This is a genomic window from Pseudomonas sp. PB105, from assembly GCF_009764655.1.
GTDB classification, from domain to species: Bacteria; Pseudomonadota; Gammaproteobacteria; order Pseudomonadales; family Pseudomonadaceae; genus Aquipseudomonas; species Aquipseudomonas cyclaminis.
Genome location: NZ_RWIO01000054.1, coordinates 112558 through 164113, shown reverse-complemented (window position 1 = coordinate 164113; position 51556 = coordinate 112558). Strand labels below are relative to the sequence as shown.

Here is a 51556-nt window from a genome sequence, read left to right as displayed (position 1 = left end):
ACTTGAAGGGTACGAGTTGGTTGAGGTCGGCGCGGCAGTTGATCATGCGCTTTTCGTCAACGGCGACGCGGGCGGCGGAGCCTTCGAGTTCGGCGAGGCCTTCGGCGACGTCGAGTTTGTCCAGGGCAGCCTTGGCGCGGATGATCGCGGCGGAGTCGTTGGCGGTCACGTGGCGTGCTTCCAGCGCGGCGGCAGCGCCGGCACCGTCGAGGCGGTCCATGTTGGCTTCACTGGCGTGGCCGGCGTTGGCGCCCTTGATCACCGCTGCACCGGTGTCCTCGTTGTCGACTTCATCCCAACTCAGCATTGAAATACTCCCTTCTGTTCTGGTTTGGCGGCATGAGAACCCGTCCAAAAAATATGCGATTTGCAGGCTGTCAGGCATTGAAATAGTGCGCATAGTGTGGTCGGCAAATACCGATACTGCACACTATGTAGTGGTCTGTTTTGTTTGTGGGCACACTATATGGGGTGTTACACGGTTGGTCAACGAACAAGAAGAGCGCAACTGCCGCAGAGACCCGCGCCTAAGCTAATTCTAAAAAGATATTTATTGGCGGTTTTTAAGATCGTTTAGCTTGGGCGCTTCTAACAGATTCTGTTCAAGGAGCGAGCCGCCGATGTCCCATGTGCGATCCCTGGCCCATCGCCGCTAAGGCGCGCGCACTGCCTTGAGCAACAGCGCTTCAAACACCCGCTGTACCCGCGGCTCATCGGTATGGGCCACATTAAAACGCATCGAATCACGATGGGCCGGGTCGTAGCCGAACAGCGCGCCCGGCGCCAGCACCATGCTGCGTTTCAATGCCTCCTGGGCCAACAGCTCGCCATTGACCCCCGCAGGCAGGCGCGCCCAGATAAACATCCCGCCGTCATACGCCATCGGCAACTCACAGCCGCAGCGCTTGAGCCATTGCTCGACGCGCCCACCGGCCTCCATCAAGCGCTGGACCATGCGCTTGCGGTGCTTGGCGTAGCTGCCTTCACTGAGCATGCGGTAGACGATCTGCTCGAACAGCTCCGAGGTCACGCCGCCGCTCATCAACTTCATATTGGTCAGGTTGGCCGCCAGTTGCGGCGCGGCCACCACAAAGCTGACGCGGGTGTTGGCGCTCAGAATCTTGGAAAAGCCCGACAGGTAGGTGACCTGATCCAGACCGGCGACGGCCGCCAGGCGCGGTGGCGGGTTGGGATGAAGGTCACCGTAGAGGTCATCCTCGACGATATGGCAGTGGTACTGCTGGGTCAGTTGCAGCAGCCGAAACGCCTGGCTGGGGCTGAAGGAATGGCCGGTGGGGTTATGCAGCACGCTGGTGGTGAGATAGAGGCTGGGGCGGTGTTCGGCCAATAGCTGTTCGAGGGCGACGAAATCGAAGCCATCGGGACGGCGCTGGATGGTCACCACCTTGACGCCATGCAGCGCCAGGTTGGCGTGGAAGTTGAAGTAGCACGGCGCGTCAAGCAGCACCGTATCGCCGGGACGGGCGAGCAGGCGCATCAGCATGTCCAGGCCCTGCACGGTATTGGGGGTGGTGATGATCTGCTCCACCGGCACCGACAACCCTTCGCCGTGCAGCTTCTGTTGCAGGGCCTGGCGCAACGGCAGCAAGCCGGCCGGCGTGCCCAGCCCGGCGATGCGCAGCGACGGCGCACGCACCACGCTGCGCATGGCTTGGCGGATGGCGTCGGCGTCCAACCAATCTTCCGGCAGGTGGCCGCCGCCGGGGCGCAGTTCGCCGCTGGCAGTGACCAGGGGCCGACGCAAGACGCTGAGCAGATCCTGAGGCAGCAGGTCGACCCACGCCACCGAGGCCGGGCGTGCGCTGTCCATCGCCACAAAGTAGCCACGGCCCTGGCTGGAGGTGAGCAGATGGCGCCCGCGCAGGCGGTCCAGGGCTTCATTGAGGGTGAACTTGCTGACGCCCAGGGTCTGGGTCAATTCGCGCACCGACGGCAACTTGCTGCCAGGCGCCCATTCGCCGTTCTCGATGGCCTGGCTGAACGCCTCGACGATCTGTTGCACCTTCGGCGTGCCGTCCACAAAGGCGATGGCGGATACGAACATAAACCTTCCTTGTGTTTACTGGTGATTTTACCGGTGAAGTTAGGCCGGATTAGGCATTACTTCACCTGCCTTGTGCAATGCCGCTCCCCTAGACTGCGCGCCATCTCGCCTGGAATTGGCGAACTTCCCTACCAGCGAGCCATGGATTTCGCATTCTCATGAAGACTTATATGTGTGCGCCCTGCGGATTTATGTACGTAGAAGAATTGGGCATTCCTGAAGACGGAATCCCGGCCGGCACCCCTTGGGAAGAGGTGCCGGAAGACTGGACATGCCCGGATTGCGGCGTGACCAAGGCCGATTTCATGGCCATTGAACTGTAACCCTCCATCACGAAAGGAATCGCTTCATGGAAAGTAACCTGATCAACGCCGCCGTACCTTTCTGTACCGGTGTGGCCCACCAGAAATACCTCGCCGCCGAGAAGGGCCTAGACACCGCCATCGAAGGCGGCTGCACCCATTGGTATATCGATGGCAGCCTGTTCGGCGAAATGGTCGATGACTGGACCGACGAACGCATCGCCAGTCTGCAAGCGCAGATCGCGGCCACCGGTGTGAAGCCCGTCTACCACGGCAACTTCAAGGCGCCGCTGGGCAGTGACGTCGAAGCCTTTCGCGTGGCCGCCGTGGCGTATGTGAAAAAGGAAGTCGACATTGCCAGCCGTCTGGGCGCGCCGTTGATCATCCACGGGGGCTGCATCGTCGAACCAAAAATGGTGCTGATGGCCAAGAAAGTCGCCCTGGAGCACTACCTCAAGTCGGTGCAGGAACTGGCGCGTTACGCCGAGGCCAAGGGCGTGGACATCTACCTGGAAAACCTGTCGAACTACGTCAACTACCGGCCGTTTCACTACATCTTCACCCATGAAGCGGAATACGCCTTTGTGTTCGAGCGTCTGCAGGCCCACAGCAACGTGTACTTCTTCCTCGACGCCGGCCACGCCAATATCGAGGATGGCCTGCCGGCCGAGGTGGTGCGCAAGTATCACCACCTGATCAAGGGCATTTCCTTCAGCAACAACAATGGCGTGCAGGACCAGCACTTCGGCATTCATGACGGCAACTGCGACTACGCCGACGTGATGCAGGCCATTGTCGAAACCAACTGGAAAGGCCTGGTGGCCTTCGAAACCCGCAACCAGACGGCCAAAGCGGCCCTCGGTGAGCTGGCGGTGATGTACCGCGAATCCCTGGCCACCGAGATCGCTGTCGCTTGATGGAAGCCGGGGCGGGCGCCGGTGTGCCCGTCCCACGGCTGTCGTTTCTACTTATTGAAGGCCCTGGCCCATGACCACTGCGTTAACCCTGTCTTCGTTTCTCTATTTCCTGCTGTTCTGCGCCACCATGACTTTCAGCCCCGGCCCCATGACCCTGCTGCTGCTGAGCCTGGGCTTGAAGGACGGTTTGCGCAGCTCGATCCCGGCGCAGATCGGCGCCAGCGTGTCGTACCTGATTTCGATCCTGATCTTCGCCGTGGGCTTCTCGGAGCTGATCAAGGGCAACCTCGCGATCACCCAGACTATCCAGTTTGTCGGCGTGGCCTACATTCTCTACCTGGCCTACAAACAGTGGACCAGCAGCGGCGTGGCCATCGGCAAGGCCGGCGCCGTGGAGGGCTCGCGCAGCCTGTTCGGCAAAGGGCTGCTGACCGGGTTTTCCAACCCCAAGACCATCATCATGTTCAGCGCCGTGTTCCCGCAGTTTGCCGGGGCAGGGGAGCACAGCTCGGCGGCGGATATCGCCATCCTCGGCGCGACGTTCCTGTTGCTGCAATTTGCCAGCGGCTGCCTGTATTGCTACTTCGGCCAACGCATCAAGCACGTCCTGGAAAACCCCAAGCGCCGCGTGCTGTTGCAGCGGGTCACGGCGGTGTTGCTGTTGGGCGTAGCGTTGATGCTGGCCCGGGGTTTTTCCCACTGAGCGCTTTGGATCGGGCATTTGCGCGGGTGATGAGCTTATGAGTGGTAGTGGCGAATTGCTGGCGCCCTGATAGACTCCAGGCATTCATCCAGGATTACCCTCGACCATGCCAGCCGCCGGAGGAAAAGGACTTCCGCTCGCTATTCGTTTGTACAAATCCCGCACCCTGGGGCTGACGCTCGGTCTGGTGTGTGTGGTCTTTGGCATGTACCCGCTGCACCCGTCGCCCTGGGTGTGGGCGTGGATGCTGATCAACGCGTTTGTCTGGCCCCATCTGGCGTTCCAACTTTCCTTGCGAACCGCCAACACGCTGCGCACTGAGCGCGGCAACCTGTTGTTCGATTCGTTCTGCGGCGGTTTCTGGGTCGGTGCCATGCACTTCAATCCACTGCCCAGCGTCACCACATTGTCGATGATGACCATGAACAACGTGGCCCTCGGCGGCCCCCGCCTGATGCTGGCGGGGTGGTTGGCGCAGGCGCTGGGCATCGGCGCCTCGCTGCTGATCTTCGCGCCGGCCTTTGTCGCCACCACCACCCTGGTCCAACTCTACGCATGCCTGCCGATCCTGATGCTGTATCCCCTGGCGCTTGGCTGGATCTGCTACCGCCAGGCCCTGAACCTGGCCCGGCACAAACGTGAATTACTCGCCCTGAGCCGCACCGACAGCCTGACCGGCCTGCTCAACCATGGCGCCTGGAAAGATCAGCTGGAGATTGAATTCCAACGCTGCCGCCGCGAGCAGCAGGGCGCTGCGATTGCGCTGATCGACATCGACCATTTCAAGACCATCAACGACACCTACGGCCACGTTACGGGCGATATCGTCCTGCGCCAACTCGGTAAAATACTGCGCCAGAACCTGCGCGCCACCGACCTGGCCGGACGCTACGGCGGCGACGAGTTCTGTGTGATCCTGCCGGGCATGCCGCTCAACCGGGCCACGGAAGTCATGGACGCACTGCGTGACCGCTTCAATGCCCTGGCATACGCCCAGGACCCGACCTTACGCGCCAGCTTGAGCATCGGCCTGGCGCCGTATCGACCCGAACATGCCGATTCCACCGGTTGGCTCAACGATGCCGACCTGGCGCTGTATGAAGCCAAGAGCAGCGGGCGCAACCGTGTCAGCGCGGTGCACGGGAGTTGGTTGCGGTCCGTTTAGTGGGGTAGGGTGTGGCGGCCCCCCCAACAAAAAACAAGGACCGGTTTATGCTCTTCACCTTCCCCCGTACGCTCCTGGCCGCCACGCTGGCCTTGTCCTTCGCACTCCCGGCCTACAGCGCCGAACTCCACCCGCAGATCCAGGCGGATGCCCAGCAGTACAAGGCCGAGGCCCTGAAACTGCTGGAGCGCCTGGTGAATATCGACTCCGGTTCCGGCTACGGGCCGGGCCTGACCCAGGTCAGCGACATCGCCGTGGATGAGTTGAAACAGTTGGGCTTCAGCATCGAACGCGTGCCGGACGCCGCCGCCAACAGCAACCATGTGATTGCCACCCTCAAGGGCACCGGCAAGGCCAAGATCCTGCTGATGGCGCACATGGACACCGTGTTCAAGGAAGGCTCGGCTGCAGAGCGCCCGTTTCACATCAAGGACGGCCGCGCCTATGGCCCCGGCGTGATGGATGACAAGGGCGGCATCGTCGCAGGCATCTACGCACTCAAAGTCTTGAAAAACCAAGGCTTCAAGGACTACGCGCAAATCACCTTCCTGCTCGACGCCAGCGAAGAAACCGGCTCCGACATCGCCTCCGAGCTGATCCGCACCACCGCCAAGGCCCACGACGTCACCCTCAACCTCGAACCCGGCCGCCCCGCCGACGGCCTGGTGGTATGGCGCAAAGGCAGCGCCACCGCCGTGGTCGAAGTCAAAGGCAAAGCCGCCCACGCCGGCGTCGCCCCGGAACTGGGCCGCAACGCCGCCATGGAAGCCGCGCACCAGATCCTGCAACTGGGCAAACTGGGTGATGAAGAGAAGAAAACCACCATCAACTTCACGGTGATCAAGGCCGGCGACCGCACCAACGTGATTCCAGACCAAGCCACCGCCAAGGCGGATGTCCGCGCAGCCTTGCCGGAAGAGTTTGATCGGATCGAGAAAGATCTGGTGCGGGTTTCAGCTAACAAACTGATCCCGGAAACCGACGTGACCACCACCCTCAAACGCGGCCTGCCGCCAATGCCGCAGACGGCGGAGTCGGACAAATTGGTAGCGATTGCCCAAGGGATCTATGGGGAATTGGGCAAGAAGCTGACCATCGAAGGCAGCGGCGGCGCGGCGGATGCGAGTTTATCGGCCGGAGTGGGGACACCGACGCTGGATGGTTTCGGGATTGTGGGTGGGAATATTCACACGGCCGAGGAATATGCGGAGGTGGAGAGTGTGGTGCCTCGGGTTTACCTGTTGAGTCGGATGATTATGGAGTTGGCGAAGCGGTGAATTGACGGTACGCAGTGTGGTCTTTGTGGTGAGCCTGCTCACCACAGAGATTGGCGCTATTAGTCTTGATGACGGGAATCAAGAGGCAGCCCCGTCAACCAGGGCCTTAACGAAAAAAACCATCTGCAATCCTTCGCACTGTGTGATCAGGCGAAGGACTTTGCAGAGGTTTTCAGGGAGAAGCTGTAGAGCTTATCCGGCGTTCACGTGGGAAGCTTCGACAGCTTTTGTCTTCTCGCGCCCCAGTACCAGACTGCACAGAGCCGGCAAGAACAACAGCGTCAACAGCGTGCCCACCAGCACTCCACCGATCAGCACATAGGCCAGGGACGACCAGAACACCGACAACGTCAGCGGAATAAACGCCAGCGCCGCTGCCAACGCGGTCAAGATCACCGGCCTGGCCCGCCGCACCGTGGCTTCGACGATGGCCTCGCGTATCGCCATGCCCTGTTCCTGGTTCTGGCGAATCTGGTCGGTGAAGATCAGTGTGTTGCGCATCAGAATGCCGCCGATGCCGATCAGCCCCAGTATCGCGTTGAACCCAAACGGCTGGTTGAACAGCAACAGCGTCGGCACCGCGCCGATCAAGCCCAAGGGCGCGGTGGCGAAAACCATGAACATCACGCCGAAGGAGCGCACCTGGAACATGATCACGCTGAGGGTCAGCAGGATCATGATCGGGAACAGCGCGGCCAGGGCGACGTTGGCCTTGGCGCTTTCTTCCACCGGGCCGCCGATGTCGAGCGTGTAGCCCGCCGGCAGTTTGGCGATCAGCGGTTGCAGGTCTTTGTACACGGCCATTTCCACGTCGGGCGGTTGCACGCCGTCGATGATGTCGGCGCGCACTTCCACGGTGGTCGCGCGGTTGCGGCGCTTGAGGATCGGCTCTTCCATCACCGCCTGGAAATGCCCGACCTGGGCCAGGGGCACTGAGGTGCCAGCGCTGTTGGTCAGGGTCATGTTGTTGAGGTTGCCGAGGTTCTCGCGTTGGTTGCCCTGGGCGCGGGCCACGACGGACACGGTGCGATTACCTTCACGCACCTCGGTGATCGGATTGCCGCTGAGCAGGGCGTTGAGCTGGGACTTGACTTCATTGGGGGTGAAACCCAGCAGGCGCAGGCGGTCTTGATCGAGCACCAGGCGATAACCGCTGGTGCGCTCGCCCCAATCAAGGAAGGCATCTTTGGTCAGTGGGTTGGCGGCGACGACGTTGCGTACGTCTTCGGACAGCCCGCGCAGCACGTCCAGATTCGGGCCGGACACGCGAAATACCACCGGGAAGGGCACCGGCGGACCGAACAGCAATTGCGTGACGCGCACCCGCGCCGCCGGGAATTCGCCGGCCGCGATACGTTCGCGCATGCGCAGTTTGAGGGCATCGCGGGCGTGGGAGTCCGGGGTCTGCACGATTAATTTGGCGAAAGCCGGGTCGGGCAGCTCAGGGTTCAACGACAGGAAAAACCGTGGCGCGCCGCCGCCCACGTAGGTGTCGACCATGCTTGTCTGCGGTTCTTGCAGCAGCGCCTTCTCCAGTTGCGCCGCCACCGCCTCAGTGCTTTTGAAGGCGCTGCCGGGCGGCATGTACACCTCCAGAATCAGTTCGGACCGGTCGGAGTCGGGGAAGAACTGTTTCTTCACGACGCCCATGCCCAGCCCGCACAGCACAAACGCCGCCACCACCAGCCCGGTCACCAGCCAGCGCCTGCGCACGCAGAGTTCCACCAGGGCGCGCAGTTTCTGGTAGTAGCGCCCGGCGTAGATAGCGTCGTGGCCACCGGGCACCGGTTTGATGTTCGGCAGCAGCTTGACCCCCAGGTACGGGGTGAACACCACCGCCACCAGCCACGATGAAATCAGCGCGAAGCCGACAATCCAGAAGATATTGCCGGCGTACTCCCCGGCGCCCGAGCGCGCAAACCCCACCGGCAGGAAGCCGATGATGGTCACCAAGGTGCCGGTCAGCATTGGCGCGGCGGTCGAGCTCCAGGCGTAAGTGGCGGCGTGAATGCGGTCAAAGCCTTCTTCGAGTTTGACCACCATCATCTCGATGGCGATGATCGCGTCGTCCACCAGGAGGCCGAGGGAAATGATCAGCGCGCCAAGGGTGACGCGGTCGAACTCTCGCCCCGTCACCAGCATGATCACGAACACCACGGACAGCGTCAGCGGCACCGCAGCTGCCACCACCAGGCCGACGCGAAAGCCAAGGGCCAACAGGCTGATGATCATCACCACCGCCAGGGCAACGAAGAATTTCAGCATGAATTCATTCACCGCCAGGCTGATGTTTTTCGCCTGGTCGGAGACCTTGGCGAAGTTCACCCCCAATGGCAGGTCTGCGTGGATCCGCGCTTCCTCGGCCTTGAGACGCTTGTCCAGCTCCAGGCCGTTCCAGTGTTTTTCCATGATCACGCCGAGCATCAGCGCCGGATCGCCCTGATGGCGGATGCGGTAGCTCGGCGGGTCTTCATAACCGCGGCTGACGGTCGCCACATCGGCAATGCGCAGCAACCGGCCGTTGACTTCCAGCGGCACGTTTTCAATCAGCGCCAGGCTGTCGAAAGCCCCGTCGATACGGATATAGGCGCGGGCCCCTGCGGTTTCCACAAAGCCCGACGGCGCCACGGCGTTTTGCGCGGCGAGGGCAGCGAAGATCTGGTCGGGCTTGATGCCCAGAGTCGCCAGACGCTCGTAGGAAAACTCGACAAAAATGCGTTGGGCCTGTTCGCCCAGAATGTTGACCTTCTTCACCCCCGGCAGATTAAGAAAGCCCTGGCGCAGTTCCTCAGCCATCTGCACTTGCTGGCGATGGGGCAGGTGCTCGGCCTCCAGGGCGTACAGCGCAAAGTACACATCGGAATATTCATCGTTGAAGAACGGCCCGATCACCCCGTTGGGCAGCCTCGACGCTTCATCGCTGAGCTTTTTGCGGGTCTGGTAGAACAGGTCCTGGATCTCGCCGGGACGGGTGGATTCGAGGAACGTCATGCGCATCGACACAAAACCCGGCTGGGCGATGGTCTCGACGCGGTCGTAGTAGTCCAGCTCCTGCAGGCGTTTTTCCAGGCGGTCGGCGACTTGTTCCTGCATTTCCTGGGCCGTGGCGCCGGGCCAGGCGGCGGTGATGGTCATCACCTTGACGGTGAAGGACGGGTCTTCGGCGCGCCCCAGTTTGCCGAACGAGAAAATCCCGGCGGCCAGGATCGCGATGATCAGGAACAACGTGACGGCGCGGTGCTTGACCGCCAGTTCAGAGAGATTGATGCCGCGCATGTTCATTGGTCCTGTTTGCGGTTGAGGGCCAATGCCTGGGCGGGCAGCAGGCGTACCGCATCGCCGCTGTGCAGCAGGTGCGCGCCGAGGGCGACGATGACGGAGCCGGGGCTCACGCCGCTGTTGAGCAGGGCATCTTCCTGGCCGAGACTGGCGACGTTGACGGGCGAGAAAGTGACAGTGTTATCCGCGCCGATCACCCATACCCCGGTGCCTTGCCCTGCATCGTGCAACGCGCCGATGGGGACGCGGGTCTGTTGCGCCTGGCCATTACCTTGCAGGCGCACCGTAATGGTCGAACCGAGGGCGAAGCGGTCGACGGTGCCGTGCAACACATAACGCGCGCGGTAGGTGCGGGTGGTGGGGTCGGCGCTGGCGGAGAGTTCGCGCAAGGTGGCCGCTACGGCTTGATCAGGCGCGCCGAACGGGAAGGCCAGGGCTTTTTGCGAGGCCTGTTCGCGCTGGTTTTCCGGCAGGTTGACGATGGCTTCGCGGGCACCGTCACGGGCCAGGCGCGCAACGATCTGGCCTTCGGCGACTACTTGGCCGGGGTCGACCCGTACGTCGGTGATGATGCCGTCGCCGTCGGCCTTGAGCACCGAGTAAGTGCGGCGGTTTTCGATCTGGCTGGCGTCGGATTGCGCCGAAGCCAACTCGGCTTCGGCGACGCGCAGGTTGGTCGCCGACTGGTCGAAGATCTGCCGCGACACGGCGCCGGTACTCGCCAGGCGCTGATAGCGGTTGGCGTCATCGCGGCGCTGGCGCAGTTGCGCCTGGGCGGCATTGACGCGGTTTCTGGCCGAGCGCAGGGCCAGCTCGAAGTCGCCGATATCCAGGACCAACAGGGTGTCGCCACGGGAGACATGCTGGCCGGGATCGACCTTGCGCTCGATCACCTTGCCACCTACGCGAAAGCCCAGGTCGCTTTCCGTACGAGCCGCGACCACACCGGTGTAGGCGCTTTGTTGGGTGCCGGCGGCTTCGACCTTGGCGGCGAGTACCGGTCGTGGTTGGGGCGCCTGGGCGGCGGGGTCGGCCTGGCTGTTGCAGCCGCTGAGGATCATCAGCAAGGCCACGGGCGAGAGAAGGCGCAGCGGGAGAAGGTTCATGTCGGGCTCCAGGGGATGACCATCGGGCAAAAAATTATGGACATAATTTTTTACGCATATTATGGTCGAAATATAAATTAATCCAGCCCCCGGATAATCCCCATGTCGAATGCCCCGGTTCCGTCGCGAAGCCTGCTCTTGCTACTGGTTGCCCTTACGGCACTCGGCGAAGTCTCGACCCAGCTGATCATCCCCGGCCTCGGCGCCATCGAGCAGGCGCTGGTCGCACCGCCGGGCTCGGCATTGATGGCGCTGTCTGCCTTCGTTGCGGCGTTTGGCCTGGGGCAATTGGTGTTTGGGCCCTTGTCGGACCGCATTGGTCGGCGTCCGGTGTTGATCGGCGGGTTGCTGCTGTATGTGCTGGCGACCTTGTCGATGCTGCTGGTCAGCGACATGCATCAATTTATCGCCGCCCGCGTGCTGCAAGGGCTTGGCGCCTGCGCAGCGCTGGTGTTGGCGCGCACGGTGGTGCGCGATGTATGGAAAGCCGAAGCGGGGCCGGCCCTGGCGCTGACCATGATCGGCATGCTCTACGCCATTGTTGTTGCGCCGATGGTTGGCGGTCTGCTGATCAAATTGTTGGGCTGGCATGCGCCGATCTTGCTGGCACTGGTGATCGGCAGTGTGGTGTTGTTGCTGGCGCTGCGGTTCTTTCGTGAAAGCAACGCATACCTGGACCCGAAGGCCGGCCATTGGCGCACGCTGGGCGGCCAGTATCTGGATTTGCTCAAGGGCCGCCCATACCGTGCATTCGCCGTGGCGTTGGCATGCACCTATGGCGCGATGTTCGCGGTGATTGCCGGTTCATCGGCGGTGTTTATCAACTTGCTGGGCTTCAGCAGCCTGGAGTACGGCATCAATTTTGGCGTGATCGTGTCGATGCTGATCGTCGGTTCCACCTATACCCGGCGCAATATCCTGCGCCTGGGGCCGCAGCGGATTGTGTCGATGGGGGTGACGCTGGTAGCGCTCGGTGGGGTGTCGGCAGCGGTGATTTATGGCCTGTTTGGCTTGTCGGTGTTGGGCCTGGATATTCCGATTGCCCTGGCCACGCTCGGCGGCGGCCTGGTGTTGCCCGGCTCGGTCACGGGCGGGGTGATGCCCAACGCGCACCGCGCCGGGTTAGCGGCTGGGTTGATGGGCTTTGCGCAAATGTTCGGCGCCACGTGCAGTGGCGTGCTGCTGAGTCAACTGCGCGATGGCAGCGCTACACCGATGATCATGATCCAGGCGGGGTTTGCGGTGATGGCGTTTGTGGCGTTTCACGTATTGCGTGAGCGGCGTGTGGCGCCGGTTCTTGTGGGAGATGCCTAGTTTTGGCGAGGCTGAACGACCGCTATTGGGGCACGCGTATCTACACAACTTCCAGTGGATGCTGAATCTATGGCAAACACGCTTCTGTGGTGAGCGGGCTTCTGTGGTGAGCGGGCTTGCCCCGCGCTGGGTGGCGAAGCCGCCCCAATAAAAACACCGCGCAGTATCAGACAGAACCCGGTCGCATGGTTTGTACCGGGGCAAGCCCGCTCACCACAGAGTTATGTGTCAACTTTTAAGAGTTGTGTAGATACCTATAGCTATCGGGGGCAAGCCCCCTCCCACATAGGCGAAACGGAACTCCCTGAAATCCGCACCAGTTGTCACACTTTGTCCAAGTTATTCGGGGCTGGATGATTACGATTCTCTTTTGAGTCCAATCCTAAGGTCCACGCCCATGCTTGCTGCTTTTCGCTTTACGCCCCTGGCCATGCTGGTTGCCGGCAGTTTCAGCGCCCATGCCGACGAACCCGTTGCCCTGGAACTCAACGATGTGGTGGTGACGGCTGCCGGTTATGCCCAAAGCGTGGAAGACGCGCCGGCCTCGGTTACGGTGATCGACGGCGAGGCACTGCGCCGTAAGTCCTACCGCGACCTGGGCGATGCGGTGCGGGATGTGGAAGGCGTGACGGTCAACGGCGGGGCGAATGAAACCGACATCTCCATCCGTGGCATGCCCGCCGATTACACCCTGATCATGGTCGACGGCAAACGCCAGAGCGCGAGGGAGTCGCGGGTCAACGGCAACAGTGGCTACGAGCAGAGCTTCGTGCCGCCTGCCGCCGCCATCGAGCGGATCGAAGTGGTGCGCGGGCCGATGTCGTCGCTGTACGGCTCGGATGCGATCGGCGGGGTGATCAACGTGATCACGCGCAAGGTCTCGCCGAGCTGGGCCGGCTCCATCGGCTACGACTACTCGGCCCGCCAGCACAGCGACCAGGGCAATGCGCGCCAGACCCAGTTCTACCTCAGCGGTCCGCTCAAGGAGGATTTCCTCGGCTTGCAGGTGTGGGGCCGTTACCTCGACCGCCAGGCCGACGATGACATCGAACAGACCAACGGCTTCAGCCAGGCCGACCACCGCGACCTCACCGCGCGCCTGGCCTTCACCCCGACCATTGATCACGACATCCTGCTGGAAGCTGGCGCCACGCGCCTGAAGAATGGCGACGGGATGAGCGCCAACTGGGCCACCCGTGAGCAGGAAAACAACCGCGATCATTGGTCCCTGTCTCACCAGGGCCGCTGGGGCTGGGCGACCTCGGACATTGCGCTGTCCCAGGAAACCTCGACCCGCGAAGGCAAGGCCACCCCGGCTCAAACCGATATCTACGGGCGTAAACCCGAGATCAAGAACACCGTGTTCGACGCCAAGCTGGTGGTGCCCACCGCCCATAATGTCAGCACCGTCGGCGTGCAATGGAATGAAAGCGAGCTGACGGACTGGAACCAGGGCCTGGGTGACCGCGTCGACTATAAATTCTCGGTGGTGCAAAAAGCCCTGTTCGCCGAAAACGAATGGTCAGTCACCGACCGCTTTGCCTTGACCACCGGCCTGCGCCTGGATGAACACGAAGAGTACGGCGCGCATCTAAGCCCGCGGGTCTACGGCGTGTGGCGCGCCACCGACCAGTGGACGCTCAAGGGCGGTATCGCCCGTGGCTTCAAGGCGCCGGAACTGCGCGCCGTGGTCGAGGACTACGCTTACCTGCGCCGCAACCGCTTCGTGATGTTCGGCAACCCCGATCTCAAGCCCGAAACCAGCACCAATTACGAAGTCTCCGCACTGTGGAGCAACCGCGATGACCTGTCGGGCGGCGTGACGCTGTTCTACAACGATTTCCAGGACAAGCTCTCCACCGTCACCACCGATCGGCGCTGGAACGGTTACACCGTCATGGAACGGGTCAACATCGACAAAGCCATCATCCAGGGCGTGGAACTCAACGGCCAATGGGATATCAGTCCGAGCGTGCTGCTCAAGGCCAACTACACCTACACCGATTCCGAGCAGAAAAGCGGTGCTAACAAAGGTGCGCCGCTGGCCCTCACACCGGAGCAAAAAGCCAATCTGCGCACCGAGTGGAGCATCAACGACCGCACCCAGGCGTGGGCGTCGCTGAGTTACTACGGCGAAGAAACCGGCAACACCATTACCGACGAACCGGCGCCGGGCTACACCACGGCTGACCTTGGCGGCTCCTACGATGTAAACGATGCGTTGACCCTGAACGCCTCCCTCAACAACCTCACCGACAAGCGGCTGGACGATGAAACCTACGGCACGGTGAACTACGGCCGCACCTTGTGGATGGGCGCCACGTACAACTTCTAAAGCGCTGCGGGCAATCGCACCACCGCGCACAGGCCTGCCGGTGGGCGATTCTGCAACACCAGTTCGCCGCCATGGGCCTGGATGCACGACCGAGCAATCGCCAGGCCCAACCCCACACCGCCGTCGCTGACGCCGCGTTGCACAAAGGGTTCGAAGACTTTATCCAGCCAGTCCTCGGGCAGGCCTTGGCCGTGGTCGAGAATCTCGATGCGCAGCCAGCCGTTGTCTTCCCGGATCAGGCTCAGGTGGGCATCGCCGGCATGGTGCAGGGCGTTGTCGATCAGGTTGGTCAAGGCGCGTTTGAGCGCCAGGGCGCGGCACGTCAGCATAAGGGGCGGCGCACCGGCCCAACTGACGGGTTGCCGCAGGCGCTGATAACGCTTGGCCAGGTCATCCAGCAGGCTGCTCAACGATAGCGTTGCGGTCGCTTCCTGCACTGCATCATCGCGCACGAAACTCAGGGTTTCTCGCACCATTGCACTCAGCTCCGCAAGGCTTTCGAGCATGTCGTCCCGGACGTCGCCGGGCTCCAGCAATTCCACTTGCAGGCGCAGTTCGGTGATCGGCGTATTCAGGTCGTGGCTGACCGCCGCAAGCATCCGCGTGCGGCCTTCGACATGCCGGGCAAGATTGGCCTGCATGGTGTTGAAAGCGGCCGTAAGGTCGCGGGCTTCCTGCGGGCCGCGTTCCGGCAGAGGCGCGATCCATTCACCCCGGCTGACGCGCTCCGTGGCCTGGGCCAACGTCTTGATCGGGCGCACCACGCGGGCGATGAAAAACATCACGATCAGCAGCACCGGCAGCGTCGTCACCGGCAGGCTGTAGGCCAGCACGCGGCCCCATTCATAGGCGCCGGCGGGGTACTGCACTGCATTGAGGTAGTTGCCATTGGGCAGCGGCACGCTGGTGCGCAGGCGCAACGGTGCCCAACCGGCGGGGCTGAATACGTGGGTGCGGGCGTCGGCGCCGCTGATGCGTTCCAACTGCATGCCGATGGTGGCCGTGTCGTCCAGTTGCAAGTGGCGGCGCAGTTCGTTGGCCAGCCGCTGTTCTTCCGGGCGCAGCTCAAATAGCGCCACTTCCGGCGTGGGGGCGATCCAGAAGCGCGTGTTGTCATGGCTCATTCCGGCCAGCAGGTGTTCGGTTTCCGTTGAGGTCAGGTCGATTGCCGTGTGGTGCGCAATTCCCAGGCGCTCCAGGCTGAAACTGCGTGACAGCGGGTGGATCAGGCTGCCGGTGCGCTGCAGAAACAACATCGCGATAGCGTTGGAGGCGAGCAATGCCAGCAATAACAACAGGCTCAATTGCCGCGCCAGGGTGCGCGGCCACAGCCGGTTCAGGGCGTACATTCATTGACCTCGGCCGCCAACAGATAGCCGCCGCCCCAGATCGTGCGCAGCAGGTCCGGCGCGGCATCGCCCTGGGCCAGCTTGCGGCGCAGGCGGCTGACCTGGCGGTCGATGGCGCGGTCGCTCACGTCGCTGTCGGCAGCGGCGGTGAGGTCGATCAAGCGTTCGCGGGGCAGCAAGGTGTTGGGGTGGGTCAGGAACACCTGCAACAGGCGGCTTTCCGCTGTACTGAGCTGGATCGCCGGGCAGGCCTCGCGCTGCAAGGTGGCGTTGGCCACGCTGAACTGCCAGCCGGCAAACCGATAGGCGCGGGCGCCACTGCTGGGCAAGGCGGGCCCGGTGTTGCGGCCTTGGCGGCGCAGCACACTGTTGATGCGTGCCACCAGTTCGCGGGGTTCGAAGGGCTTGGTCACGTAGTCGTCGGCGCCCAGGTCCAGGCCTCGGATGCGGTCGGCGGCGGTGTCACGGGCGGTCAACAGAATCACGGGGGTATTGCTGCGCCGATGCAGTTGGTTGCACAGCTCGAAACCATCACCGTCGGGCAGCAGCACGTCGAGCACCACCACGTCGAACGCCTGGGTCTTGAGCAATTGCCACATGCCGGCCGCGTCCTCGGCGGTGCGCACGTCGAAGGTGTGTCGACGCAGATAAGTGGCCAAGGGTTCGCGGATTTTGCGGTGGTCATCCACCACCAGCACGCGCGGTGCGACAGGCGCAGGGGCAAACGGCATTGCAGCCCTCGGAAGGTTGAGCGGGAGAGGGTGGATATTACTACGAGTCATTATCATTAACGCTGTTTTTATGGCGAGTTGCGGGTATGCCGTTCTATCAGTAGGACGCTCTAGGGTGTTTTAGCCGCCTAGCGCTCAATTGCTATCGGTTTTAAGGTGTATGCACTTTGGAGGATCACCATGAAAAAACTCATCGGCATCTACACCAGCCCTCGCGCCCATTGGGTCGGCGACGGTTTCCCGGTGCGCACACTGTTTTCCTACGACAACCTGGGCAAACACATCAGCCCATTCCTGCTGCTGGACCACGCCGGCCCGGCCGAATTTACCCCTACCGAACAACGTCGCGGCGTCGGCCAGCACCCTCATCGAGGGTTTGAAACCGTGACCATCGTCTACGACGGCGAAGTCGAGCACCGCGACTCCACCGGCGCGGGCGGCACCATCGGCCCAGGCGATGTGCAATGGATGACCGCCGCAAAAGGCATTCTCCACGAGGAGTTCCACTCCGAAGCGTTTGCCCGCAAAGGCGGCGCGCTGGAGATGGTGCAACTGTGGGTCAACTTGCCCGCCAAGGACAAAATGGCCGACGCCGGTTACCAGACCATCGTCGACGGCGACATCCCCGTGCTGCCGCTGGCCAATGACGCCGGGCACCTGCGCCTGATCGCCGGTGCATTCGCGGGCACTCAAGGCCCCGCACGGACCTTCACACCGATCGACGTATGGGACCTGCGCCTCAACGCCGGCCAACCAGTGACCCTGGACCTGCACGCCGGGCGCAACACCGCTCTGGTAATCCTGCGCGGCACCGTGCTGGTCAATGGCGAGGAAGTTGCGCGCCAAGGCCAATTGGCACTGTTCGAGCGCGATGGCACGCAACTGGTCCTGGAGGCCAATGACAACGCCATGGTGCTGCTGCTCAGCGGCGAGCCGATTGACGAGCCTATCGTCGGCCATGGTCCTTTTGTGATGAATACAGAGCAGGAAATTCACCAGGCGTTTGTGGATTTTCAGTCGGGTAAATTTGGGCGGATGCACGCCTGACTGGCTTTCTCCCAAATTTCGCATTGTTTTTGTAGTGAGCGGGCTTGCCACGCGCCGGGCTGCGCAGCAGCCCCACTACCTTCACCGCGTTTCTTCAGAAAAAACCACACAGCCGGTTTCGGGCCGCGTCGCGCCCCAGCGCAGGGCAAGCTGGCTCACTACAAAAGTCAGCGCTGATGTGCCCGCCAGCCCCATTTCATGCGGCCATTCGCACTGGAGTCGTGTCAATGCCCTTGCCGTTAGCAACTATTGATAGCTGTGTTAAATCTATCGACTGAAAAAGCTGAAAGCGAAAGGTTTGCTTGTTGACCAGTAGCCATATTGGCCAATGCATCACCAATTGCCGGTGCAAACTTAAAACCGTGTCCTGAGCAAGCAGATGCAAAATAAGTTGAGTTTATAGCTTGAGATTTTCCTATCAAGAAAGAATCATCAGGGCTCATCGTGTAGAAACAGTTCTTTACTTGCGTCGGAATAGGGTCAAGCGTAGGAAATAGGGAGTCGATGATTGGGGCGATTTCGTTTATATAGCACCGTTGCACGCGTGCATGTTTCCAGTCGGGAAACGATGGATTTTGCTGCCTGTTATGAAAGCCAATTTTTACACCAGGCTCGCTACTAACAATTGATGGGACACCATAGAGAAGCCCGCCATCTTCTCGCTCGTAAAGAAAAATGGGGAACTGCTCTTGAGAAAATAGAGCTTCGGAACCCGTTTTTGGTTTGAACCAATATATGGGGACTCGGCGCGGCTCCAAGAAGCTAGAGATCTCAGGCATAAGGTCGCTGGCCATCCAGGGCCCTGTAGTGATGATTACCGAGAGTGCAAAGTAAACACGTCCGCTCTTGGTCGTCACGCGCACGCCCGCGCCTTCATTTTCGAGTTTTACGACAGTGTCACCGAATTCGGTTTTGGCGCCATTGAGAACCGCCTCGTCCAACATTGCTAACCTCGCATCGGTGGCCGAAATTGCATAAGCGCCAGGCTCGTATACCGCCTGCATCTCCCCCGGCATGTTGAATGCCGGCATCCATTTTCGAGCCTCTGAATTGCTCCAGAACTCATGTTCAATTCTTCCTTCTTTCGCAGTTTGAATGCTTCCGTTCAGGATGCGACTGGATTGAGTTCCGACGAAAATGCCACCCGTATGAAACAAGAGATGTTTTTGAGTGACGTGCTCAAGTTCGTTCCACAATAAATCAGCATGGTTAAGTAGTTGAAGATATTTATTCCCCTCCCAGTAGGCGCGGCGAAATATTCTCGAGGCGCCATGGGATGAGCCATAGTCATGGGTGGGGCTGGAAGCGTCTATTCCTAATGATCTAGTGCATTTTGGTGCGACTCTCCATAGAGCAGCTGCCCCCATAACTCCAAGGCCGATAACGATAATATCATAATGATTTTTCATTTATGTATTCTCTATTTAGACGGTTGGTTGTTTATTGCGTCGTAAATGACCAGGACGATTAATGTGCCGATGAATATGAAGCTCAGTGCGAGTGACGTGTCTGAAATTTTTTGTTTTTGGGTATATGTTGAGATTGATATTAGTGTTATGGGTAGTATGAATTGTATCAATCCGGTTACGGATAATGGTATTTTTCCTGTCGAATATGACAGCATTAATAAAGGTGTGATGGAGACTGCGCCTGCTATAAGAATTAGCGTGTTCGATGGGCTGTCGAGTTCGTCGCTATACATAATTGGAATGTTGAGCGCGAGCTTGGCTATTGCTAGGCCTAGGGTTAGGAACAGCGTTTCTACAAACAGTCCGCTTACAGCATCTAAAGAGGAGTATTTTTTTATATAAATGTAAGCTCCCCATGTTCCAGAGATTATTAGGTATGTCAAGTGGTTCAAGTTTTTGGATGATATAATCAACGCGATGATAAAGCCGAGTGTTACCAGTAATATGGCGGCTTTTTTTGGGCTGATTTTTTCACGGTAAATTACTAATCCGATTGCAATACAAAAGAAGGGGGCTATTAAATAGCCAAGTCCGCTTTCTAGAAAATGTTCATTGATAGAAGCCCAGATAAAGGCTCCCCAGTTCGCTGCAATGAGCAACGAAGCAATACAGTGCAAGAAGACAGTTTTCGTTGTGACTTTTTTTATCTGACTTGCTTTACGGAAAATACATACGAACACAGCGAGAATGGCAGCTGATAGGACGATTCGATAAGCGACCAATGTGATGGGGGAAACATCAGTGAATGATCTCCAGTAAAGTGACGATAATCCTAGAAATAAATTTGCCAGGCCAGACAAAATTATTGGAAGGGCGTATGTCGAGATAGATTTCTGGAATGAGTTCATAATCGATCACATCGGACGATGTGAAAATTCGATAATTTCATATGACCAATAAATGTTTCCGTTTTGATCGGTGGAGTAGGCAGCTAAATCTCGATTGCTCCAGTTTTCAAATTCGAGCTTCAAATATTTGTCCAGCGCTTTCCATTGGGCGGTGTAATGAATGAGCGGGAACGTATGCCTCTCAACTAACTTATAGGTTAATGGAGGCTTTTTTTTGTATTTTTGATCGTACCTGTGCAGCACGTCACGTATTCCCATCAGCGAATTTAGCCCAACAATTGCTACGCCCGAAGGTGCAAGGTATCTCGGAAGGTCCTCAAGAAATCGACTAATAACCTCTTCGCCATAAAACATAGCGCGCATGGACAATTGGTCTGTCTGATTAGACGTGAGCAATCGTCGAATAAATGATTTAGACGGTGTTCTCCAGCCAGGAGGATTGAAAACTATCGTATGGAACTGTCTTTCAGCAATGCCATCGAATAGGTCACTTGTAAGAAAAGAAATAGTATCGTGTTTAAAGTTGATATGTTCGTTTGCCTTGGCCTGCGCGATTGACCTTTCGCAGACGTCAGTAGCGGTGATGTCGTTACCGCCAAGCTTACGTGCCAAGAAAGCATGGACGCCACTTCCTGTGCCGATATCCAAAAAACCACGATCCGAATCTTTTAAATATGCTGATTGCAGCAGGTAGCTTCCAAGTCTCACGCCGGCGAGGCTAACATTGAATACTCCAGAGGCATGAGTTAGGTTTACGCTGTGACCTAATCCAAAGTAAACTCTATAGGCCCCCTCGAGACAACTCTGGTAGTCCGTCTTCAAGTGAAGTTGTCCAGCTATGCCGTGATCAATTAAACCTCGCATATCTAAAGTCTCCTTCCCAATTCTTTTGAACGCGCGCAGGCCTGTCTAAGGCCCTCTACAATGACAGCTTTCATTTTTTGATTGTTAAATAGCTTTATCGCTTGTTCGGTTGTGCCATTTTGCGTCATGACTTTTTCACAAAGTTTTTCTGGCGCCTCTTGATAGACGTCAAGCAGTTCGGATGAACCGCGCAGGGTTTGGACTACCATGGCGCACGCGTTGCGTTCATCAAAGCCCGCCAATAGAGCATACTCAACAAGAGCTTGTGCAAAGTAGGCGACATAAGCCGGCCCCCCACCGACCAACGCTGTTGCATCATCAATGAGGGATTCTTCTTTTACGATGAGTAATCTGCCGAGCTTGGAGAACATCCCATTAACCAGACATCTATTTTTTTGAGTGGTTTGTGGGGTAAATGCTAATACGGACATGCCCTCGTTGATGGCGGATGGAAGATTTGGAATTGCTCGGCAAACTTGTAAGGTTTTTAAAAGATCTGCCAGTTCGGAAAGATTGACCCCCGCCATAACTGAAACCGTCATGTCGGTACGTAGCTTATGCTGCAAATTGCTTTCTGCGAGCGTCGCAAAGGCTTGGGGGGGAATGGCTAGGATCATAATTTTTGAGGTTGAATTGTTTGGCAGGTTATTTATTACCTGAATCCCTGCGTTTTTCATTTCATTGCCGTAAGTATGGTTCAGGTCGACAGCTGCGATGGATAGAGTTTGGGATGATCGCTTTAAGCCTAAAGCTATTGCATATCCCATATGGCCAGCCCCAATAATGACAACGTCTTTCGCGAACGCCATAAATAGCTCCTATTGAAATTATTTTTTAAGCCTCGTATCAATCTGCTGGTTTTTCAAATTTAAAGCGTCCTAAAAATGTGTAGTACATTTCTTATCATGTTTCGGGTTGTTAGGATGTTGAGGGTGGCGTTTGTGGCGCTCCTGGGATGTTTGGAGTGTACCAAGAGACCTCTTCAGAAATGTCTGAAGGAAGTTTTTCTGCATGGCACTCTTGAACTAAAGGACTTTGCGTGGGAGATAACTTGAATCTCTATGCCATGGTCCGAATATTTTTCCTGCCCTATACCCGCCACCCCCATTTCATGCGATCTTCCCGTCATTCGCCCTGGAGTCGCCTGGATGCCCTCATTTATCTCCGATCACCCGATGCTCTGCGCCCTGGCGCTGATCCTCATCGACATCGCCGTGTGGCGGCTTATCTCCGCCAACCTCGCCAATTGGAAACTCGCGGCGCGGTTGGTGATCTTCGCTGTCTTCAGTGCCGTGCTGTTCAACGACGGCATGAATCCAATGCTCGTCGCGCCCTATGCCGACAACACCGCGTTGCACATGGCTGCCACGGCGTTGCAGATTGGTTGGTGGTTGTTCGCTGCGCGTACGCTGACGGTGTTGCTCGGGGCGTTGATGATGCAGCGGGTCGGGCATACCGGGCGGTTGTTGCAGGATTTGATGGGCGCGGTGATTTTCCTGATTGCGATCATCGCGGCGCTGGCCTACGTGCTCGACTTGCCAGTCAAAGGCGTGCTTGCGACGTCCGGCGCGGTGGCGATCATTGTCGGCCTGGCGTTGCAAAGCACGTTGAGCGATGTGTTTTCCGGGATCGTGCTCAACACCACCAAGCCCTATCAACTGGATGACTGGATTTCCATCGACGGCACCGAAGGCCGGGTCACCGATATCGACTGGCGCGCCACGCGCCTGCAAACCTCCCAGGGCAGCATGGCGGTGATTCCCAACTCCTTGGCGGCGAAGGCCAAGATCATCAACTTCTCGCGCCCGGCGGACATGTTCGGCCTGGCAGTCAGCTTGCAGGTCAGCCCCCATGCGCGGCCGCAAACGGTGATCGAAGCGCTGGAGCGTGCCATGCAGGGGTGCCGGCCGTTGTTGGCCAAGCCCGCGCCGAGTGTGGCGTTCAAGACTTCCGCGAGCGGTGGCGTGGAGTATGAAATCAGCGGCTTCGTGCCGGCCATGCCCCTCAAGCGCGAAGTGCGCAACCAACTCTACGACCTGGCGTTCCGGCACCTGCAAGCGGCGGGTGTGAGCCTGCTGTCTGCTGGCGAAAGCGCGACCCCGGTGCCAACTTCCCGAGCACGGGCGTTGCTGGACAGCTCGTCGATTTTCTCGACCCTGCGCCAGGAGGAAAAAGACACCTTCAGCCAGAACATGACCCTGCACAGTTACCGCCCCGGCGAGATGATTTTGCCGGCGGGGGAGGTCAGCGATCATTTGTTTATCGTGGAGTCGGGTGTGGTGTCGGTGATGCTGATCAAAGGCGGTCATACCTTCGAGGCCGGGCGCATGGGCCCTGGAGAGGTCATCGGCGAAGCGGGGATTTTGACCGATCAGGCCGCGTTGGCGGACTTTACCGCCAAGACGTTCTGCACCCTGTACCGCATTGAAAAGGAATACCTGACGCCGTGCCTTGACGCACGACACGACATCGCCGACGCCATGAAAACCCTGCTGGACTTCCGCTTGCACGCGGCCCAGGCCCTGACCCAGGACGCGCCCGTGGTGCCGGTCAAGAAGGGCTTTTTACAGTGGCTGCGCAAGCGCGGTCTTTGACAGACCGCACAGGCACACAGAGATCCCCTGTGGGAGGGGGCTGTGATGTTTGAGGGAGAGCGGGGGTTACTGCAGGTTCACATAGAGGCCGCCATCGACGAGCAACGACGCGCCTGTGACATAACGCGCCATATCCGAAGCCAGGAACACAATCGGCCCAGCCACATCATCCGGCTCACCCAACCGCCCCAACGGCGTACGCGAGGTCATGTAGGCGAGTTTTTCCTCGTCGGCCAGATCGTCCTTGTTGATGTCGGTGGCGATGGTCCCCGGTAGTACCGAGTTGCAACGAATGCCATAGGGCCCCAGTGCAATGGCGCAGGACTGCATCAACGAATGCAGCCCGGCCTTGGTTGGCGTGTAGTGGGTTTGCATGCCGCCGCCCACCAGCGCGCTGATGGAGCTGACCGCGATGATCGCGCCGCCACGGCCCTGGTTTTTCATCTGGTTGGCCGCCGCCTGCACGGCGAAGTAGGCGCCGTTGAGGTTGGTGTTGACGGTTTTCAGGTAGACCTCGCGCGGCATGTCGAGGAACGAGTGGAACGGGCAGATCCCGGCGTTGTTGACGAACACGTCGACGCTGCCGAACGCCTTCACCGCGCCAGCCACCAGCTTGTCGCCGGTGTCCGGCTCGGCGGCATCGCCACCCACTTCGATGGCCGCACCGCCAAACGCCTTGATCTCTTCGATCAGCGAATGCGCCGCCTCGGTGCCTTGGCCGCTGCCACTGTGGCCGATCACCACGCGGGCGCCCTGGCGTGCACATTCACGGGCGGCGGCGCGGCCGATGCCACGGGAGGCGCCGGTGATGATCACGGTTTTGTCTGCAAGCAACATAAAAACACTCCTTCAAAAATAGGCGGCGTCAGCCGAGGTAATTACCGTAACCGACCATGGCGATGGCGCCGAGGATCACTGCGATACCGGCCACCAGCACGCCTTTGTTGGCGGCGCTGGTGCCGTGCCATTCGCGGAAATACAGGCCCCAGCAGTTGGACACGATGATGATGAATGACATGTGCAGCACCCACGAACTGGCGTCGTTCTGCAGGCGGCTTTCGCCCATGCCGTAGAAAAAGAATTGCAGAAACCACAGCGTGCCGGCGATGGCCACCAACAGGTAATTGCCCAGCAAAGGCGTGCTGCGATCGAAATAGTTATGGAAGCTGCGGTTGCGCCAGTTCAGCCACAGGCACCAGATGCCGTTGGTGGTCAGCCCGCCCCACATGATCACCATAAAGGTCACGTTGTTCTGGAACAGGCTGTTGGCGCCGTGCTCCACAGCCGCAGCGGCCAGCGGGCGGCCGGCAGAAATGCCGTAGCTGAAACACGCACTGAGCACCCCGGAAATCACCGCCACCAGCATGCCCTTGCCCAGGGAAAACTCGCTGACACTGGCGAACTTCACCGCCTCGGACACTTCCCGTTCCTTGATCAGCCCAGCCTTGCCGCACACCGCAATACCCACCAGCGACACCGCCACGCCCCACAACACCCAGTGCCCGCCCTGAGAGGCCAGCATCGAAGTCAGGGTGCCTTCGGTGGCATCGGTGAACAGGTCGCGGTACAGCGCCGGCATCAGCGCGCCGAGGGCCGAGGTCAGGCCCATGATCAGCGACATGCCCAGGGACAGCCCGAGGTAGCGCATGGTCAAGCCGAAGGTCAGCCCGCCGATGCCCCACAACACGCCGAACAGATAGGTCCACAGCAGGGTGCTGGTGTCGGCGTTGCGCAGGATGTCTACCCAGCCCGGCACCGTCAGTTGCGCCGCGATCAACGGCACGATCAGCCAGGACACCAGGCCGCCGGTGATCCAATAACTTTCCCAGGCCCAGCCGCGGACCTTCTTGTAGGGGATGTAGAAACTGCCGGAGGCGAAGCCGCCGATGAAGTGCAGAATCACACCAAGGAGAATGATTTCCACGTAGTCGAATCCTTTTTATTGTTGTTGTGCATCGGTGGGTTCAGGGCCGGGACAGGTGGAACATGGGCAGCAAATCGACGCTGGCCGGCGAGGCGTCCGCATGGCTGGGCATGATGTCCTGCATGTAGCTCCACCAGCGTTGCATCAGTGCGGTGCCGGGCAGTTCGTCCAGGCCGTGGGCGTCTTCATGGGTCAGCACGGCGAACAGCGCGTTGGCCGGTTCGTCGAGGTAAATCCGATAGTCCACCACACCCGCGTCCAACAACGCCTGGGCCAGTTCGGGCCAGATCTCGTCGTGACGCCGGCGATATTCGTCGGCCTGCCCGGGGTTGAGGTTCATGCGAAAGGCACGGGTCTGCATCACTGCGCTCCATGGGTCGGGGTGTAGATGCGCACTGCGTTGTGCAGGAAAAACTGCGCCTGCACGGCTTCGGGTTTGTGCGCCAAACAGCTTTTTACGAGCCCCAGCGTGGTGGCGAAATCCGCCAGGTGATCGCTGTTGGGCCAGTCGCTGCCGAAGAAACAGCGCTCGTCGCCAAACGCTTCCCACAACACCGCTAACCGGTCGTTGTAGAACGCGGTGTCGACGATCAGGCCGTGCGGGCCGACCTGGGGGATTTCCGCGAGTTTGGCGAATACATTCGGCCGCTCCGCCAGGCGCAGCAGGTCGGCGTGATAAGCGGCCTCTTCACCGGCCGGCACTTGGGCATTGGGCAAATGGTCGACAATGATGCGCAGCTCGGGCAGTGCATCGCTGAGCTTCAACAATCCCTTGATCAAACGCGGGTTCGGGTTGGCACTGTCCAGGCTGCGCCCGCTGGCGGCCAGTTGGCGCAGGCCGTTGATAAAACCGGGGCGCGTCTGATCCAGCAGCAGGTCGCGGTCCCACAGGTTGCCGTAGCGCAGGCCGAGGAACAGTGGCTCTTGCACCAGTGCAGCGAGGTCGGCGGCGAAGTCGGCGTGCAGCGGGTCCAGGTTGCCGACAAACCCGAGCATGCGCGGGTCGCTGCGCAGGGTTTCGAGGATCCAGCGGTTGTCGTCGCGCCATGGGCTGGCTTCCACCGCGATGGCGCCGACCACATTGTGCGAGCTGGCGACGGTCCAGTAATCGCGGGGTAAATGCGCGGCATACAAGCGGTTGCCCGGCTCGGGCCACGGGATGCCCTGGGGGCGACGCGGATCGAACAGGTGCAGATGACTATCGATGATAGGGCCGGTATAGAGCGTCTGGGGCATTGCGCAATCCTTGTGGGACTCTGTCAGGAACGGCCAGCACGCTACCGCGCACCGGCCCATTTCACCACCTCAGCTCTGCAGGTACACCACATGGGTATGGGTGTATTCGTAGAGGCCGTGCTTACCATCGGCACCGCCGATCCCGGACTTACGCACGCCAGCATGGAAACCCTGCATGGCCTCGAAGTTTTCGCGGTTGACGTAGGTTTCGCCAAAGTCGATCTCGCGCACCGCGTGCATGGCCTTGCCCAGGTCACGGGTGTAGATCGACGAGGTCAGGCCGTAGTCACAGTCATTGGCCAGGGCGATGGCTTCGTCGAGGTCGTCGACGATCTGGATCGGCAGCACCGGGCCGAAGATCTCTTCGCGCATGATCTCCATATCGGCGCTGCAGCCGGCCAAAACCGTCGGCTGGAAGTGAAAGCCCGCGCCAAGGTCAGCGATCTGCCCGCCGCTGACCAGCGTGGCGCCCTGGCTCAACGCGGTGCGCACCTTGCGATTGACGTTGTCCAGGCCCTGGCGGTTGATCAGCGGGCCCATTTCCGCATCGGCCATGGCCAGCGGATCACCGTAGCGCGTGGCCGACATGGCCGCGCTGATGCGCTCGATAAACTGATCCGCGACCTTGCGCTCCACATACACCCGCTCGGCGCAGTTGCACACTTGCCCGGTGTTGATAATGCGCGAGTCGCGGATGGCTTTGACGGCCAGGTCGAGGTCGGCATCCGCCAGCACAATGGCCGGCGCCTTGCCGCCCAGCTCCAGGTTGAGCTTGGTAATGTTCGGCGCGGCGGCGGCCATGATCCTGGAGCCGGTGGCAACGCTGCCGGTGAAGCTGATCATGTCCACGCCTTTGTGAGCGGTGAGTGCACCGCCGACCTGGCCATCACCGCAGACCACATTGAACACGCCGGCGGGCAGGTCGGTCTCGGCCACCAGTTTGGCGAATTCAAAGCAGTTGTTCGGGGTTTCTTCGCTGGGCTTGATCACGATGGTGTTGCCGGTGAGCAGCGCAGGGGCCATTTTGCGTGCGATCAAAAAGAACGGGAAATTCCACGGAAGGATGCCCGCCACTACGCCCAAGGGTTTGCGGAACAGGAAGATGTTTTCGTTGGGCCGGTCGCTGGTGATGATCTCGCCTTCGATGCGGCGCGCCCATTCGGCCATGTAGTCGAGGTAGTCGGCGGTGAAGTTCACTTCGACTTCGGCCAGCCCGCTGACCTTGCCCTGTTCCAGGGTGATGGTGCGGGCCAGGTGCGCGACGTTTTCCCGCAGCTTGGCGGCGATACGGCGCAGGTGCCCGGCGCGTTCGATGGCCGGTTTGCGCGCCCACTCTTTTTGCGCACCCCGTGCAGCGGCGAGGGCCTGGTCGACGTCAGCGCCGGTGGAGGCGGGCACCTTGGACAGCAAGGCGCCGGTGGCCGGGTTGAGCACATCGAGATGGGCTTCGCTGGAGACGAAGCGGCCATTGATGAAGTTCTGGTACACGGGAACGGATGACATGGGCAGCTCCTTAGTAAGTGCGCGACGGCGCTTTCGCGTCGGTAACCGGGCGATAGCGGGCGAGGGTGGCCAGGGCGCTCTGGCGCAGCAGGCTGATGTCGATGGCCACGGCGATAAAGCGGCAACCCCAGGCCTGGTAGCGGCGTGCGTCGTCTTCGTTGGGCGCCAGGATGCCGCAGACCTTGCCGGCGGCGAGGGTGGCGTCCACCGCGTGCCGAATGCGCTCCTGCACCTCGGGGTGGCCGGGGTTGCCGGCGTGGCCGAGGCCGATGGACAAGTCGGCGGGGCCGATAAATACCGCATCCACGCCTTCGACAGCGGCAATCGCCGCGACGTTTTCCGCGCCCAGGCGCGACTCCACCTGCACGATCAGGCACAGCTCTTCGTGGGCGGTTTGCAGGTAGTTCGCCACACCATCCCAGCGGGTGGCGCGGGTCAAACCGCCGCCGACGCCGCGGATGCCGTGGGGCGGGTAACGCATGGCGCGCACCAGGGCCTGGGCCTGTTCGGCGGTTTCGACCATAGGGATCATCAGCGTCTGGGCGCCGACGTCGAGCAGTTGCTTGATCAGGCTGGCGTCGCCATTCACCGCACGCACCACCGGCGCGGTGGCGTAGGGCGCCACTGTCTGCAATTGGTTGAGTACGCTGGGCACGGTGTTGGGCGCGTGTTCGCCGTCGATCAGCATCCAGTCGTAACCCAGGCCTGCGACGATCTCGGCGGCGTAGCCGGTGGCGAAACCGGCCCAGATGCCGTACTGGGTGGCGTCGTGCGCCAGGGCGGCCTTGAAGCCATTGCGGGGCATGTTCATGGCAGGTTCCTTAGCGGTTATACGGACGGTGCAGTTGGCAATCCGGGTTCAGGTCAACGCCGAAGCCGGGCTTGTCGAGCACCGACAGGCGCATGCGGCCATTGATTGGCACCGGTTCGCCGAGCAGTTGCGGGTGGAACATCGGCACCACTTCATCGGCCTTCGGCGCCATCATCAGGAATTCGGCGAACGGGCTGTTTTGCCGCGTGGCGACAAAGTGGTAGCTGTACACCGACGAGCCGTGGGGCACGACCATCGCGTTGTGGGCGTCGGCCAGGGCCGAAATTTTCACCAATTCAGTGAGGCCACCGCACCAGCCGACATCCGGCTGGATAATGTCGCAGCAGCCCATTTCCAGCAGCATGCGGAAACCCCAGCGGGTGGCTTCGTGTTCGCCAGTGGTCACCAGCATGCCCTTGGGCACGTTGTTGCGCAGGGCCGCGTAGCCCCAGTAATCGTCCGGGCTCAGGGCTTCTTCGATCCACTTGAGCCCGTGTTCATGGGCGCCGATCGCCAGTTTGGTGGCGTAGTTGAGGTCCAGGCTCATCCAGCAATCGAGCATCAGCCAGAAGTCCGGGCCGACCCGCTCGCGCATGTCGGCCAATTGTTTGAGGTTTTTGCGCAGGCCTTCTTCGCCTTCGCTGGGGCCGTGGTGCAGGGGCATCTTGCCGCCGATAAAGCCCATCTTCTGGGCCAGGTCCGGGCGGGCGCCGGTGGCGTAGAACTGCAATTCGTCACGCACCGCACCGCCGAGCAGTTGGTGCACCGGCTCCTGGCGGATCTTGCCGAGCAAGTCCCACAGCGCCAGGTCGACGCCGGAAATGGTGTTGATCACCAAGCCTTTGCGGCCGTAGTAGAGGGTGGACTGGTACATCTGGTCCCAGATCTTTTCGATATCGGTGACGCGGGCACCTTCAATAAAGCGCGCCAGGTGCTTTTCGACGATATACGCCGCCGGTTCGCCGCCGGTGGTCACAGCAAACCCGACGGTGCCGTCGCTGGCTTCGATCTCCACCACCAGCGTGCCGAGCACGTTGATGCCGAAACTGCGACGGCTCTGGCGGTACTCGGGGTATTTGCTCATGGGTGTGCAGATGTGATCGTCGATCCAGTGGCCGTCGGCCTGATCGTGGTAATCGGCGCCGCCGCCTCGCAATACAAAGGCGCGCACGTGTTTGATGGTGAGATGACCCATGGTAAGACTCCTGGCGTTAAACAGTGGCCGGCGTGTTCGATGCAGTGCGGCCGGGTGAATGGATGCCCAGTACCAGCAACGCAGCCAGTACCGTGGTAGCGGACAGCAGGTACAAACCGGCTGCCGGGGAATGGAAGGCGCCTTCGGCCCAGTGCTTGATGACCGGTGCGATAAAGCCGCCGAGGGCACCGAAGGAGTTGATCAGCGCAATGCCCGCTGCCGCAGCGCTGCCCGCCAGGTAGCTCGACGGAAAGGTCCAGAACACCGGCTGCACCGCGATAAAACCCGAGGCGGCAAAACACAGGGCGAGCATGCCCAGCAACGGGTTGGTGAAGGTCACCGAGCAAGCGATCCCGGCAGCGGCCATCAATAACGTCAGGCAGGCGGTGCGGCGGCGCTCGCCGGTGCGGTCGGAATAACCGGGAATCCACCACGCAGCAAACAGCGCGCAGATCCACGGAATCGCCGAGACCAGCCCGACCATCAAGCCGACCTTGGTGCCGAGCAGGTCGCCCACTTGGGTCGGCAGGTAAAACACCACGCCGTAGACGCTGGCCTGGATCAGCAAATACACCAGGCACAGGTACAGCACCGATGGCTGGCACAGCACGTTGAGCAGGCTGCGGCCGTGGGAGGTTTTGTGTTGGTCTTCTGCATCCAGCAAGGTCTGGATTTGCTCGCGCTCATCCGCGCTCAGCCACTTGGCATCGGCGGGACGGTTGTCCAGGTACCAGTAGGCCCAGATGCCCACGGCGGTGGCCATCAGGCCTTCCACCGCGAACAGCCACTGCCAGCCATGGATGCCAGCGAAGCCGTCCATCTCCAGCAGCAAACCGGACAGCGGGCTGCCGAAGATAAATGCCAGGGGCGCGCCAAAGTAGAAGAAACCCATGGCCTTGCCGCGCACGGCCTGGGGGAACCAGTAAGTGAGGTAGAGGATCACGCCGGGGAAGAAGCCGGCTTCGGCCACACCGAGCAAGAAACGCAGCAGGTAAAAACTGGTTTCGTTGTGGGCAAACACCATCGCCGCCGAAATCAGGCCCCAACTGACCATGATGCGGCACATCCACAGGCGGGCGCCGACACGGTGCAGGATCAGGTTGCTTGGCACTTCCAGCAGCGCGTAGCCGACAAAGAACACACCGGCGCCGAAGGCAAACGCGGCATCGCTCAAGCCGGTGTCGGCCTGGAAGGCTTGTTTGGCGAACCCGACATTGGCGCGGTCGAGAAACGCCATGATGTACATCAACAGCAGGAAGGGCAGCAGCCGCCAGGAAATCTTGGCGAGCAGGGGCGCGGGCAGGGTTTTCATGATGGAGTCCGTTGTTTTGTTCTTATGGGACGGACTGTACGGCGACCGAGCAATGCGCTACAAATCGAATCTAGCTTACAAGTGATACCCTCAGGGTATCGATAATGAGGAATTCATGAGTAGTCCCGTCATCTCCCGCAGCCTGTTCAATCGCCTGCGCTACAAGCATCTGCACATGCTGGTGGCGCTCAGTTCCAGCCAGAACCTGCACCGTGCCTCCCAGGCCCTGAACATGTCGCAACCGGCGGCCACACGTATGTTGCGCGAGATCGAGGACATGTTCGGTTGCGACCTGTTCGAACGCCTGCCACGGGGCATGCGGCCTACGGCGCTGGGCCAAGAGCTGATCCGCTTCGCCGAGTCGGCCCTCAGCGGCCTGGACCGTTGCGCCGAGGACTTGATGGCGCGCCAGCAGGGCGGCTACGGCTACTTGTCCATCGGCACCATCATGGGCGCCGCGCCGGACCTGGTGATGGACGCCATCGCGCAGATCAAAGCGCTCAACCCGCAACTGCGCATCCGCATCATGGGCGACACCAGCGACCAGGTGATCCAACTGCTCGAACAGGGCCGCATCGACCTGGCCATCACCCGGCGCAACGCCGCCACCGACAGCGAGCACTACAGTTTCGAGCCTCTGGGCAACGAGCGAATGCTGGTGGTCGTGCATGCCGGGCACCGGCTGGCGCAACGTAAACACCTGGACCTGGCGGAACTGGTGCGCGACTGGCCATGGATCCTGCAACCGCAAACCAGCCCGGCGCGCATCGGCTTCGACCAGGCGTTGCAGGACCTGGCACTGCCAAGCCCGGCGGACATTATCGAATGCAGCTCGGTGTACTCCATGCAGCAGTTGATCCAACTGACCGACGCAGTGATGGTGCTGTCGGAAAGCGCCCTGCGCGATTACCTGAAGATGGGCCTGGTGGTGGCGCTGCCGGTGGCCCTGGATGTGCGCCTGGCACCGTTCGGCATGTTGCTGCGCAAGGGCGAGGGGGTGAGCCGGGAATTGGGGCTGTTTATGGATTTGCTGCGGCAGAAAGCGGCGATGCTCTAAACGCAATGTTGAAAAGGGCATGGTGTCGCGGCAGGATATTAAATAGAATGAATCTCATTTGAGACTCACTCGCGCCGTGCAGGTTGCTTGCCATGAATGATGCTGTTGTCCCGACGCATGCCCCTGAACTGACGCTGTCAAGCTTGTACCGTGACCATCGCAGTTGGCTGGAAAGCTGGCTGCGCCGGCGCCTGGGCAATGCCTGGGATGCGGCGGACCTGAGCCAGGATACGTTCCTGCGCGTACTGGCCAGTGCCCAGCCGATTGCACAGATGCAGGAGCCGCGGGCGTATCTAGTGACGGTGGGTAAGCGCCTGTTGGTGAATTTTCATCAGCGTCGCAGCCTGGAACAGGCGTATATGAACGCCCTCGCCAGCTTGCCCGAAGCCTGTGTGCCGTCCGCTGAACAGCGCTGGCTGATGCTGGAAACCCTGCAAGCCCTGGATGAATTGCTCGATGGCTTGCCCGTGCTGGTGCGCCGCGCCTTTTTGTGGAGCCAACTGGAGGGCCTCGGGTACCGCGAGATTGCCGAACGGCTGGACGTGTCCGAGCGCACGGTCAAGCGTTACATGGCCCAGGCCTACGAACATTGCCTGCTGGTGGAACTGTGAGCCGCGACGTCGCCCGTGCTGCCGCCCAGTGGCTGGCGTTGCTGGAGTCCGGCGCGGCCACCGAGCGTGATCACGCCGCGCTGCAGCACTGGCGCGACAGCCATCCGCAACATGAACAGACCTGGCAGAAAGCCCAATCCCTGCGTCAACGCTTCAGCGGTTTGCCCCAGGCACTGGCGATGGCCAGCCTCGACCGCCCGCAACCGGGCCGGCGTGCGGTGCTCAAGCGCGCATTGGGCGTGGCGGCGCTGCTGCCGACGGCTTGGCTGATCAGCCGCCAGTTGCCCATCGACACTTGGCGGGCCGACCTGCATACCGCCACCGGCGAGCGAAAACGCCTGCCGTTGGCCGACGGTGCCAGCCTGCAGCTCAATACCGCCACGGCAGTAGACGTAGACCTGGCGCAGCGCCGCATCAGTCTGGTCGACGGTGAACTGGCGCTGACGGTGCCGGGCACGGCGGCGATGACCGTGCACACCCGCTACGGTGAACTGCGGCTCAGCCAGGCTGAACTTTGTGTTCGGCAACTGGCGTCCGGTTGTCTGGTGTCGGTGCTCAAGGGCATGGTGCAGGTGCGCGACCTGAACGGCCAGACGGCGACCTTGCAGGCAGGCCAGCAAGCGCCGCTCAAGGCCAGTGGACTTGGCGCCTGGGCGCCGTTTGACGTGTTGCAACTCGGTTGGCGCGATGGCGTACTGACTGCGCAGAACCAGGCGTTGGGGGATTTTCTGCGGGAATTGGAGCGCTATCGTCCGGGTGTGTTGCGCTGGGAGCCTCGGCTTGAAGCGTTGCGGGTGACCGGCAGTTTTCGCCTGGACGACACTGATCGCATCCTCAACCTGCTGGCCTCGACCCTGGGCTTTGAGGTGCAGGCGCGCACGCGGTATTGGGTCACACTCAGCTGAGAGCGAGCTTGCCCGCTCACCACAACAGCTTTTATATATCCATATCGAATAAATAAAGAGTTATATATTCCTTTTAATGTCTCTACCGATAGCGCACTTTGAGGGCCTGCGCATTCGTGCGGATTGACCCAACAACCAAAAGGAAAGCCGACATGACTATTAAAGCGATCAACGTGCGCAACCAGTTCAAGGGCGTGATCAAGGAAATCCTGCTGGGCGAAGTGGTGTCGGAGATCGACGTGCAAACCGCGTCCGGCATCGTGACGTCGGTGATCACCACCCGCTCGGTGCGCGACCTGGAATTGAAAGTGGGCAGCGAAGTGATTGCCTTTGTGAAGTCCACCGAAGTGTCTATCGCCAAGCTGTAGACCCTAGCCCCCGCCATTGCAGCGGGGGCCATTTTTTGCGCGTTTCAGCGGTTGCGCAAACTGCGCTCCAGACGCTGCAAGCCTTCCTCCAGCATCACCCGTGGGCAACCGAAGTTCAGGCGCACGAACTGCTGGCTGTCATCACCGAATTCGATCCCTGCGCTCAACCCGACCTTGGCCTGTTCGAGGAAAAATTGCTGTGGGTCATCCAGGCCCAGGGCGCTGCAATCGAGCCAGGCGAGGAAGGTGCCTTGGGGGGCATGCATCACCACGCCCGGCAAGCGCGTTTGCACAGCGTCGAGCAGGTAATCGCGGTTGGCTTGCAGGTACTGTTTCAACGCTTCCAGCCATTCGCCGCACTGGCTGTAGGCGGCGCGGGTGGCTTCCAGGCCCAGGGGGCTGACGCTGTCGACCATGCCGCAACGGGCGTGGTTGAAACGTTCGCGAATCTCGGCGTTCTGGATCACCGCAAAACAGGTCTTCAAGCCTGCCACGTTATAGGCCTTGCTCGCCGACATCAGGGTGATGGTGCGCTGGGCAATCTCGGGGCTGAGGCTGGCGGTGGGGATGTGGCGGCGGCCGTCGAAGCACAGCTCTGCGTGGATTTCGTCGCTGATGATCAGCGCGCCGTTGTCCAGGCAGGCCGTGGCCACGGCCAGCAGTTCTTCACGGGGGAAGACCTTGCCCATCGGGTTGTGCGGGTTGCTCAACAGCAGGGCGCCGGCGCCGGTCAAGGCTTCGCGCATGGCGGCCATTGGCGTGATGTATTCACCGTCGATCAACTCGAATGGGACTTCGATGCGCGGCAGGTTCCAGTGCCCCGGCGCCAGGCGAATCGGCCGGTAGTTGGGCGTTTGCAGCACCACCGGCTGGCCCGGTTGTACAAAGGCGTGCAGCGCCATGTTGAAGCCGGGCTCGACGCCGGGCAGGAACAGCAATTCCTCAGGTTGCACGCGCCAGGCGTACTTGGCCCACAGGTCGGCGACGATGGCTTCGCGCACATCCGGGCCGGCCACGCTGTAGCCGAGGATCTGCTGGTGCAGGCGCTCGTGCAGGGCTTGCAGAATGGCAGGCGGCGCGGCGATGTCCATGTCGGCGATCCACATTGGCAGCACATCGGCCGGGTAGCGGTTCCACTTGGTGCTGCCGGTGCCGAGGCGGGGGTGGATCGTGTCGAAATCAAAACTCATGGAGGGGCTCGTATCAGGAGGGGTGCGGGGGCAGGAATGGCGCTGATTCTAGCGCCATCCCGTAGCTGGGGTTGTAAAAAACCAGCTCTTTGACAGGGTGCCCACATTTTCGGCCCGTTCCATGACCGACAGGTTCTGTAATAAAAACGCCATCGCGCTGGGGATTAAATCTCCAGCGGGCTATTTTGGTGCATCTCAACAACTAGAGTAGCCATGGATGAAATACCAACCCTTCAGCCGTACCTTGATTGCCACTGCCCTGGTGTTGACGGTCAGTGGTGTACAGGCCGCTTCCCAGGCCCCGGTGGCCGGTGAAAATGGCATGGTGGTGACGGCCCAGCATTTGGCAACGCATGTCGGCGTGGATGTACTCAAGGCCGGCGGCAACGCAGTGGACGCGGCCGTGGCCGTGGGCTATGCGTTGGCGGTGGTGTATCCGGCGGCGGGTAACCTGGGCGGCGGCGGTTTCATGACCGTGCAACTGGCGGACAGGCGCAAGACCTTCCTCGACTTCCGCGAAAAAGCTCCGCTGGCAGCCACCGCCAACATGTACCTGGACAAGGACGGCAACGTCATCGAAGGCCTGAGCGCCAAGGGCCACCTGGCTGTCGGCGTGCCCGGCACCGTGTCCGGCATGGAGCTGGCGCTGAGCAAGTACGGCACCCTCAAGCGCGCCCAGGTGATTGCCCCGGCGATCAAGTTGGCAGAAAACGGCTTCGCCCTGGAACAAGGCGATATCGACCTGCTGCACACCGCCACCGGCGAGTTTGAAAAAGACAAGGACCTGCGCGGCATCTTCCTGCACAACGGCCAACCGATGCAGGTCGGGCAGAAACTGGTGCAGAAAGACCTGGCCAAAACCCTCAAGGAAATCTCTGCCAAAGGCACAGACGGTTTCTATAAAGGCTGGGTCGCCAAGGCCCTGGTGGACTCCAGCCAGGCAGGGAAGGGCATCATCACCCAGGCTGATCTCGACAAGTACAAGACCCGCGAACTGGCGCCCATCGAGTGCGACTACCGTGGCTATCACGTCGTTTCCGCGCCGCCGCCGAGCTCGGGCGGTGTAGTGATCTGCCAGATCATGAATATCCTCGAAGGCTACCCGATGGCCGACCTGGGCTATCACTCGGCCCAGGGCCTGCACTACCAGATCGAAGCCATGCGCCACGCTTATGTGGACCGCAACAGCTACCTCGGCGACCCGGACTTCGTGAAGAACCCGATCGAGCATCTGCTGGATAAAAACTACGCCGCCAAACTGCGCGCAGCCATCGAACCGCAAAAGGCCGGGGATTCCCAGGCGATCAAACCGGGCGTTTCGCCCCATGAAGGCAACAACACGACCCATTACTCCATCGTCGACAAGTGGGGCAACGCGGTCTCCGTCACCTACACCCTCAACGACTGGTTCGGCGCGGGCGTGATGGCGAGCAAGACCGGTGTGATCCTCAACGATGAAATGGACGACTTCACCGTCAAGGTCGGCGTGCCGAATATGTACGGGCTGGTGCAGGGTGAAGCCAACGCCATCGCCCCAGGCAAAGCGCCGCTGTCGTCGATGAGCCCGACCATCGTGACCAAGGATGGCAAGGCCGTGATGGTGGTGGGTACGCCGGGTGGCAGCCGCATTATCACTGCGACCTTGCTGACCATCTTGAACGTGATCGACTACAAGATGAACATCCAGGAAGCCGTGGATGCGCCGCGTTTCCACCAGCAGTGGATGCCGGACACCACCAACCTTGAGACCTTCGCGGTCAGCCCGGACACCCAGAAGCTTCTGGAAAGCTGGGGTCACAAGTTTGCCGGGCCGCAGGATGCCAACCATTTGGCGGCGATCCTGGTGGGCGCGCCTGCATTGGGCGGCAAGCCGGTGGGGAATAATCGTTTCTACGGGGCGAATGACCCGCGTCGCAATACGGGCCTGTCCCTGGGCTACTGAAGCCTGACGCGGTTAAAAATGTGGGAGGGGGCAGTGTTAAGGTTCAAGCAGGTCTTCCACTGCCGCAAACGCCGCAGCGCGGCGCGCCTCCCAATCCCCTCGAATCACCACCACCGGCTGCTGATGCTGCTGCATCCAGTCCAGGCTTTGCTGGAAAAACGCGCGGCGATCTTCCAGCTCCGGCTGGCAGCGTTGGCCATCGGCTGTCCACTCCACATCTTCCGGCGAGAGCAGCAGGTGCAGGTCGTAATGACGGGCCAGCAGCTCATCGTCGAGCCACGCCGGGTAGTCGCCGAACAGGGTCTTGCTCCACAGCGTGTTGGTGAGCAGGTGGGTGTCGAGAATCAGCAGGTTGGGTTGCTGTTTGCGGGCGGCATCTTCCCAGGCCAATTGGCCGTGGGCGATGGCCGGGATGTCCGCCAGGGTGGTATCGCGCTGATGGTGGTCGATGAAATGGCGTACATATTCACCGACCATCAACCCGCCGAAGTGTTTGTTCAACTCGGCAGCCAACCAGCTCTTACCGCTGGATTCGGGCCCCGCCAACACCACGACCTTCATGTGCGCAACGCCGGATCGGCGCGCCATTCGCGCCAGCCTTGTACAGCTATCACGGTGAATAGCGCATAGAGACCGGCGGTGAGGTACAGGCCTTTATAGAGGAACAGCCCGACGAAGATGACATCCACGGCAATCCACAGCGGCCAGCATTGCACGCGTTTCTGCGCCATCCACATTTGCGCCACCAGGCTGAAGCCGGTGAGGGCGGCGTCGAGCCAGGGTTGCGCGGCGTCGGTCCAGTGGGCCATGGCGGCGCCGAGCAGCAGGCTGCCCACCGCGCCGATCGCCAGGCTGGTCATGATGGCCGGCACGCCCAGGCTCGTGACCTGGCGGCCCTGCTTGACCTCGCCGGCGCGGGTCCACTGCCACCAGCCATAGACTTGCAGCGCGGCGTAGACCACTTGCAGCAGCATGTCGGAATAGAGTTTCACGTCGTAGAACACCCAGGTGTACAGCAACACCATCACCAGGCCGATGGGCCAGCACCAGGGGTTTTGCTTGACCGTGAGCCAGACAGCGATCACCCCCAGGGCGGCGGCGAACAGTTCAAGCCCGGACATGGCGATTCCTTGGGGGAGTGGGAGAGGGCGGTGATTGTAACCACAGGCCAGCAATCTTCAAAACACAGGAGGGCAAAGGTGGGAGGGGACAGGCCTCCTCCCACCGTTGGAGCAGGGTCAGACCTTGAACTGGCGCAAGAGGCCGTCGAGTTGCTCGCTCAAACCGCGCAAATGCACGCTGGCCACGCTGGACTGCTCCGCCGCCAACGCCGTGCTATGGGACAACCCCGCCGCCTGGGTGACGTTCTGGTTGATGTCTTCCACCACATGGGCCTGTTGCAGGGTGGCACTGGCGATTGAGGCGTTCAGGCCGTTGAGGTTGTGCAGGGCCTGGCCGATGGCGGTCAGGCTGGCGCCGGCCTGGCCCGCTTGCTCGATGGTCAGTTGCGAAGCGCTGTGGCTGTCGCTGATCACCTTGACCGCCGCTTCCGAGTGCCCTTGCAGGCGCTCGATCATCGCCTGGATTTCGGCGGTGGACTTCTGCGTGCGTTGGGCGAGCAGGCGGACTTCGTCGGCTACCACCGCAAACCCCCGGCCTTGCTCCCCGGCGCGAGCGGCTTCGATGGCGGCGTTCAGGGCCAACAGGTTGGTCTGGTCGGCGATGGAGCGGATCACTTCCAGCACGCCACCGATCTGTGTGCTTTCGCTGGACAGCGTGCGGATCACTTCCACGGCCTGGCTGATGGTGCTGGAGAGCTGGTCGATCTGTTGCAGGCTACCGTCGATATTGACCTGGCCTTGTTGCGCTTGGGCCTGGGCGTCGCGCATTTCGCTGGCGGCGTGTTCAGCGTTCTTGGCCACGTCCTGCACGCCGTAGGTGACTTCGTTGATGGCGGTGGCCACCAGTTCCATCTGTTGCGACTGCTGCTGGCTGCGGTCATGGGCCTGGCTGGCGTTGTTGCCCAGCTCGGTAGAGGACTGGCCCAAGGCGTTGGCGCACACCTGCAACTGGCTCACCACCTGGCGCAGCTTGGCGGTGAAGCTGTTGAAGTGCTGGGACAGTTGGGTGACTTCGTCACGGCCGTGGGTGTCGAGGCTGCGGGTCAGGTCGCTTTCGCCGCTGGCGATATTGCCCATGGCATGCACCGCCGCCTGCAACGGCCGCACGATGCTGCGCGCAATCAGCGACACCAGCAGGCCCATCACCAGCGCAATGACCAGGCCGACCACTGAGGCTTTCCAGACCTGGGCGGTGAACTCGGCCTGGACGTCGTCTATATACACGCCGGAGCCGATAATCCAGCCCCAGGGTTCGAACAACTGGATATAGGAAGTCTTCGCCACGGGCGCCTGTGCGCCGGGCTTGGGCCAGCGATAGTTGACGATGCCGGCACCCTTGGCTTTTGCCAGGTTCACGAACTCGTTGAACACTGCAAACCCATCGGGATCGCGGATGGCCGAGAGGTTCTGGCCATCGAGCTTGGGGTTGGCCGGGTGCATGATCATCACGGGCGTGAGGTCGTTGATCCAGAAATAGTCGTCGTGGTTGTAACGCAACCCGCGCACCGCGCTCAGGGCTTGTTTCTGGGCCGCGTCGCGGGTCATGACGCCGGTGGTTTCCAGGCCGTGATAAAACGTCAGGATGCCACTGGCGGTCTGGACCACGTGTTGGGTTTGTTGGCGCTTGGCTTGGTAAAGGTCGTCGTGGATCTGCTTGAGCATCAGTAAACCCAAGGTCAGCAGCATCAGCACGGCGACTATCAGGATCAGCCAGAGGCGTCGGCTAATCGACATATTGCGCAAACTGTTCATCGTCCTGGCACTCCGGGCTTTTTATAATTGTGGGCGTCGCATCGACTTTTACGCCTTGTCTGATAGGCTTTCGGCCTGTAATCGGAAAACCTGAGTACTGCCTGATTTTCACAGCATTTTTGCGGGCCAGTGTTGACCATCATCAACATTGGGCCTTCAGCGCGCGCGTCGTCAGTGAACCATTAAAAAAGACTAGTAAGGCATGCCATGGCGCATGACCTTTGGGGGAAGCATGGATTTTTGGACCGCCATTCAGGCATTGATTCTTGGTGTAGTGGAGGGGCTTACAGAGTTTCTGCCGATCTCCAGTACCGGCCACCAGATCATCGTCGCCGACTTGATTGGCTTCGGTGGTGAGCGCTTCGAAGCATTCAATATCATTATCCAGTTGGGTGCCATTCTGGCCGTCGTCTGGGAGTTTCGCCGCAAGATCCTGGACGTGGTCGTCGGTTTGCCGACTCAGCGCAATGCCCAGCGTTTCACCGTGAACCTGATCATCGCCGTGCTACCGGCCGTGGTGCTGGGGGTGATTTTCGCGAACGCGATCAAGCATTACCTGTTCAACCCGATCACGGTGGCTTCTGCCTTGGTGGTGGGTGGCGTGATCATGTTGTGGGCTGAGCGGCGCGAACATACCGTGCATGCTGAAACGGTCGATGACATCACCTGGAAAGATGCCCTCAAGGTCGGCTTTGCCCAGTGCCTGGCTATGATCCCCGGTACCTCGCGCTCCGGCGCTACCATCATCGGCGGCCTGCTGTTCGGCCTGTCACGCAAGACGGCCACCGAGTTCTCGTTTTTCCTGGCCATGCCGACCATGGTCGGTGCGGCGCTGTACTCGGGCTACAAGTACCGCGAGCTGTTCCAGCCGGCGGACCTGCCGGTATTTGCCATCGGGTTTATCACCTCGTTCATTTTCGCGATGATCGCGGTCAAGGGCCTGCTCAAGTTCATCGCCAGTCATAGCTACGCAGCGTTTGCCTGGTACCGCATCGGTTTTGGCCTGCTGATCCTGGCGACCTGGCAGTTCGGTTGGATCGACTGGGCGGCGGCCAAGGCATGAGCATCCAGCACCCACGCTTGAAGGCGGCGCTCTTTGTGCTGTTGTGCGCGGCGCCGCTGTTGGGGTCGGTGCTGGTGTGGCAACGCGGCGAAACCGTGGTCCCGCTGGCGGCCTATGGCGTGGTCAGCGTGATCGCGTTTTTCCTGTACTGGAGTGACAAACGCAAAGCGCAGACCGACAGTTGGCGCACCCCGGAAAACATCCTCCACGCCGTGGAGCTGGCGGGCGGTTGGCCGGGGGCGTTGATTGCCCAGCAGGTGTTCCGGCACAAGACACGCAAGGTGTCTTTCCAAGTGCTGTTCTGGGCGATTGTGCTGCTGCACCAGGTGTTCTGGTTGGACCAGCTGTTCCTCGGCGGCACGTTACTGTCAGTCCTCTAGCCACAAGCCGATCTGCGTGCGCTTGGGCAATTTGCTCACCACCAATTGGTGGGAACGCTGCAACAAGCCACGCAGTTCCTCGGCGCCCAGCGGGTAGGGTGTGTTCATGATGATCCACTGCGCACGCGCCAGATACGGCGCCGGGTGGATGCCGGGACGGTCGACGTGGCCCAGGAACAGCTCCTTGTCGACCTTGAACGCCAGCGAATCACCGCGCAGGTTTTGCAGGGCGAACATCTTGTTGCCGGCAATCGAGAACACCCGCACACCGCCCCATTTATAGTCTTCCCGCGCACCCGGCAGGCTCAGGCAGAAGGTGGCGACTTGTGCTTCGGTCATTTTCATAGCAGACGGTCACCGCAGCTTTTAAAGCCTTCTTCCAGGTAATCGATCCAGGCACGAATGGCCGGCAGCACGCCGCGCCGGTGCGGGTACACGGCCTGTAACCAGCCGCCCGGCAGTGACCATTCCGGCAGCAGCTGCACCAACTGGCCGTTGGCCAATTCTTCCTCGCAATACATCATCGGCAGCACGGTGAAGCCCAGGCCCATGATGGCGCTGGCCTTGCGCACGTTGAAGTCATCAACGCCCAGGCGCGCCTCCATGATCAGGTCATGGGGCGTGCCCTGGGGATCGAGAATACGTTGGTGCACCATGCGGTCCGCCTCCAGCGCGCCGAGTATCGGCAACTGCTTGAGGTCATCGAGGCTGCTGATCTGGCGGCCATGCAAGAAGTTCGGGCTGGCAACCAGAGCGGTCTGGGCCGGGCGCAGGCGTTTGGTGACGAGCAACGGGTCTTCATCGCCCAGCTCGCGCACGCGCAGCGCGACGTCGATGCCTTCGGCCACCAGATCGACGCGGCGGTTGACCAGGGTCATTTCCAGCTGAACCTGAGGGTGCGCTGCGAGAAATCCAGCGACCACATCCGGCATGATGTTGTTTGCCAACCCCACCGGGCACGTCACCCGCAACCGGCCACGGGGTTCGCTGGACATGCTGGCCACGGCCTCGTCGGCCATCTCGGCTTCCAGCAGCATTGCCTGGCAGTGGCGCAGGTAGCGCTCGCCGACGGCGGTGAGGGTCAGCTGGCGCGTGGTGCGTTGCAGCAGGCGCGCGCCCAGGCGTTCCTCCAGCTCGGCAATCCGCCTCGACAGGCGTGATTTGGGAATGCCCAGCAGCCGACCAGCGGCAGCGAAACCGCCGGCTTCGACGACTTTGGCGAAATAGTAGAGATCGTTGAGGTCTTGCATGGCGCGCCCATTGTTCTGTCAGTGGGACAAACTATCGCATTGCAGGCGGCTTATCGAGTATTGGTTTCATGCGTAGCATCACCACCATCTGATCGCCCTAGTCGATCCCACCTCGGAGATTCATCATGAAACTGTTGCATATCGATTCCAGCATCCTCGGCGACAACTCCGCTTCCCGTCAGCTCAGCGCCGGCGTAGTGAAGGCCTGGCAAGCGGCTGAGCCGAGTGTGGAAGTGACTTACCGTGACCTGGCCAGCGACGCGATCAACCACTTCTCCGGCGCCACCCTGGGCGCGTTGGGCACCGCCGCCGACCTGCGTGACGCTGCGCAAAAGCACGAAGCTGAACTGAGCGCTTCGTCCCTGGCTGAATTCCTCGCTGCTGACGCCATTGTGGTCGGTGCGCCGATGTACAACTTCACCATCCCGACCCAACTGAAAGCCTGGATCGACCGTATCGCGGTCGCTGGCCAGACATTTCGTTACACCGAAGCGGGTCCGGAAGGCCTGTGCGGTAACAAAAAAGTGATCATCGTATCCACCGCCGGCGGCGTGCATGCCGGTCAAGCCTCGGGCGCGGCCCATGAAGGCTATCTGAAACTGCTGTTCGGCTTCCTCGGCATCACCAACATCGAAATCGTGCGGGCCGAAGGCCTGGCTTACGGTGATGAAGTTCGCAGCAAGTCCCTGAGTGACGCTAACGTATTGATCCAAGAGCAATTGTTCGCTGCCGCGTAAGGCTTGTGTAAATAAAGCCTTCTCTCGGTTTCAATCTGAAACCGAGCGCCTAAACTCTGTATTCTGTTCGCCTGAACGCGACCGGACTACGGAGTTTTTTCGTTTACCCGCTGTCTCCTTTGATGTGGCCCAGGTTGTGCAAGCATGGGTTCAATACCCTGGACTTTTCATTCGACATGTCGGTTCTCACGCAGCAAAGGTGGACATCCCCATGATGCGTCTTTGTGCTGTTCTGGTTCTTTCCCTGCTCGGCGGCCTGATTTCAGTGCACGCCGCGCCCGCGCCGCACCCCCATTGGAGTGTCGGCTTTCATCGCATGACGTTTCTTGATCCGCTCGACCTGCAGCCCATGAAAGCCGTGGCGTTCTACCCATCTACCGGCCTTGAGCACACCACGCAGTTGGGTGCCTATCACGTCGCCGCCACCGAAGATTCCAGGATTGCCATTGGCCGTTTCCCGATGCTGATGTTGTCCCATGGCAACACCGGCACGCCGCTGGCCCTGCATGACCTGGCCACATCCCTGGCGCGCAAAGGTTTTGTGGTGGTGGCGGTGCTGCATCCCGGCGACAACTACAAGGACCACAGCCGCCTGGGCACGCTGAGCAATCTGTATGGGCGGCCGATCCAGATTTCCGAAGCGATCACCGCTACCCTGGCGGACCCGATGCTGTCGCCGTTTGTGGATATTGACCAGGTGGGCGTGATCGGCTACTCCGCCGGGGGTGAAACCGCGTTGATCCTCGCCGGCGCCAAGCCTGATTTCGACCGCCTGCGCCGCTATTGCCAGGAACGCCCGGAAGACCGCGACGCCTGCACTACCAAAGGCGAGCTGGTGGTGGACCGTGACGACTTGCAGCCGCAATCCGACCCGCGTATCCATGCGTTGATGCTGATGGCGCCATTGAGCCTGATGTTTGGCCGTCACACCTTGGCCGATGTGCATGTGCCGGTGCTGCTCTACAGCGGCGACGGTGACAAGCTGGTGGCCGTAGACAAGAACGCCGAAGCCCTCGCACGCAAATTGCCTGAGCCGCCGAATTTCAAGCTGCTGGCCGGCGCAGGGCACTTCGTGTTCATGGCGCCGTGCGACAGCGATCAACTGGCCGCCATGCCGGCCATCTGCACCGACGCGGACGGTGTCGACCGCGAAGGCATCCACCGCGACTTGATCTCAGAGGCCGGGCGCTTTTTCGCTCACGCCCTCAGTGAGCCTTCTCGCGCGGGCTTACAGACCGCCGATCAGTAAGCCTTGCGCTTCAGCAGCAAGGTCACGCCCAGTGCCGTGACCGAAAGCAGCGCCGCGCAGAAGAAGATCCAGCCATATCCCAAGTTCAGCGCCACAAAGCCCATCAACGGCCCGGCAATCGCCAGCGCCAGGTCAAAGAACACTGCATACGCACTCAAACCAGCGCCACGGCTGCTATTGGGCACTTGTTTGATGGCTTCTACACCCAGCGCCGGATACACCAGCGACAGACCAAAACCCGTCAGTCCAGCGCCGATCAACGCGACGCCGGTGGACGGCGCCAGCCACAATAAGGTGAGGCCGAGGGTTTCGATAACCATGCACGCGATGGCGGCGTTGAACCCGCCAAAGCGGCTGATCGCCGAGATAAACACCAGGCGCGACAGGATAAAGCACACGCCAAACACCGAGAGGCAGTATGCCGCGCCTTCCCAGCCACGATTGAGGTAGTAGAGGGTAATAAAGGTGGTCAGCGTGCCGTAGCCAATCGAAGACAGGCACAAACTGGCCCCAAATGGCGCGATACGCCCAAACACTGCCCAGAATGGCAGGCGTTCGCCGCGCACCACCGGCACCGAGGGCTTGTTGCGGATCAGCATCAGGCCAAGTGCCGCGAGCACGGTCAGGGCAATCCCGAGGCTGTTGTAGCCATACTCGGCCACCATCACCACGCCCAGCGGTGCACCGATGGCGATGGCGCCGTAGGACGCAATGCCGTTCCATGAAATCGACCGGGCCGTGTGCTCTGCGCCAACCTGGCCCATGCACCAACTGATGGTACCCACGCCGATCAGGCCTTGGGCCACGCCCAGCAACAGCCTTGCGACGATCAGAATGCCCAGGCTCAAGCTGGGCGTACTTTCCAGCAGCGTCGCGAAAAATGTCAGTACACCGCTGACCAAAATACCCGCCAGCCCCAGCACAATCGCACGTTTGGTGCCGACGTTGTCTGACATCCGCCCAGCCATGGGCCGGCTGAGCAGGGTCGCCAGATACTGCGAACCGATGGTGATCCCAGCCACCACGGCGCTGAAACCCAATTGTTCGTGCACGTAGCCGGGGATGACCGCAATCGGCAGGCCGATGCAGATAAAGGCGATAAAGGTGTAAAAGACGATGGAGACGATCTGCAAGGTGATCGACAGAGAGGAGGGGGCGGCGGTTGACATGGGCACTCGTTCGCGGGCGGCGGTGAGGGCATCATGGCAAGGGCGTGGGGGAAAAGGAAGCAGCCTATCTATTAATTCCCATATTCCATCAGATGCAAAAAGCCCCATCACAGTGGATGGGGCTTTTACTCGCCGCTTGCAGCTAAACGCTAGTCACCGCTCTTAAAACACCACGCCTTGGCTGCGCAGGTAGTCATCATAGGTGCCGCTGAAGTCGATCACGCCGTCGGCGCTCAACTCGATGATGCGGGTAGCCAGGGACGATACGAACTCGCGGTCGTGGCTGACAAAGATCAGCGTGCCTGGGTAGTTTTCCAGCGCCAGGTTCAGCGCCTCGATGGATTCCATGTCCAAGTGGTTGGTCGGTTCGTCCATGATCAGCACGTTCGGCTTTTGCAGGATCAGCTTGCCGAACAGCATGCGACCTTGCTCACCACCGGAGATGACCTTGACCGACTTGAGGATCTCGTCGTTGGAGAACAGCATGCGGCCCAGCGTTCCGCGAATCATCTGCTCGCCCTGAGTCCACTGGCCCATCCAGTCGAACAGCGTCACGTCGTCTTCGAAGTCGTGCGCGTGATCCTGGGCGTAGTAGCCCAGTTCTGCCGCGTCGGTCCACTTGATGCTGCCTGCGTCCGGGGTCAACTCGTTGACCAGGGTGCGCAACAGGGTGGTCTTGCCGATACCGTTCGGGCCGATGATCGCCACGCGCTCGCCGGCTTCAACCTGGAAGCTGAAGTCCTTGAACAGCGGCTTGCCGTCGAAACCCTTGGCCATTTTTTCGACCATGACAGCCTGGCGGTGCAGTTTCTTGTTCTGATCGAAACGGATGAACGGGCTCACACGGCTCGAAGGCTTGACCTCGGCCAGCTGGATCTTGTCGATCGCCTTGGCACGGGAAGTCGCCTGCTTGGCTTTCGAGGCGTTGGCCGAGAAGCGGCTGACGAAGGATTGCAGCTCGGAGATCTGCGCCTTCTTCTTGGCGTTGTCCGACAGCAGCTGCTCGCGGGACTGGGTCGCCACGGTCATGTACTCGTCGTAGTTGCCCGGGAACAGACGCAGCTCGCCGTAGTCCAGGTCAGCCATGTGGGTGCACACGCTGTTCAGGAAGTGACGGTCGTGAGAGATGATGATCATCAGGCTGTTACGCTGGGTCAGGATGTTTTCCAGCCAGCGGATGGTGTTGATGTCCAAGTGGTTGGTCGGTTCGTCGAGCAACAGCACTTCAGGATCGGAGAACAACGCCTGGGCCAGCAATACGCGCAGCTTCCAGCCTGGGGACACTTCGCTCATCGGGCCGAAGTGCTGTTCCAGGGGAATGCCCAGGCCCAGCAGCAGCTCGCCGGCACGGGACTCGGCGGTGTAGCCGTCCATCTCGGCGAACTCGGTTTCCAGCTCGGCCACGGCCATGCCATCGTCTTCGCTCATTTCCGGCAGCGAGTAGATACGGTCGCGCTCGGCCTTGACCTTCCACAGCTCCTCGTGGCCCATGATCACGGTGTCGAGCACGGTGAATTCTTCGTAGGCGAACTGGTCCTGGCGCAGTTTACCCAGGCGTACATTCGGCTCCAGCATGACCTGGCCGCCCGACGGGTCGAGATCGCCGCCGAGGATTTTCATGAAGGTCGACTTGCCGCAACCGTTGGCACCGATCAAACCATACCGGTTGCCGGCGCCGAACTTGACCGAGACGTTCTCAAAGAGCGGCTTGGCGCCGAACTGCATGGTGATGTTAGCTGTGGAGATCAATTACTTTACCTATCAATGGGTTGCGAGCGTGGCAGCAGGCGCCGTCAGGCATGCATCAACAGCGACATCAAGGCGCGAAACCCGGTCGCTGAGCAAAAAATGGGGATGTGTGTTGGAATTTGGCGCGCATTGTCGCATATGTGAGGCGACAGTTGTATGGCAGAGAACGACGGCTGTTCAGAGCCTTGTAAAGTCGGGCTCCACTCCTCGTGCAGGTCGGATGCCTGGCGGTATTTTTCGCCATTCGTCTAATGCCCGGCACTTGCACCGGCCTGCCGCCTCAAATCATTAAGCGCGGATACCCCGAGCCTAAGAACGGAGAGCCAGCATGGACATCAATGAGAACGCCCCAGGCAATCTTTCACAGCAGGCCGTAACGCGCGGCACAGATAATGAGACAGGGCACGACCCGAGAAATGATGAGGACCATATCCCGCTACCGCCGGACGATGATGCACCGCTGGATGAGGACATGTCCGATGTCGATGCTGCCGATTCGGTCGCCAGCGAGCATCCCGACAACTGAACATGTGTAGCGTAAGGAACCCGGCCAGGCGCCGGGTTTTCTGTATCCATCATGCAGCCGGTGCATGAGTCGCAAAGTGCGGCTTCGCCAACGTCTCCGGCATCGCCACCCACAACAGCGCCAACGCGACACCCGCAACGCCGGCCAGGGTCAGGAAGGCCGCGTTGTAACCCGCCTGTTGCACCACGAACCCCGCCAGGCTGTTGCTCAATGCCGCGCCCAAGCCAAACACCGTGGACAGCGCGCCCAGGCTCACGTTGAAACGGCCGGTGCCTTGGGTCAGGTCTTTGACGATCACCGGGAACAGCGCGCCGAAGATCCCCGCGCCGATGCCGTCGAGCATTTGCACGGCCACTAGCCAATAGGGGTCGCTGGACAGGGTGTAGAGCACGCCACGCAGCGGCAGAATCATAAAGCCGAACATCAGCAGCGGCTTGCGCCCCCACACGTCAGCCTTGACGCCTACCAGCCAGGCGATCGGCACCATCACCAATTGTGCGGCGACGATGCAGGCTGAAGTCAGCGGGGTGGCCATCTGCAGGTTGATTTGGGACAGTTTCTGGCTGACCAGCGGCAACATGGCGGCGTTGGCCAGGTGGAAGAGCGCGCAGCAAATGGCGAACAGCAGCAGCGGGCGGTTGGCCAGCAATACTTTCACGCCCGAGGGATGTTCGTGGTCGGTGGCATGGGCCGGATCGAAACCGCGGGCGACCTCGTGGTCGATGGCCTTGGCGGACACGCAACTGACCGCGACGATACTGGCCACCGCCATAAACGCCATCAGGTAGAACACCACGACTGGTCCATACAGGTAAGCCAAGCCACCGGCCAGCAGTGCGGCCACGGCGTTGCCGGCGTGGTTGAAGGTTTCATTGCGCCCGGTGCGGCGGGTAAAGGCGCGCGGGCCGGTGATCCCCAGCGAAATCGCGGAGATTGCCGGGGCAAACACGGACGCGGCGACGGCGCTGGCGGCCTGGGTCAAGGCCACCAGGCTGAACGCGCTGACGAAGGGCAGCACCAGGCAACTGGCAGTCACCAGGATGGCGGCGAGGGCAACCACGGCGCGCTTGCTGCGTGTGCGGTCAATCAGTGCACCGGCCGGGCCCTGGGTCAGCAGCGCGGCGATACCTGCCAGGGTCATGACCACGCCGATGCTGGCCGGGTCCCACTTGTGCACGGCCAGCAGGTAGATAGCCAGGTACGGGCCGAGGCCGTCCCGCACATCCGCCAGGAAGAAGTTCAGGCTGTCCAAAGACAGGGCATTACGCAGGTCGGAGTGGTTGGCCACGATGAAGGCTTCGCTGAGGCGGTGTTCAAGGGCTGAACACGCACTGCGTTAGTGACCTGCAAGGCGTGCGTTAAGTTTCGCCGGTTGCCCGGGGTTTTAATCTGCGGGCATCTGCCGTATTTTTTTGTGCCCCGCCGCATGACTTATCTGGAGACGCAATGGACATGCCCTCAGCTCAACAGGCAATTGCCCGTAACAAGGACGCTTGGGATCAATCTGCCAGCCTGCATAAAACCACCGACACCTGGCACGCGATGCTCAAGCGTGTCGGCAATACGGATTTTTCCTGCCTGGACCCCACCATTACCGGGGTGCTGCAAGACATCGGTGTCGCCGGCAAGGACGTGGTGCAACTGTGCTGCAACAATGGTCGTGAAAGCTTGTCGCTGTTCGCCCTGAACGCACGCTCGGTAGTGGGGGTGGACCAATCCGCGGCGTTTCTCCAGCAGGCGCGTGAGCTTGCCGAGGTGTCGCCCCATGCGCCTGAATTTATCGAAAGCGATATCCACCACTTGCCGCAGCGTTTGCATGAGCGCTTCGACATCGCGCTGGTCACCATCGGCGTGCTCGGCTGGATGCCGGATGTGGCGCTGTTCATGCGCCATGCCGCCAGCACGCTGAAGCCCGGCGGTACGCTGGTGATGTATGAAACCCATCCGTTTCTCGAAGTGTTCGACCCCAGGGCGCAAAACCCGTTGTTGCCGGCCAGCTCGTACTTTCAGCGCGAGCCGTTTGTGCTGCAAGAGTCGATTGTCTATGAAGGCCGGGGCGCGGTAGCCGGGCCGACGTCGTACTGGTACGTGCACACCTTGGGCGACCTGGTGAACGCCACGATTGGCGCCGACTTGCAGATCAGTCACTTGCAGGAATATGCACACTCCAATCGCGAAGAACTCTACGACCAGTACGAGCACCAGCCGGCGCAATTGCCGCTGTGCTTTACCCTGACCGCCACCAAACGGCCAGCCTGACCCGGTGGTGTCCAGGCAAAAAAAAGCCCGCGAAGACAGGCGGGCCAAGGGATTCACTGGAGTAGGTAGGCCTCACCTTATTGCGTTGAAAGTGAAGGCGTGGTGAAAACGCTGTCGCAATTTCGGATGGCCTACGGTTCAAGCGCGCCGTATGAAGCTGCGCATGGTCTGGCCTGCACCCGTCCTGAATGAGACTGGCCTGGGCATGCCTTCATCCGCCGCGATGAACACAAATGTATCGCCTTCGAGGCGGTAGCTGGCCGGCAGGTGTTTGCCGGCGTCTTCTCCGATGGAGTCCACCCAGGTGATGCTTTTGGGGACGGTAGTGCCGTCGAGGAAAAACTGGCCCTCCAGCAACACCTCACCACAGAGGGTCTTTACTTCGAAACGGTCGCCGGTGATTAGGGTAATTGCCCCCGGGGCACTGTGCGCATCGGGGGGGTTGAGTACGCCATTGTCCTCCAGCGAGGTTTGTTCCCAGGCTCCTTGGAGCGCTTGAACATCTGGGTCTGAAATGGCTGACATACAAATTCCTTTTTGCTGAAGGGTTAATTGCCGGCTGGCATGGAGGATGCTGATTTTTTTTGCCCGCTTGACGCGAAAGGTATGTAGGAATCGTCCTGTTTTTTGCTTTTTTTGTAACTTTTCCTTTGTCGAAGGGTCATTAACGTTACTTTACCAGCCCGCCGCATAACTTAACTTCTATGCTCGTGGACAACCGCGTAACTGAAATGAAACTTCTCGCTGCTTATCATTGGGTGTGAGGATTCAGTCACTCGGGTGGTGGACGTTGCCCCCTGTTTATACGGTTGTTATTCAGGGCTGTGTTTTTAGGCGCTGGATTTCAACTCATCAGGGTGTACTACATTTGAACAACACTCC

48 protein-coding genes and 1 pseudogene (1 of these 49 cut by a window edge) are annotated in these 51556 nt (G+C 60.6%); 21 read left to right on the top strand and 28 right to left on the bottom strand.

Annotation, left to right across the window (positions count from 1 at the left end; all coding sequences use genetic code 11):
- Positions 1-307, bottom strand: a pseudogene (locus EJD88_RS14660) (ribonucleotide-diphosphate reductase subunit beta); the annotation flags it as partial.
- A gap of 345 nt (positions 308-652) precedes the next feature.
- The gene (locus EJD88_RS14655; protein WP_158878326.1) at positions 653-2065 is read right to left on the bottom strand and encodes a PLP-dependent aminotransferase family protein; all 1413 of its coding nucleotides are present in this window, start codon (positions 2063-2065) and stop codon (positions 653-655) included.
- 158 nt (positions 2066-2223) lie between these two features.
- On the opposite strand from EJD88_RS14655, the gene EJD88_RS14650 reads away from it, so the two are divergent.
- The 5 genes from EJD88_RS14650 (at position 2224) to EJD88_RS14630 (ending at position 6429) form a co-directional block, all read left to right on the top strand.
- A complete protein-coding gene (locus EJD88_RS14650) occupies positions 2224-2388 on the top strand; it encodes a rubredoxin (protein WP_016968943.1) in 165 nt (54 codons plus the stop codon).
- 26 nt (positions 2389-2414) lie between these two features.
- The gene (locus EJD88_RS14645; RefSeq protein WP_099583163.1) at positions 2415-3284 is read left to right on the top strand and encodes a sugar phosphate isomerase/epimerase; all 870 of its coding nucleotides are present in this window, start codon (positions 2415-2417) and stop codon (positions 3282-3284) included.
- Positions 3285-3354: 70 nt separating this feature from the next.
- Positions 3355-3987 (top strand): LysE family translocator, encoded by a 633-nt coding sequence (locus EJD88_RS14640; protein ID WP_099583162.1) that lies wholly within the window; start codon positions 3355-3357, stop codon positions 3985-3987.
- Between the two features lie 106 nt (positions 3988-4093).
- Complete coding sequence (locus tag EJD88_RS14635) at positions 4094-5152, top strand: diguanylate cyclase (RefSeq protein ID WP_158878325.1); 1059 nt, start codon at positions 4094-4096, stop codon at positions 5150-5152.
- Positions 5153-5199: 47 nt separating this feature from the next.
- Positions 5200-6429, top strand: coding sequence for a M20/M25/M40 family metallo-hydrolase (locus tag EJD88_RS14630; protein WP_099583160.1), 1230 nt, complete (start codon positions 5200-5202; stop codon positions 6427-6429).
- Positions 6430-6621: 192 nt separating this feature from the next.
- Here EJD88_RS14630 and EJD88_RS14625 read toward each other — a convergent pair whose 3' ends face one another.
- The gene (locus EJD88_RS14625) at positions 6622-9705 is read right to left on the bottom strand and encodes an efflux RND transporter permease subunit (RefSeq protein WP_099583158.1); all 3084 of its coding nucleotides are present in this window, start codon (positions 9703-9705) and stop codon (positions 6622-6624) included.
- Positions 9706-9707: 2 nt separating this feature from the next.
- Positions 9708-10814 (bottom strand): efflux RND transporter periplasmic adaptor subunit, encoded by a 1107-nt coding sequence (locus EJD88_RS14620; protein WP_158878324.1) that lies wholly within the window; start codon positions 10812-10814, stop codon positions 9708-9710.
- A gap of 102 nt (positions 10815-10916) precedes the next feature.
- Between EJD88_RS14620 and EJD88_RS14615 the strand changes: the two genes are divergently transcribed.
- Together EJD88_RS14615 and EJD88_RS14610 are read left to right on the top strand one after the other, a co-directional pair.
- Entirely contained in the window at positions 10917-12128 is a 1212-nt protein-coding gene (locus EJD88_RS14615; protein WP_158878323.1) for a multidrug effflux MFS transporter, read from the top strand.
- 397 nt (positions 12129-12525) lie between these two features.
- Positions 12526-14463 carry a TonB-dependent receptor domain-containing protein gene (locus tag EJD88_RS14610; RefSeq protein WP_158878322.1) on the top strand — a complete coding sequence of 646 codons (1938 nt, stop codon included), beginning with the start codon at positions 12526-12528 and terminating at the stop codon, positions 14461-14463.
- Here the strand turns inward: EJD88_RS14610 and EJD88_RS14605 are convergent.
- The gene (locus EJD88_RS14605) at positions 14460-15779 is read right to left on the bottom strand and encodes an ATP-binding protein (protein WP_160385006.1); all 1320 of its coding nucleotides are present in this window, start codon (positions 15777-15779) and stop codon (positions 14460-14462) included. The genes EJD88_RS14610 and EJD88_RS14605 overlap by 4 nt on opposite strands.
- A gap of 20 nt (positions 15780-15799) precedes the next feature.
- Positions 15800-16543: a response regulator gene (locus tag EJD88_RS14600; protein ID WP_158878320.1), complete on the bottom strand. Its 744-nt coding sequence runs from the start codon at positions 16541-16543 to the stop codon at positions 15800-15802.
- 180 nt (positions 16544-16723) lie between these two features.
- Between EJD88_RS14600 and EJD88_RS14595 the strand changes: the two genes are divergently transcribed.
- Positions 16724-17590 (top strand): pirin family protein, encoded by an 867-nt coding sequence (locus EJD88_RS14595; RefSeq protein ID WP_158878319.1) that lies wholly within the window; start codon positions 16724-16726, stop codon positions 17588-17590.
- A gap of 239 nt (positions 17591-17829) precedes the next feature.
- Here the strand turns inward: EJD88_RS14595 and solA are convergent, their stop codons facing one another.
- Genes solA through EJD88_RS14575 form a run of 4 tightly spaced genes read right to left on the bottom strand, consistent with a single transcriptional unit; the run spans position 17830 to position 21580 of the window.
- Entirely contained in the window at positions 17830-18999 is a 1170-nt protein-coding gene (gene solA, locus EJD88_RS14590; protein WP_158878318.1) for an N-methyl-L-tryptophan oxidase, read from the bottom strand.
- Positions 19000-19010: 11 nt separating this feature from the next.
- Positions 19011-19907, bottom strand: coding sequence for an EamA family transporter (locus EJD88_RS14585; protein ID WP_158878317.1), 897 nt, complete (start codon positions 19905-19907; stop codon positions 19011-19013).
- A 6-nt stretch (positions 19908-19913) separates the two neighbouring features.
- On the bottom strand, positions 19914-20771 hold the full coding sequence (locus EJD88_RS14580) for a methyltransferase (RefSeq protein ID WP_158878316.1): 858 nt from the start codon (positions 20769-20771) through the stop codon (positions 19914-19916).
- Positions 20772-20773: 2 nt separating this feature from the next.
- A complete protein-coding gene (locus EJD88_RS14575) occupies positions 20774-21580 on the bottom strand; it encodes a pyrroline-5-carboxylate reductase (RefSeq protein ID WP_158878315.1) in 807 nt (268 codons plus the stop codon).
- A gap of 339 nt (positions 21581-21919) precedes the next feature.
- Here EJD88_RS14575 and EJD88_RS14570 point away from each other — a divergent pair, with 339 nt between their 5' ends.
- A complete protein-coding gene (locus tag EJD88_RS14570; protein ID WP_158878314.1) occupies positions 21920-23365 on the top strand; it encodes a mechanosensitive ion channel family protein in 1446 nt (481 codons plus the stop codon).
- Positions 23366-23431: 66 nt separating this feature from the next.
- Here EJD88_RS14570 and EJD88_RS14565 read toward each other — a convergent pair whose 3' ends face one another.
- The 8 genes from EJD88_RS14565 to EJD88_RS14530 form a co-directional block, all read right to left on the bottom strand.
- A complete protein-coding gene (locus EJD88_RS14565; protein ID WP_158878313.1) occupies positions 23432-24202 on the bottom strand; it encodes an SDR family NAD(P)-dependent oxidoreductase in 771 nt (256 codons plus the stop codon).
- 28 nt (positions 24203-24230) lie between these two features.
- Positions 24231-25289, bottom strand: coding sequence for an L-rhamnose/proton symporter RhaT (gene rhaT, locus EJD88_RS14560; protein WP_099583148.1), 1059 nt, complete (start codon positions 25287-25289; stop codon positions 24231-24233).
- 40 nt (positions 25290-25329) lie between these two features.
- The gene (gene rhaM, locus EJD88_RS14555) at positions 25330-25650 is read right to left on the bottom strand and encodes an L-rhamnose mutarotase (RefSeq protein ID WP_158878312.1); all 321 of its coding nucleotides are present in this window, start codon (positions 25648-25650) and stop codon (positions 25330-25332) included.
- Positions 25650-26525: an amidohydrolase gene (locus EJD88_RS14550; RefSeq protein WP_158878311.1), complete on the bottom strand. Its 876-nt coding sequence runs from the start codon at positions 26523-26525 to the stop codon at positions 25650-25652. Before EJD88_RS14550 ends, rhaM begins: the two co-directional genes overlap by 1 nt.
- A 69-nt stretch (positions 26526-26594) precedes the next feature.
- Positions 26595-28028 (bottom strand): aldehyde dehydrogenase, encoded by a 1434-nt coding sequence (aldA, locus tag EJD88_RS14545; protein WP_158878310.1) that lies wholly within the window; start codon positions 28026-28028, stop codon positions 26595-26597.
- Positions 28029-28038: 10 nt separating this feature from the next.
- Positions 28039-28839, bottom strand: coding sequence for an aldolase/citrate lyase family protein (locus tag EJD88_RS14540; RefSeq protein ID WP_158878309.1), 801 nt, complete (start codon positions 28837-28839; stop codon positions 28039-28041).
- 10 nt (positions 28840-28849) lie between these two features.
- Positions 28850-30034: an L-rhamnonate dehydratase gene (gene rhmD / locus EJD88_RS14535; RefSeq protein ID WP_158878308.1), complete on the bottom strand. Its 1185-nt coding sequence runs from the start codon at positions 30032-30034 to the stop codon at positions 28850-28852.
- A gap of 16 nt (positions 30035-30050) precedes the next feature.
- Positions 30051-31346, bottom strand: coding sequence for an MFS transporter (locus EJD88_RS14530; protein ID WP_099583142.1), 1296 nt, complete (start codon positions 31344-31346; stop codon positions 30051-30053).
- A gap of 115 nt (positions 31347-31461) precedes the next feature.
- On the opposite strand from EJD88_RS14530, the gene EJD88_RS14525 reads away from it, so the two are divergent.
- The 4 genes from EJD88_RS14525 (at position 31462) to EJD88_RS14510 (ending at position 34287) form a co-directional block, all read left to right on the top strand.
- Positions 31462-32403, top strand: a complete 942-nt coding sequence (locus tag EJD88_RS14525; protein WP_112195434.1) for a LysR family transcriptional regulator — start codon at positions 31462-31464, stop codon at positions 32401-32403.
- A gap of 92 nt (positions 32404-32495) precedes the next feature.
- Complete coding sequence (locus EJD88_RS14520) at positions 32496-33014, top strand: sigma-70 family RNA polymerase sigma factor (protein ID WP_158878307.1); 519 nt, start codon at positions 32496-32498, stop codon at positions 33012-33014.
- Complete coding sequence (locus EJD88_RS14515) at positions 33011-33919, top strand: FecR domain-containing protein (protein WP_099583139.1); 909 nt, start codon at positions 33011-33013, stop codon at positions 33917-33919. Before EJD88_RS14520 ends, EJD88_RS14515 begins: the two co-directional genes overlap by 4 nt.
- 152 nt (positions 33920-34071) lie before the next feature.
- Positions 34072-34287: a molybdopterin-binding protein gene (locus EJD88_RS14510; RefSeq protein ID WP_003173733.1), complete on the top strand. Its 216-nt coding sequence runs from the start codon at positions 34072-34074 to the stop codon at positions 34285-34287.
- A 44-nt stretch (positions 34288-34331) separates the two neighbouring features.
- On the opposite strand, the gene EJD88_RS14505 is transcribed toward EJD88_RS14510, so the two are convergent.
- Positions 34332-35477: a MalY/PatB family protein gene (locus EJD88_RS14505; protein WP_158878306.1), complete on the bottom strand. Its 1146-nt coding sequence runs from the start codon at positions 35475-35477 to the stop codon at positions 34332-34334.
- A gap of 217 nt (positions 35478-35694) precedes the next feature.
- Between EJD88_RS14505 and ggt the strand changes: the two genes are divergently transcribed.
- Complete coding sequence (gene ggt, locus EJD88_RS14500) at positions 35695-37419, top strand: gamma-glutamyltransferase (protein WP_158878305.1); 1725 nt, start codon at positions 35695-35697, stop codon at positions 37417-37419.
- 36 nt (positions 37420-37455) lie between these two features.
- Here the strand turns inward: ggt and EJD88_RS14495 are convergent, their stop codons facing one another.
- The 3 genes from EJD88_RS14495 to EJD88_RS14485 all read right to left on the bottom strand — a co-directional run bounded on the left by EJD88_RS14495 (position 37456) and on the right by EJD88_RS14485 (position 40292).
- On the bottom strand, positions 37456-37980 hold the full coding sequence (locus tag EJD88_RS14495) for an AAA family ATPase (protein ID WP_158878333.1): 525 nt from the start codon (positions 37978-37980) through the stop codon (positions 37456-37458).
- Positions 37977-38540: a nicotinamide riboside transporter PnuC gene (gene pnuC / locus EJD88_RS14490; RefSeq protein WP_032891136.1), complete on the bottom strand. Its 564-nt coding sequence runs from the start codon at positions 38538-38540 to the stop codon at positions 37977-37979. Before pnuC ends, EJD88_RS14495 begins: the two co-directional genes overlap by 4 nt.
- 117 nt (positions 38541-38657) lie before the next feature.
- Complete coding sequence (locus tag EJD88_RS14485; protein WP_099583134.1) at positions 38658-40292, bottom strand: methyl-accepting chemotaxis protein; 1635 nt, start codon at positions 40290-40292, stop codon at positions 38658-38660.
- Positions 40293-40524: 232 nt separating this feature from the next.
- On the opposite strand from EJD88_RS14485, the gene EJD88_RS14480 reads away from it, so the two are divergent.
- Both EJD88_RS14480 and EJD88_RS14475 read left to right on the top strand, forming a co-directional pair.
- A complete protein-coding gene (locus EJD88_RS14480) occupies positions 40525-41355 on the top strand; it encodes an undecaprenyl-diphosphate phosphatase (RefSeq protein WP_099583133.1) in 831 nt (276 codons plus the stop codon).
- Positions 41352-41735: a DUF1294 domain-containing protein gene (locus EJD88_RS14475; protein WP_122305684.1), complete on the top strand. Its 384-nt coding sequence runs from the start codon at positions 41352-41354 to the stop codon at positions 41733-41735. Before EJD88_RS14480 ends, EJD88_RS14475 begins: the two co-directional genes overlap by 4 nt.
- On the opposite strand, the gene EJD88_RS14470 is transcribed toward EJD88_RS14475, so the two are convergent.
- On the bottom strand, positions 41724-42080 hold the full coding sequence (locus tag EJD88_RS14470; protein WP_158878304.1) for an MmcQ/YjbR family DNA-binding protein: 357 nt from the start codon (positions 42078-42080) through the stop codon (positions 41724-41726). The genes EJD88_RS14475 and EJD88_RS14470 overlap by 12 nt on opposite strands.
- Positions 42077-42985, bottom strand: coding sequence for a LysR substrate-binding domain-containing protein (locus EJD88_RS14465; RefSeq protein WP_099583130.1), 909 nt, complete (start codon positions 42983-42985; stop codon positions 42077-42079). Before EJD88_RS14465 ends, EJD88_RS14470 begins: the two co-directional genes overlap by 4 nt.
- 125 nt (positions 42986-43110) lie before the next feature.
- Here EJD88_RS14465 and EJD88_RS14460 point away from each other — a divergent pair, with 125 nt between their 5' ends.
- Both EJD88_RS14460 and EJD88_RS14455 read left to right on the top strand, forming a co-directional pair.
- Positions 43111-43722, top strand: a complete 612-nt coding sequence (locus EJD88_RS14460) for an FMN-dependent NADH-azoreductase (RefSeq protein WP_158878303.1) — start codon at positions 43111-43113, stop codon at positions 43720-43722.
- A gap of 211 nt (positions 43723-43933) precedes the next feature.
- Positions 43934-44971 carry a dienelactone hydrolase gene (locus EJD88_RS14455; protein ID WP_112195418.1) on the top strand — a complete coding sequence of 346 codons (1038 nt, stop codon included), beginning with the start codon at positions 43934-43936 and terminating at the stop codon, positions 44969-44971.
- Here the strand turns inward: EJD88_RS14455 and EJD88_RS14450 are convergent.
- Complete coding sequence (locus EJD88_RS14450; protein ID WP_099583127.1) at positions 44965-46140, bottom strand: MFS transporter; 1176 nt, start codon at positions 46138-46140, stop codon at positions 44965-44967. The two genes, EJD88_RS14455 and EJD88_RS14450, sit on opposite strands and share 7 nt — an antisense overlap.
- Positions 46141-46302: 162 nt before the next feature.
- Entirely contained in the window at positions 46303-47889 is a 1587-nt protein-coding gene (locus EJD88_RS14445; protein WP_081797888.1) for an ABC-F family ATPase, read from the bottom strand.
- Between the two features lie 328 nt (positions 47890-48217).
- Here EJD88_RS14445 and EJD88_RS14440 point away from each other — a divergent pair, with 328 nt between their 5' ends.
- Positions 48218-48415 carry a hypothetical protein gene (locus EJD88_RS14440; RefSeq protein WP_099583126.1) on the top strand — a complete coding sequence of 66 codons (198 nt, stop codon included), beginning with the start codon at positions 48218-48220 and terminating at the stop codon, positions 48413-48415.
- Positions 48416-48464: 49 nt separating this feature from the next.
- On the opposite strand, the gene EJD88_RS14435 is transcribed toward EJD88_RS14440, so the two are convergent.
- A complete protein-coding gene (locus EJD88_RS14435) occupies positions 48465-49703 on the bottom strand; it encodes an MFS transporter (RefSeq protein WP_099583125.1) in 1239 nt (412 codons plus the stop codon).
- Positions 49704-49861: 158 nt separating this feature from the next.
- Here EJD88_RS14435 and EJD88_RS14430 point away from each other — a divergent pair, with 158 nt between their 5' ends.
- Entirely contained in the window at positions 49862-50674 is an 813-nt protein-coding gene (locus tag EJD88_RS14430; RefSeq protein WP_158878302.1) for a bifunctional 2-polyprenyl-6-hydroxyphenol methylase/3-demethylubiquinol 3-O-methyltransferase UbiG, read from the top strand.
- Between the two features lie 138 nt (positions 50675-50812).
- Here the strand turns inward: EJD88_RS14430 and EJD88_RS14425 are convergent, their stop codons facing one another.
- Positions 50813-51199 carry a TIGR03067 domain-containing protein gene (locus tag EJD88_RS14425; RefSeq protein ID WP_158878301.1) on the bottom strand — a complete coding sequence of 129 codons (387 nt, stop codon included), beginning with the start codon at positions 51197-51199 and terminating at the stop codon, positions 50813-50815.
- A 343-nt stretch (positions 51200-51542) separates the two neighbouring features.
- On the opposite strand from EJD88_RS14425, the gene EJD88_RS14420 reads away from it, so the two are divergent.
- Positions 51543-51556: the start of a Wzz/FepE/Etk N-terminal domain-containing protein gene (locus EJD88_RS14420; protein WP_158878332.1), read on the top strand. Its footprint extends 1303 nt past the window's final position; 14 of the gene's 1317 nt are visible here — the first part of the coding sequence; the start codon lies at positions 51543-51545; the stop codon falls past the right edge of the window.

Excerpts from the sequence above, each read along its gene's own strand:
- EJD88_RS14495 (WP_158878333.1), bottom strand. The coding sequence starts at position 37,980 with ATGAAGGTCGTGGTGTTGGCGGGGCCCGAATCCAGCGGTAAGAGCTGG.
- EJD88_RS14570 (WP_158878314.1), top strand. The coding sequence starts at position 21,920 with ATGCCCTCATTTATCTCCGATCACCCGATGCTCTGCGCCCTGGCGCTG.
- EJD88_RS14530 (WP_099583142.1), bottom strand. The coding sequence starts at position 31,346 with ATGAAAACCCTGCCCGCGCCCCTGCTCGCCAAGATTTCCTGGCGGCTG.
- EJD88_RS14540 (WP_158878309.1), bottom strand. The coding sequence starts at position 28,839 with ATGAACATGCCCCGCAATGGCTTCAAGGCCGCCCTGGCGCACGACGCC.
- EJD88_RS14450 (WP_099583127.1), bottom strand. The coding sequence starts at position 46,140 with ATGTCAACCGCCGCCCCCTCCTCTCTGTCGATCACCTTGCAGATCGTC.
- aldA (WP_158878310.1), bottom strand. The coding sequence starts at position 28,028 with ATGTCATCCGTTCCCGTGTACCAGAACTTCATCAATGGCCGCTTCGTC.
- EJD88_RS14585 (WP_158878317.1), bottom strand. The coding sequence starts at position 19,907 with ATGAACTCATTCCAGAAATCTATCTCGACATACGCCCTTCCAATAATT.
- EJD88_RS14470 (WP_158878304.1), bottom strand. The coding sequence starts at position 42,080 with ATGAAAATGACCGAAGCACAAGTCGCCACCTTCTGCCTGAGCCTGCCG.
- EJD88_RS14620 (WP_158878324.1), bottom strand. The coding sequence starts at position 10,814 with ATGAACCTTCTCCCGCTGCGCCTTCTCTCGCCCGTGGCCTTGCTGATG.
- EJD88_RS14580 (WP_158878316.1), bottom strand. The coding sequence starts at position 20,771 with ATGCGAGGTTTAATTGATCACGGCATAGCTGGACAACTTCACTTGAAG.
- EJD88_RS14505 (WP_158878306.1), bottom strand. The coding sequence starts at position 35,477 with ATGAGTTTTGATTTCGACACGATCCACCCCCGCCTCGGCACCGGCAGC.
- EJD88_RS14510 (WP_003173733.1), top strand. The coding sequence starts at position 34,072 with ATGACTATTAAAGCGATCAACGTGCGCAACCAGTTCAAGGGCGTGATC.
- EJD88_RS14425 (WP_158878301.1), bottom strand. The coding sequence starts at position 51,199 with ATGTCAGCCATTTCAGACCCAGATGTTCAAGCGCTCCAAGGAGCCTGG.
- EJD88_RS14475 (WP_122305684.1), top strand. The coding sequence starts at position 41,352 with ATGAGCATCCAGCACCCACGCTTGAAGGCGGCGCTCTTTGTGCTGTTG.
- rhmD (WP_158878308.1), bottom strand. The coding sequence starts at position 30,034 with ATGGGTCATCTCACCATCAAACACGTGCGCGCCTTTGTATTGCGAGGC.
- ggt (WP_158878305.1), top strand. The coding sequence starts at position 35,695 with ATGAAATACCAACCCTTCAGCCGTACCTTGATTGCCACTGCCCTGGTG.
- EJD88_RS14440 (WP_099583126.1), top strand. The coding sequence starts at position 48,218 with ATGGACATCAATGAGAACGCCCCAGGCAATCTTTCACAGCAGGCCGTA.
- EJD88_RS14655 (WP_158878326.1), bottom strand. The coding sequence starts at position 2,065 with ATGTTCGTATCCGCCATCGCCTTTGTGGACGGCACGCCGAAGGTGCAA.
- EJD88_RS14525 (WP_112195434.1), top strand. The coding sequence starts at position 31,462 with ATGAGTAGTCCCGTCATCTCCCGCAGCCTGTTCAATCGCCTGCGCTAC.
- EJD88_RS14645 (WP_099583163.1), top strand. The coding sequence starts at position 2,415 with ATGGAAAGTAACCTGATCAACGCCGCCGTACCTTTCTGTACCGGTGTG.
- EJD88_RS14610 (WP_158878322.1), top strand. The coding sequence starts at position 12,526 with ATGCTTGCTGCTTTTCGCTTTACGCCCCTGGCCATGCTGGTTGCCGGC.
- EJD88_RS14565 (WP_158878313.1), bottom strand. The coding sequence starts at position 24,202 with ATGTTGCTTGCAGACAAAACCGTGATCATCACCGGCGCCTCCCGTGGC.
- EJD88_RS14430 (WP_158878302.1), top strand. The coding sequence starts at position 49,862 with ATGGACATGCCCTCAGCTCAACAGGCAATTGCCCGTAACAAGGACGCT.
- EJD88_RS14640 (WP_099583162.1), top strand. The coding sequence starts at position 3,355 with ATGACCACTGCGTTAACCCTGTCTTCGTTTCTCTATTTCCTGCTGTTC.
- EJD88_RS14465 (WP_099583130.1), bottom strand. The coding sequence starts at position 42,985 with ATGCAAGACCTCAACGATCTCTACTATTTCGCCAAAGTCGTCGAAGCC.
- EJD88_RS14485 (WP_099583134.1), bottom strand. The coding sequence starts at position 40,292 with ATGAACAGTTTGCGCAATATGTCGATTAGCCGACGCCTCTGGCTGATC.
- rhaM (WP_158878312.1), bottom strand. The coding sequence starts at position 25,650 with ATGCAGACCCGTGCCTTTCGCATGAACCTCAACCCCGGGCAGGCCGAC.
- EJD88_RS14625 (WP_099583158.1), bottom strand. The coding sequence starts at position 9,705 with ATGCGCGGCATCAATCTCTCTGAACTGGCGGTCAAGCACCGCGCCGTC.
- pnuC (WP_032891136.1), bottom strand. The coding sequence starts at position 38,540 with ATGTCCGGGCTTGAACTGTTCGCCGCCGCCCTGGGGGTGATCGCTGTC.
- EJD88_RS14595 (WP_158878319.1), top strand. The coding sequence starts at position 16,724 with ATGAAAAAACTCATCGGCATCTACACCAGCCCTCGCGCCCATTGGGTC.
- EJD88_RS14635 (WP_158878325.1), top strand. The coding sequence starts at position 4,094 with ATGCCAGCCGCCGGAGGAAAAGGACTTCCGCTCGCTATTCGTTTGTAC.
- EJD88_RS14615 (WP_158878323.1), top strand. The coding sequence starts at position 10,917 with ATGTCGAATGCCCCGGTTCCGTCGCGAAGCCTGCTCTTGCTACTGGTT.
- EJD88_RS14480 (WP_099583133.1), top strand. The coding sequence starts at position 40,525 with ATGGATTTTTGGACCGCCATTCAGGCATTGATTCTTGGTGTAGTGGAG.
- EJD88_RS14630 (WP_099583160.1), top strand. The coding sequence starts at position 5,200 with ATGCTCTTCACCTTCCCCCGTACGCTCCTGGCCGCCACGCTGGCCTTG.
- EJD88_RS14575 (WP_158878315.1), bottom strand. The coding sequence starts at position 21,580 with ATGGCGTTCGCGAAAGACGTTGTCATTATTGGGGCTGGCCATATGGGA.
- EJD88_RS14520 (WP_158878307.1), top strand. The coding sequence starts at position 32,496 with ATGAATGATGCTGTTGTCCCGACGCATGCCCCTGAACTGACGCTGTCA.
- EJD88_RS14600 (WP_158878320.1), bottom strand. The coding sequence starts at position 16,543 with ATGCCGTTTGCCCCTGCGCCTGTCGCACCGCGCGTGCTGGTGGTGGAT.
- EJD88_RS14460 (WP_158878303.1), top strand. The coding sequence starts at position 43,111 with ATGAAACTGTTGCATATCGATTCCAGCATCCTCGGCGACAACTCCGCT.
- solA (WP_158878318.1), bottom strand. The coding sequence starts at position 18,999 with ATGAAAAATCATTATGATATTATCGTTATCGGCCTTGGAGTTATGGGG.
- EJD88_RS14455 (WP_112195418.1), top strand. The coding sequence starts at position 43,934 with ATGATGCGTCTTTGTGCTGTTCTGGTTCTTTCCCTGCTCGGCGGCCTG.
- EJD88_RS14550 (WP_158878311.1), bottom strand. The coding sequence starts at position 26,525 with ATGCCCCAGACGCTCTATACCGGCCCTATCATCGATAGTCATCTGCAC.
- EJD88_RS14650 (WP_016968943.1), top strand. The coding sequence starts at position 2,224 with ATGAAGACTTATATGTGTGCGCCCTGCGGATTTATGTACGTAGAAGAA.